This is a genomic window from Pseudophaeobacter sp. TrK17, assembly GCF_042192375.1.
Classification (GTDB): Bacteria; Pseudomonadota; Alphaproteobacteria; order Rhodobacterales; family Rhodobacteraceae; genus Pseudophaeobacter.
On record NZ_CP071703.1, the window covers coordinates 1 to 57,671 of the forward strand.

Here is a 57,671-nt window from a genome sequence, read left to right on the forward strand (position 1 = left end):
TCAGCTCAGCACCACGATATCGGAAATCTGGTCGTCCACATCGCGACAGGCCGCCAGCAGTCTTGGCTTTAGATGGGACAAGACATAGTTGGCGTGAAAGCGACTGGGCGCGATCAAGGTCAGCCGCCCCCCTGCCCTTTCGCTACGGCTGAGCGCATCAATCCAGGCGGTGTAGATGGCCGGGTCCTCTTGGTGCAATACAGCCTTTGCCAAGCTCCATTCATTGCCATCACTTAGATCAGGTGCGGCCGCAATTTGGCCTGTCCGCAAGGGCACAACATTTGTCGGCGGCGCTTCCTGCCCCTTCATGCGGTGCTCAAAGTCAGGGCCAACATTGGACCAGCTGGTACGGGTATCTTCATAGATGCGGTCCATGTCGAGCCCATGCTCGCTGACCCGACCGCGAACGCCCTGCTTTTTCACAATCAGCCAGCCCATCGCGCGTAGCTTTGCCATCTCCCGTTTTACTGTCCGTTCGTCGACAGTCCAGAGTTTGGCAATTTCGCGTTGGCCAACCGTCAGCTCATTTCTAGACCAATTGTAGCGCGCTGTGATCAAAGTCATAAACCGCAACACAAGCCGTTGCGGTGATTTTGGCTGCGACAAAGCAAACGCACCCAGGGCTGTCAGGATATCATATTTCACTACCGAGGCATGTCGCCCGGCGGGTCGCTTTACCTGCATGGGTCCTTCAGTCCTTCTCGCGTTCCCTAAACCATTTTGAAAATGGCCAGATCAGATTAGCCTTCCCATGAGAAAACTAAGTTTGATCCAGGGTTGTCTGCCTCATATTATCGGGTTGTCCCGATTTACGTTGCGCCCTTCTGACAGGAACTCAACGCTATTTATTCAATGTAGACGATTTGCGTCCTTGATGTCGATTCTGTCAAGAGCCCAGTTGGCTTGGCCCTGTCCCCAATTCCTTTTTTGAAAGAAAAAATTGGTATCAATGGTATTGGGGGACGCCTTGGATGTCCCCTAATGGAGCGAAAATGTCCCCCATTAGGTAGCGGATGCTCATTTACTGTCACCCTATATTTGGTGCCTCACCCTGCCATTCGCCGGGATGGGGCCAGGAATTTGGCAGGGCGAATCGCGAATCGGTTTCTGGTCTCGTCCCGTTGTTTTCTATGGTCTTTTCCACCCTGTGTCCCCGCGGGGACAGGACGCTCTTTTTCAGAGTAATAGGTTTTGCGTTTTTAGCAAATCCGGCGTAAATGAGTAATGAGGAAAAATTAGCGTCCTGCTTAAAAGGACGAGAGACATAGCAAAAAGCGAGAGGCAGTCATGTTCACTCACGAAGACCTGGCGAAATTACAGGCCCAGTCCTTGAAGATGCAGAGCTGGATCCGGCAGCAGACCTTTTCCCCGGAGATGGAAAAGACCCTGCGGCGGTTCTCCAGCTGGGAGGTGGCTGAGCTGATCTTTAAGGTCAATCAGTCTACCCTGCGCGGGCGTCTGGCCGCAGATCCTTCGCTGCCCCAGGGCCATGTGGAAGAAGACGGGCGTCAGCGTTGGTATTCATTGGAAGAGATCAATGAGCTGCGGCGTCGCATCAAGATCAATCGCAAATCATTGATGCCACCGCGTCCCGAAGGCAAGCGCGCCCTGCGGGTGGCGATTTCCAACTTCAAAGGCGGGGCCGGCAAATCCACTGTGGCTTTGCATTTCGCCCATGCCGCGGCCCTGGATGGCTACCGGGTGCTCTGCGTCGACTTTGATCCACAGGCGACGCTGTCCCATTCCATGGGGCTGAGCGATGTGACCGAGGACTACACAGTCTGGGGCATCATGGCGCGGGATCTTGTGCGCGAGACCGAGCGGATGAATGCCTCCGCGCGCGGGGCTGAATCTGGTGCTGCCCTGCCTGAACGGACCCTGCCGGAAGCGATCACCGGCATGGGGCTGCAGGATCTGCGCATCAATGACTTTATCAAGCCGACCAGTTGGCCGACCATTGATCTGGTACCTAGCTGCGCCAATGCGGCCTTTGTTGAATTTGCCAGCGCCCAGTACCGCCATCTCAATCCTGAGTGGTCCTTCTTTGCCGCAGTGTCGCGCTATCTCGATCAGGTCTCGGCGGATGACTACGATATGATCATTTTTGATTGCCCACCGGCGATTGGTTATCAGTCGATGAATGCGGTCTTTGCTGCCGACATGCTCTATATCCCCTCTGGCCCCGGCTATTGGGAATACGACTCGACCACTTCCTTTATCGGTCAGCTGTCCGAGGCACTGGAGGATCTGTCGGCCTTTAACGGGGTTGTCCCCGCGGGGACGTTCACCCTGCCCAAGGCCTTTCTCGACGTGCGCTTTTTGCTGACCCGCTATGAAAGTGGCAACGATTTGCACCGCGCCATGCGCGATGCCTTTATCAAGGTCTTTGACGGGCGCATGGCCGACCACCCGATCGAAATGACCCGGGCGGTTGAACAATCGGGCCGGTTCCTGAGTTCGATCTACGAGATTGATTACCGGGACATGACCCGCGAAACTTGGCGGCGCGCCCGGGCGTCCTTTGATCAGGCCTATGAAGAATTCAAAGGCTATGCCGCCGAAGCCTGGGAGAAGATGGAGGATAGACCATGAGCAAACGCCGCGTTTTTGACATCAACTTTCCTGCGGACCCTGCACCCAAACCCGCTGCGGCCCCCCCTGCCCCAAAGGCGGATGGCGCTCCGGTTTCCGAAAGCCGTCGTGGCCCCATGGCCACCGCGATCTCGGAAAACGCAGAGGCGCTCAAGGCGCGTGCTGTGGCGGAGCAGAATATCCGGGCCGAAAACGACCGCCTGGCGCATGAGTTTGTTCGGCTCAAGGCACTTGGGCTGGTGGTTGATCGCATTCCGCTGGACCAAATCTCCACCAGCAAGCTGGTGCGGGACCGGGCAACCTCGCGTGATCCAGAACTGGAAGAGCTGCAGGCCTCGATCCGCAGTATTGGTCTGTCCAATCCTATCCGGGTCGAAGAAGAGGCCGATGGCAGCTACCAGCTGATCCAGGGCTTTCGTCGTCTCTCCGCCTATCGGGCGCTTTATGCGGAAACCGGCGCGGAGGAGTTTGCGGCGATCCCTGCTGGGCTGATTGCCAAGGGCCAGGATCTTCAGGGGCTGTATCGGCGCATGGTGGATGAAAACCTGGTGCGCCGCGACATCTCTTTTGCGGAAATGGCGCAGCTGGCGCTGTCTTATGCGCAGGATCCCGACACCGGCTGTGACCTGGTAGAAGATGCTGTGAGTCATCTCTATGCCTCGGCCGGGCGGCAGAAACGCAACTACATCCGTCATTTTGCGGAGCTGTTGGAGATGATCGGAACGAGCCTGCAGTTTGCCGAAGCGATTCCAAGAGCGTTGGGGCTGGAGCTTAAGAAACGGCTTTCGGAGGAGGAGCCTCTGGCGGAAGAACTGAGACAGGTTTTGCAAAACGCCCCGCGGCCCGACGCGGAGGCAGAGTTGGCGGTGCTGCGCGGGTTCCTATCCGGATCTTTGGGCAGCGCTGAGGCTGGCCGGTCTGCCGGAATGACAGGGGGCCAAGCAAAGGCTGGCGTCGCCAAAACCACTTTGCGCTGCGCTGTCCCCTCGGGGACGGTACGCTGTCAGGCGCGGGACGGTCGTATCGAGCTGGCGATGGAACGGGATTTTTCAGTCATTGACCGCTACCGGCTGGAAACCGCTATCGCTGCCTTTTTCGCTGCGTTGGAAGAGGGTGAGACCTCCGACTGATCTGCCGGGTTTTGTGTCTAAAGAAAAAGGCTGTCCCCGCGGGGACAGCCTTTTGGTTTTTGGGGGCAGCTATTTGAGAAGGTTAGTTGAGAACCTTAAAAGCGATGCGTCGGTTCTTTGCCCGGTTCTGCGCTGTGTCATTGGGGACCAAGGGGCTTGCTTCACCGTAGCCGACGGATTGCAGACGCGCCCGCGCGATGCCCTTATTTGACAGGTATCTGACAACGGAATTTGCGCGCTTTTGGCTGAGCCGGGTATTGGCCGCGGCGCTGCCTTTGTTATCTGTGTGGCCGCCGATCTCAATCAGAAGGTCGGGGCACCGGCTGACAATATCAAACAGGCTGTCCAAAAAGCTGGTGGATTTTTGATCCAGTCGCGACGTTCCCGGCGCAAAATTCACGCTGCGGCTGCGGGACAGAATGTCAAACCGCCCAATACAGGCCTCGCGACTGAAATCGCCAGCGGTCTCCAAAGCTGCGCTGGCCCCGGATGTGGCAGGCACGGCCAGGACCGGTGTTCCAGGTGCCCGACGGTCAAAGGCGAGGTTTAGATTGACGATGCCCAGCGGGGTAATAGTGACATTGGCGGCCTCCTGCAGCTTGTCCCGTCCTGCCATCAGGTTGAAATCTTCGAGCTGTAGAATGACGGGATTAAGGGTGGAGATAGTGATCCGATCATTACTGACCAAAGTCACGGCGACCTCGGATTCGAGCTCTACCTCGGCACCATGTAGCGACAGGGTCACTGGCAAGTTGATCACCTTGCGCCGCCGGCTGGGGAGATCCTGCAGTGACAAAGGGTCCAGAACTGCGGTTACTGTGGCTTCGGGGAAGCTGAATGTTTCAAAGAACAGGAACCGCATACGAACGTTTCGCAGGTCAATTTGTGTATCGACCGAATCCAGAGCGATAACCAACTGGGCCACCCCCCGTTCGGTGATCTGGCCACTCATGGCGGCAAACTGGCTGGTTTCTGCAACCGTGTCCTTTTTGATCGACAGGAAGGTGATGGCCGATGCCTCCTGGTCAAGTTGCCAGCCATGCTCAAATGGATCCGCTGCCAAGGCTGGGTGGGCGAAAAGAGCCAAGAGGACGAAGACTGGGCGAAGAAGCTGGCGTATCATGACAAAATACTCATACTAGAAAGATCAATTAGGACCGCCCGGATGATGGCCAAAGTTTGGGCGGCTTCTCTAGAGTAACAAAAATCCTAGGACAAAAAGCAAGTATTGCGTAGCCTCGGCCAGTAAATACCTCAATTTTGCAAGGTGTCCCCGCGGGGACAGAGTATTGGAGTTTAAGACTAGTGACTGGTTTTTGGGCCAAGTGCCTGTTTCGCATAGTGGTGCTTGTTGCACTTCTGTCAGGGTCTGCGCGCGCCACCACCCCCGAGGGAGGCGCGCGGCTGGCGTTGGTCATTGGCAATGCCTCCTATGGCAGTGTTTCCGCCCTGGATAATCCGGTGAATGACGCCCGTATGATTTCCCAGACACTGGAGGGGCTTGGTTTTACGGTCTCCATGGCGGTGGACATGAGCCAGGTCGAGATGAAGTTGGCGATTGCCCAGTTTGGTCGTGATCTGCGGGCCGCAGGCGCCGATGCTACCGGTTTGTTTTATTATGCAGGACATGGGGTACAAAGCTTTGGCAACAATTACCTGTTGCCGGTGGATGTGGCGTTGTCAGATGCAGCGGATCTGGACCTGATGGCGGTTGAAGCGCAAACCGTGCTGCGGCAGATGGCGTCGGCGCGCAATCGAACCAATTTGGTGATCCTCGATGCCTGTCGCAATAATCCTTTTGAAAACGTGCCGGAGCTGAATGAAAGTGGCTTGGCTGAAATGAAGGCGCCAACGGGTACTTTTCTGGCCTACGCGACGGCGCCCGGAGGGGTGGCGCTGGATGGGCAGGGGGCGAACAGTCCCTTTACCCAGGCCTTGGTGGAACAGATTGTGGTGCCGGGCCAGCCGGTGGAGCAGGCCTTCAAAGAGGTGCGCCGCGCTGTGCTTGCCCAGAGCGACGGACAGCAGACCCCTTGGGATACCTCCTCTTTGGTGAGTGACTTTATGTTCGCCGAGGCACCACCAAGCCCGGTCCTGTCAGCGGCGGAAACAGAAGAATTGCAGCTTTGGCGTTCGGTACAAAGTGCCCGCGATCCGGTGCAACTGATGCTGTTCTTACGGGGCTATCCGGAAGGAACCTACACACCGGAGGCGCGCGCGCTGTTGGCAGAGGTCATGGCTGAAGAGCTGTCCGTCGACACCTCTGCGCCTGCGACATCACCAGTGGCGCCGGATGAACAGGAAACAGCCCTGTTCAAAGCGGCGCAGGAAGAGGGGTCCCTAGCGGCCTATGAAGCCTATATGCAAAGCTACCCCACGGGGACATACGCTGAAATCGTGACGACCGAAATTGCTGCCTTACAGATGGGACAAGGCAGCGATCCGATCGGCGATGGCACCGTGGCTGACGCCGGCCCAGCAAGCGCGCAAGCCAGCGCAGAGCCGCGCCACTCGGAGGCAGGGCCCGTGACCTTTGCCAGCCCATTGGTGTCTGAACTGGAACAGATCAGTGGGCGTAGCCTCGCTGAGCTTATTGACCAGACGCCGATGTTTCCGCCAATCGAGGGCCTGCCGGAAAGCTACTGGAAATCACAAAATTGCAGTTCCTGCCATCAATGGACTCGCGAGCGCCTGTGCACCCAGGCCAATACCTATTTGAGCCTGAATATGCAGCGGTCGCTGAGCAAACAACATCCCTTTGGCGGGGTCATGAAGCGGAGCTTGAAGTCCTGGGCGGCGGGTGGTTGTCAATAGCGCGGACCTGCTGGGTAAAGCCGTTTGGGGATCGCTTGGCTGTGCTTGTCTAAGTCGCAAAAAAGGGGGGGGCTCCCGCCCAAGATCGACAATCACAGATTGCCCAATCTTCGTTGGGCCTGGCAGCATGCCTGGGGCATGCTGCAGAGTCTCACTTGGCTTGAGTTTCGATTAGAAAGTAGACCCATTCTCCTTTAAAATCAATATCTTGATCTCTTTTCTCGGCGACCTTGCGGCGTAGGAAATCAAGATAGGCAGCGGCAGGTTCGCTGAGCGGTCGTAGACCTTCGTACAGAGGAGAAGAGGCTGCAAACGCAACTGCGATTTCCTGACCATAGGGCGGTCCAACGGTGATTTGCAGGCCAGTGTCTTTGGGGGTTTCGGCGCCAACACGCTGGGCACTTTTGGGCTCGGCCAGTTTTAGCGGAATTTGCGCATTGGGGCTGAGATGGATCACATCACCGGCCGCGTCAAAGTAATCGACATAAAGATAGGCCGGATAGTCTGGCGCGGTCAGGTCAAAGTACAGCTGCTCGCCGCCGGAATAGCTGAGAACACGGGCCTGGGCATCGGCGCCCAGAAGCAGAGGATTGGTGATCTGGTCGGTGCTTTGCGGCAGGCCAACCGTGGAGATACCACTAAGCGCGCCGCACTGTGGACGTGGCAACAGCCGCATCTTGTCGGAGAGCGCAATATCGCGGCCCATCTGAGCCTGCAGAGCTGCCAGCACCGGCTGTCGCAGCCCATCTTCGGGCAAGTGTCCCCGCAGCTCTAGGGTGGCGGTGTCGGGATCAAAGACCACTTGCAGCCGGGAACAGGGCACCGCGCCGAGCAATCCGGCAAGACCATCGCGCAGGTCTGCTGCCTGACTGCCGGGGTCGCCAGGTCTGGTGAAGCTTTGAAAGGCGGCGATAGAGGCCGGGTCTAGATCTTTGGTCCCATCGCCCTGAAAGGCCAGGGCTGCGGTGATTGCTTCTGATTGGGGCGGGCTTTCGGCAGCCTGTTGGGGGATGGTGGCGGTCTCGGCCAGAGATTGGCCCTGCGCGTGAGCAGGACTGGCCGGGATGAGGTCTGGCGCTGCCGCTGCGACGGTGTTCGCAGGGGGCACTTGCGCCTGGGTGGCGGCGAGATCAGGCTGTTGCGCTGGCACGGGTTGGAGGTCAGCGTCCTGAGCGGCTAAGAGAAGCCCCGCTGCAGGGCGCGCCAGTGCTGGCTGGCTGGCAAGTGGACGGGCAGGGGCGAGCGGCGCATCGGGGGCTTGTACAGCTGCTGTGACACCAGGGGGGGCGAGGCTGGGCAATTGCTCTCCCTGTGCTGCGGCGGCTGTAACCGGGAGCAGGGCAGGGGCGCTGGCCTGGGCCGTGGTTTCCTGCACTGCACCAGGGGCGAGGCTGTCGCCCTGCGCAGGGACTTGCTTGCCGGGGTCGGGAGTGGCGGTTTGTTCCTGTGCCTGACTGCGCGCAACCGTCTGGGATTCCATCGTTAGCGCGCTTTGTGGGCTGGGTTGCTGGACCACGGGATCGGGGTCGATGAACGGCATCAGGGCGGCCAGTGCCACAAGATGGACGGCGACAGAGAGCCCAAGCCCCAGGCTCCAGAGCCCGGCCTGGGGCTTGAGAGCAGTGAGGGCAGGGGAGGTCGCTGGCGGCTTCACGGGTGTGACCCTGATTGAGGCGCGCGTTCCGGTGTGACCACCAGTATAACATCCCGGATGCCCAGGGTTTCGGCCTGGCTGACATAGGGCAGAACATGCCGAAGATCCGCGTCGCGGTGGGCATTGATGCGCAGACGCAGGCTGGCATCCCGTGCCAGTTGCTCGGTCAGTGCCGCGGCCAGAGCCGCCGGGGCGATTGTGCTGCCATCCAGGGCCAGATTGCCCTGTTTTGAGATCGCCAGGGTAACGCCGCCTGCGGGCATGTCTCGCCCGGTTTGGGCCTGTGGCGGTGCGACGTCAAAGGGCGCGGTGGCGTCCATGCGTCCAATCAGCATAAAAAACACCAGCAGGAAGAAGACGACGTCGATTAGCGCGATAATTGTCTCTGACTGTGGGGCACGACTGGCGCGTTTCAGCTTCATTGCCGGGCCTCCAGTCGCAACACGCGCATGTTCTGCACCCCGGCCGTGGCGGATTGATCCATTATTGAAATCAGATCCTGGGTGGACGCGGAGTTTGACGGTAGAATGACCAGCTGCGCCTGGGGATCTTTGGCCAGGGCCTGCGCCAAAATTTGGTTCAGCTCCTGCGGCGTCAGGGTGTCGCCGCGCAGACTGGGCCTGCCATCTGCCTGAATGCGGATCATCAAGCGCGTATCAGATGGCTCATTTGGCTGCGCGCGACCTTCAGCAGGGTGCAGGGCCGGGATCATATCCAGATTGAGATAGGTCGAGGTCACCATAAAGAACACCAACAGGATCAACATCACGTCGATCATAGGCACCAGCGAGATCAGGGCCTGAGGCGGGGCGCGGCGTTTGAGAAACATCAGGGGCGTCTCCAGCTGCTAGCGGCCATGATCCGCCAGCATCAACTGCCCCACCGCGCTTTCGATCATCAGCGCGGCCCTGTCGATGCGGGCAGAAAACAACCCGGCTGCGATGGCCGCTGGAATAGCCACGACCAGACCCGCTGCAGTAGTCAGCAGAGCCTGCCAGATCCCGCCGGCCAGTACCGAGGCATTGGCGGCGCCCTGCGCCAGTTCCAATTCCTGAAACGACTGGATCATGCCCAGAACCGTGCCAAGCAGACCCAGCAGCGGGGACACCATGGCAATCAGCTCCAACAGCCGGATGAGACCGTTCATACGTTGGACTTCCTCATTGCCGCGGCGCTCTAGCTCAGCGGTCAGCAGTGGGCCTTTGAGACCGTTTTGCAGCGCCCCCATGGCATACTGCAGGATCCTGTCGGCAGGGGATTTGCCCTGCTCAATCTGCACCTGGGCCCCATGTTTATCCCCTGTTTGCCACAGCTCGATCGCGTTCTGACGCTGGTCCTTGCCAGAGGTCACCGGCCAGAGCTGCAGCAGTTTCACCGCGATCAGGGTAATGGACAGCAGCGAAATCACAGCCAGCAAGGCGATCACCGGCCCCCCCGTCGTGAGGTTTTCCAGAATTGCTCCCATGGTTATTTCACCAGTTTGGTTGTGGCGCGTGAACCCAGCGTGAGGATCGGGAAGCAATCCATCTGGACTTCGTTCTGTGGCTGGCAGGAGGTGACGTCATGCAGCAGAATTTCAGAGATATTTCTGCAGGAAGTCTCTGGAATTTCAAACAGTTTCAAGGTTGTGCGCTGAACGGGCAGGGGGGAGGCATCCACCGAGAGCAGCCGGTCGATTATGCCGTCGCCATCCAGAATGGCCAGCGACATTTCAAAGCCGGCAAAGCTCTTGCCGGTTTGATTGCGAAAGAGGAAAAAGGCGCGACAGCCGCCGCCGTCAATTTCTTCCATCTTGTTCAGCTCGACCAAGAGCGGACCGGTTTCAGCCCGGCTGAGCTGCGGAACCATGACCAGCAGGATAATGGCAAAGCTGCGGCTCATCAGGGAAAGAACAGAAGAGGTGAAGGGCATCGCGGTCTCCGGAGTTGGAAGGAATCACTATTCAAATTGTAAGGTCTTATCTGTGGGTCGGGGCGCAAGCTCCGGGTCACATAACGGTTGGGTTTGCCCATATGACCTGGCCCTGCAAAGGGCGGTTCAGACCAGTGAGGTCAGGGCCTTTTCGATTTTGTCCATGGCATCTCGTGCGCCATTCAGATCACGCTGTTTCAGCAGTCGGGCAGCTTTGTGAATGGCCTGGGTCAGCCGGTCGCGGGCGGGGCCGGGGGCGCGGGCCACATGGGCCTGCAAGCCCTGCGCCCGTTTGACCTGGGCCCCAAGAGAGCGCTGATCAGACTCGCGCTGGCCGCGTTTCAGGGTAGTGTCTTCGTCTTCGCGATCCTTGCCAAGGGCGGCGAGGGCCCGTTCGATCACCAGGATCAGTGTTTCGGCCTCTTGCAGGCGCCCGGAGTTGATGAGGCCAACAGATTTACCCAGAGCACGGTTTAGTTTCAGTTCAAGCGGGCCGGGGGCCAACGCGATTCGCGGCTGAATGCGTTTTAACCTGCGCTTGAGCGGGTCAATTGCTTTTGAATCAATTCCAGGGGCAGAAATATCACTACTATCAGCATTTTGCGTGGCGTCTGCCGTGGCTGATTCTGGCTTGAGACTGTCAAGAATATTGCCGCCATCGTCGTAAAACAAAACATTCACTTTGGGGCGGTTGGATTTTAGGAAACGCTTCAGCTGCATGAGCATTTGAGCAGGCGCCTGCTCGCAGGTCATTTCCATCTGATCGCCCTGTACAACATAGGTTCCCCAGAGCATCGGAGGCTTGCCGCCAGCCTGTTTCAGAGGCGCACGCAGGGCCTCTGGTTTGTTGCCTGGCTGGATCATCATCAGGGGGTCTTTGAGCGGATCCAGACAGAAAGCAAAGCTCGTCCGCCGCTTGGCGCCTTCACGCACCATGGCCCTGACTTCATCGCCGGTAACACGGTCTGCACACATGACAACTACTCACAAAAAGGTGCAAAAACAATTGACTTTAAGATGGCGATAAGGCTCACTCCACGTCAAGTTATTGTTTTGATAATGGCTCAGCTGAGGTCGCCGCATACCTGTATCTTCATATAGGATGTGGTTTTTCAGACTGCGCTTGACCTGATTATTGGGGGGTCAGCCGTATGGATCTGGCTGTTTTTCTACAGTCCATTGGGGAAGAGTCTCCAAGTGGGGATAACCTCGTCTATGACCCGGCCTTTGCCGAAATGGAACGTGCTGCGCAGCCCCTCACCGACGACAGCGGCGCAGGGACCCCTGCGGACTTTGCCACCGTAGAAGAAAAAGCGCTTGAGGTGCTTGAGCGCAGTCATGAGTTGCGCGCGGCGGTTTTTCTTGCGGAGGCGCTGCTGGCGCGTGGTGAGCTTGTGGGGTTTGCGGATGTCACCAGCTACATGCGCGGCTGTCTTGAGCAGTTCTGGGATACATGCCACCCTGAGCTGGACGAGGACGATGGCGATGCGATCATGCGGATGAACGCAGTGCAGGATTTATGCGGTAAGCCGGGGGAGATGGCGGGACCGTCGCCAGTTTATAGTGCCTTGCGGCGCGTCTACCTGAGCGACAGCCGCAATTTTGGCCGGTTCTCGCTGCGCGATATTGAAATCGCCGAAGGGCAGATGAGTGCGCCTGAGGATATGGAGACCATTCCGGATCAGGCCAGCATCGGCGCCGCGTTTCAAGACAGCGATGATGACTTTATCGCAGGGCGTTTGGCGGCGGTTGAGCTGGCAGAGGCGAATATCAAGGCGATCTCGGATGTGTTCTCTGAACAGACGCCAGGACAGGGGCCGGAGCTGGATCCGCTGATAAAGCAATTGCGCCAGATGGCAAAGCGGCTGCGTGACTATGGTAACCTGGCCGAGTCTGCTGAGGATGAGGACAACGACGCAGGCGAAGAGGCTGGCGCGGCAGAGGCGGCCCCTGCGGCCGCAGGGGGGGCACGTGTTGTGGCAGCGCCCGGCGCGATCAATTCGCCAACCGATGTTGCCAATACGCTGGACCGGATCATTGCCTATTACCAGCGGGAAGAACCCTCTAGCCCGCTGCCGCTTTTGTTGGAACGGGCCAAGCGATTGGTGGGGGCAGACTTCCTCACGATTGTGAATGATATGGCGCCGCGTGGGCTGGAGAATGTGCAGCTGATTGGTGGCCTAGAGGACGACGACTAAAGGGGAAACAAGAGGTTTCGGCGACCCGGCGTGATCCGGGAGCGGGGCTTCTTGGGACGTTAGATTACGAGTTGAAGGAGAGCTAGATGGCTGGAAGTTCACAAAAATTTGTTGGCCGCAATCGGGCGCCACGGGTCCAGATCGAATATGATGTGGAACTCTATGGGGCTGAAAAGAAAGTACAGCTGCCCTTTGTCATGGGTGTTCTGGCGGATCTCACCGGGAAATCCGAGGTCGAGCAACCTTCTGTTGCGGACCGCAAGTTTCTCGAAATTGATGTCGACAACTTTGACAAGCGGATGAAATCCATGGCGCCGCGCGCGGCCTTTACCGTGCCCAACACGCTGACCGGCGAGGGCAATATGGCGGTGGATATCACCTTTGAAAGCATGGACGATTTCAAACCGGCAGCAATCGCCGCCAAGGTCGCACCGCTGAAAGAGCTTCTGGATGCACGCACCCAGCTCAGCAACCTGATGACCTATATGGATGGTAAGACAGGAGCCGAGGATCTTATCACCAAGATCATGCAGGATCCGAGCCTGCTGAAAACCCTGGCTGCCCAGCCCAAACCCGGCGGTGACGCTGGTGGTGAGACGGAATAAGGAGGGATAAAATGGCAGACGAAGCACTCCAAACCGAAGCGGCCCCGGCAGAATCAGCTTTTGGCTCCAGCGAATTTGCAAACCTGTTGCACAAGGAATTCCGCCCTAAGTCGGACCAGGCCAAAACCGCTGTTGAAAGCGCGGTCAAAACCCTGGCGGAACAGGCGCTGGCCAATACGGGCCTGATCTCAGATGACGCGCTGCGTTCGATCGAAAGCATTGTGGCGGAGATCGACAAAAAGCTGACCGAACAGGTCAACCTGATCCTGCACAACAAAGAGTTCCAGCAGCTCGAGAGCGCCTGGCGCGGGTTGCACTATCTGGTGAACAACACCGAAACCGATGAGATGCTGAAGATCCGGGTGATTCCGATCACCAAAAAGGAACTGGGCAAGAGCCTGGCCAAATTCAAAGGCACGGCGATGGATCAGTCGCCGATCTTCAAAAAGCTCTATACCGAAGAGTTCAGCCAGTTGGGCGGCGAGCCCTATGGCTCGCTGGTGGCGGATTTCCATTTTGACCACTCGCCGCCGGATATCGAACTGTTGGGTGAGATGTCAAAGATTGCCGCTGCAGCCCATGCGCCCCTGATCACCGGGGCAGAACCCTCGCTGTTTCAGATGGACAGCTGGTCGGAACTGTCGAACCCGCGCGATTTGACCAAGATCTTCCAAACCCCGGAATATGCCGCTTGGCGATCCCTGCGGGAGAGCGAAGATTCCAAATACGTTGGTCTGGCAATGCCGCGGTTCCTGGGGCGGATGCCCTATGGATCCAAGACAGATCCGGTGGATGAATTTGCCTTTGAGGAAGACACCACAGGTGCAGAGAGCGACAAGTATTCCTGGGTCAATGCCGCCTATGGCATGGCCACGAATATCACCCGCTCGTTCAAATCCTACGGCTGGTGCTCCCGTATTCGCGGGGTCGAAAGTGGCGGCACGCTGGAAGAGCTGCCTTCGCATACCTTCCCCACCACCGATGGCGGTGTGGATCAGAAATGCCCCACGGAGATTGCCATTGACGATCGCCGCGAGGCAGAGCTTGCCAAAAATGGCATGATGCCGCTGTTGCATCGTAAGAACACCGATGTGGCGACATTCATGGGCGCGCAATCGCTGCACAAGCCCACCGAATACGACGACCCGGACGCAACGGCCAACGCTAATCTCGGCGCGCGTTTGCCCTATCTTTTTGCCACCTGCCGGTTTGCCCACTACCTGAAATGTATGGTGCGCGATAAGGTCGGGTCGTTCAAAAGCCGTCAGGATATGGAATCCTGGCTGCAAAACTGGATCAACAATTACGTTGATTTTAATGCCGATATCTCTTCGGAGAATGAAAAGGCGCGCAAACCTCTCGCCGCTGCAGAAGTGGTGGTTGAAGAGGTCGAGGGCAACCCGGGTTATTACAGCTCAAAATTCTTCCTGCGCCCGCACTATCAGCTAGAGGGCCTGTCGGTGTCTCTGCGTCTGGTGTCGAAATTGCCCTCGGAAAAAGGAGGCTAAGAACCACTCATGCCTCAAAATTTGTCAATGAGTTAAGTTTTGAAAGGATAGCAAAATGGCTGCTAGCATGTTCGTGGAAATCTCCGATATCGAAGGGGATGCCACAGAAGACAAGCACAAGAAATGGATCGTCATTCAATCGGCGAACTGGAATGTTGAACGCGCTGTTGAGATGACTGATCTTGGGTCGTCTCAGCGGATGCATGCCAACTCGAACTTTGGTAAGGTCGAGCTGACATCGCAAATGGGCAAGGCCTCGAATGAGTTGGCCAAGTCTGTTGCAAACGGGACGGTACGTCCCGAAATCATCATGCATTGGTGTCGCTCAGGTGACGCCCAGGCCGAAGGTCTGCTGGATTATTCCGTTTGGAAAATGAAAGATGTGGTGATCGACAGCTACTCGATCTCGGCAAGCGAAGACGGCATTCCAGAAGAGACCTGGTCGCTGGCCTATGCCGCCATCGAACACACCTACAAATCGACGAACCAAAAGACCGGTAAGTTGGAAAACCCGATTGTTTTCCAATGGAACGTCCAAAGCGGCAAATTCGAATATTGATTTGCACCACCCCGGGCGTGTGGTCACGCCCGGGGTTTCTATTGTTTTTACCTATCACATGTTTGACATGGCGGAGTTTTGACCATGACCCCTGAAGAGCATTTGCGTGCTGGTGATCCGGACCTGGCTCTCGCGGCGCTGCAAGAGCAGGTACGCGCGGATCCGTCTAATGCAAAGCTGCGGATTTTCCTGTTTCAACTGCTCTGCATCCTGGGGGATTGGAAGCGGGCGGTTGCTCAGTTGCGGCTCAGCGCTGAGCTGGACGCAAATGCCACCGTCATGGCGCAGGCCTACCGCGAGGCAATCCTGTGCGAGGTCTACCGCGAAAAGGTTTTTAAGGGTGAAAAAGACCCGCTGATCCTGGGTGAGCCAGAGGCCTGGCTGGCGCAGTTGATCGAGGCACAAAAACAGCTGGCACAGGGCAATGTGGAGCAGGCAACGGCCCTGCGAGAGGCGGCCTATGAGGCGGCACCCACAACCGCCGGGACCGTGAACGGGACCGCGTTTGACTGGATTGCAGATGCGGATATGCGTCTTGGTCCAGTGCTTGAGGTGATCCTCAACGGGCGCTATTTCTGGATCCCCTTTGCGCAGATCCAAAGTCTTGAAATTGATGAACCCTCTGATCTGCGCGATACAGTTTGGATGGCCGGTACATTGACCCTGGCCAATGAGGGCGCGCTGGCGGTGCTGATCCCGACGCGCTATCCGGGCAGCGAAACAGCAGAATCCGGGGTCAAACTGGCCCGGCTGACTAATTGGCAAGACTTGGGCGGCGGCGCCTATATCGGTCTTGGCCAACGGCTTTTGACCATCGGTGAGCAAGACTTTGCGCTGATGGATATTCGGCAGCTCAAGATTGGCGCGCAGGACGGCCCTGATGGCTGACAAGATGCTTGCCGAACGGCTGCAACCCTCGCTTTTGGACCGGCTGACAGACAATGACCCTACCAACCGCAAAGAAACGCGTGACAGCCGGGTCATCGACCTCAACAGGCTGCGGGAGATCATCCAGCGGGATCTGTCGTGGTTGCTCAATACCCAGAACGCGGGCAATCAGATTGATGTAGATCGCTACCCCTTGGCCTCGGCTTCGGTGGTGAATTTTGGGTTGAGCGAAGTCACTGGCGAATTCAGTACGACTGAGAAAGCCGAAAAGATCCGTCGCGCAATTGAACAGGCGGTGACCAATTTTGAACCCCGTATCATCGAAGGCACGGTGGATGTGCAATTGATCGGCGATGTTGATGTGGCGGGCATGACCATCGGGCTGGATATTCGTGCCGACATGTGGGCCCAGCCCCTGCCGTTGGAGCTGTATCTGCGCAGCAAGGTCGATGTGACCACGGGTGAGGTGACGATGGAAAGGGGGCTCTAGCCATGGATACCCGCCTTTTAGGCCACTATGAAAACGAGCTGAACTATCTGCGCGACATGGGAGCTGAATTTGCCGCTGCCTACCCCAAGATCGCGTCGCGTCTGGGAATGGAGGGGGTCGAGGTTCTTGACCCCTATGTGGAACGGTTGCTTGAAGGCGTCGCCTTTTTGTCAGCTCGTGTCCAGCTGGAGCTGGAACTGCAGTATCCGAATTTCACCTCCAACTTGCTGGAGATCATCTACCCGCATTATCTGGCACCGACGCCATCGATGATGATTGCGCATTTTGAACCGGACCCGACCAACTCTGCCGTCAAAAGTGGCTATCTGATGCCGCGCGGTTCGGTGCTGCGCTCGCGTCTGGATGAGGGCGCGCAGACCCCTTGCGAGTTTCGCACCGCAGCGGATCTGACACTTTGGCCGGTGGAGATTTCCGAGGCGCAGTATATTGACGGGCGCGGTGATCTGGTCGCGGCAGGTGTTGCCACCGGATATGAGGCCCGCGCCGGTATCCGCCTACGACTAAAGCGTTCTGATGGGGAACCGCTGCGTGATCTCGACATGGACCGGTTGCAGATCTACCTGGGCAGCGCCGCAGGCAACAGTTGGCCGCTGCTGGAACTGCTGTGCACCCAGGTGCAGGGCATTGTTGCCCGCTCGACTGACCGGCGGGCCGATTGGCATTTGCCGCTGCCGGAAGGCCGTGTTGTGCAAAAGGGATTTTCACGCGAGGAGGCGCTTTTGCCGGTGCCGGCGCGGGTGTTTGATGGCTACCGGCTATTGCAGGAATTCTTTGCTATGCCCGAGCGGTTCCGCTTTGTCGAACTGCAGGGGCTGCGCCCGGCTCTGGAAAAGGCCGAGGGCGACGAGGTGGATCTGTATATTCCGCTGCGCGAAGGCCTGCGCGAGGCGTCTCAGGTGGTGTTGCCTGAGGTTTTTCAGCTCAATTGTATTCCTGCGGTGAACCTGTTTGAAAAACGCTGTGACCGGGTCCGTCTGACGGTGCGTGATACCGAACATCAGGTTGTTCCTAACCGGACTGCTGGTCTGGATTTTGAAATCTATGCGTTGAAAAAGGTGACGGGCATCAGTGGCGAGGGCGCCGATGATGTGGAATTCCGGCCCTTTTATTCAGCAAATGATTTCACCGCGGCAGGGGAAACCCACCCGGCCTATTACACCTTAAAGCGCCGCATGCGGGAGCGGTCTGAAAAGGAACGCCTGCGCGGGGTGCGCTCCTCCTATCTGGGGTCCGAAACCTACCTGACGCTGGTTGATCGCTCGCAGGCGCCCTATGGGGCCGATCTGGAGCAACTGGCGGTTCAGGCGCTGTGCACCAATCGGGATCTGCCGCTGTTGCTGGCAACGGGCAACGAGAACGTCTTTCATCTGCCCGAAGGCGGCCCGGTGAAACAGATCAACCTACCGATCTCGCCTACACGGCCACATCCGTCTTTGGGGCAGGGCGATACTGCCTGGCGGCTGATTTCTCATCTGAGCCTGAACTATGTCTCCATTGCCGACAGCGGCCGGGGCAACGCGGCAGAGGCTCTGCGGGAGCTGGTGGGGCTTTATGCGCCGCTGGGCAATCGGGTGACGGAAAAGCAGTTGGAGGGCATCGTCTCGGTGTCCAGCCGCCCCATCGTGCGACGGATGAGCGACGAAATCCTGTCGACGGCGGTGCGCGGCATGGAAATTTCCATCGGCTTTGACGAGAGCTTTTTTGAAGGCAGCAATATCTATGCGCTGGGGGCCGTGTTGGAGCGGTTTTTCCATGGCTACGCCAGCATCAATACATTTACCGAAACGGTTCTGACGACCGAAAAACGAGGGGAAATCGCCAGATGGCGACCGCAAAAGGGCCTGGGCCGAATGATCTGAGCCTCTTTGACCGGTTGGTCGAAGCCCCTGAGGAACACCATGTTTTTCAGGCCCTCAGGGTATTGGAGGCACATTTTCGAGATCACCCCCGTCTGGGGGAGAGCCGCCGCCCTCGGCAGGATGCATTGCGTTTGGGGCAAGAGGCCGAGCTGGCCTTTCCCCCATCGACGATTGCGAATTTCTCTGCGGCGACCAAAGAGGGGCCGGCGCGGTTGACCAATCGGTTCTTTGGTCTTTTTGGACCCCAGGGCCCTTTGCCGTTGCATCTGACCGAATATGCGCGCGACCGCAAACGCAACCATCGCGACCCCACCATGGTTGCCTTTGCCGATATGCTGACGCACCGGATGATGTCGCTGCTCTATCGGGCCTGGGCTGAGGGCGCGCCGGCGGTGAGTTTTGATCGCGATGAAGACCCTTTGGCGGATCGCGTCGCGGCATTGGCTGGCTATCATGGCAAGGGGCTGCAGCACCGCGATGAGATGCCGGATCTGGCCAAGCTGCATTTCACCGGCATCCTGGGGCAGGGGACCAAGACCCCTGCGGGGTTGGTGGCGATGCTGTCAGATTTCTTTTGTGTACCGGTACATCTGGAAGAGTTTGTCGGCAGTTGGCTGCAGCTGGAACCCGATGATCGCTGGCAGATGGGCCGGGGGCAGGGGGGCTTGGGCCAAAGCACCAGCCTGGGCGAAAAGGTCTGGAGCCGCTCTGCCAAGTTCCGCCTGCGCATCGGCCCGCTAGGGTTGGAAGACTATGAGAGGCTGCTGCCGGGAGGCGCGGCGCTGGACCGTCTGCGCGCGATTGTGCGCAGCTATGTTGGTGATTTTCTGGATTGGGATGTGAACCTGGTTCTGTCCGGCGATGCGGTGCCCCGGTCGAGCCTCGGCGGCGAGACCCGGCTTGGCCATACCAGTTGGATCCGCAGCCGACCAGACCCGGACGCAGACCAGCCGGATGTCGATGATTTGTTTTTATATCCCGGCGTCAGCTCGGGGATTTAAGAGTGCCTATAGGGAGTGAAGTACCATGACCGAGATCAGCCGAGTGGCGCTATTCGGGAAGCTCAACAAATTGGGCTATCAAGCTGTAGAAGGGGCAACTGTGTTCTGCAAGATGCGGGGCAACCCCTATGTGGAACTGGTGCATTGGATGCATCAGCTTCTGGCGCAGCAAGACAGCGATCTACACCGTATCATTGACCATTATGATCTCGATTCCGGCAAAATCGCCACCGAAATGACCCGGGCGCTGGACATGTTGCCACGCGGGGCTTCAGCGATATCTGACCTGAGCGATCATTTGATGGACGCGATGGAACGCGGCTGGGTCTGGGGCTCTTTGCTGTATTCGGCAAGCCAGGTGCGCAGCGGCTATCTGCTTTTGGGCATGTTGAAGACACCAGCGCTGCGCAATATCCTCGCCTCCATGTCGCCGGAACTGGCCCGCATTGGCGCGGATGATCTGGCGGATAATTTTGCCGAAGCCACGGATGGCTCGCCTGAGGCCACGATGTCGGCGCAGGATGGCAGTTCTGTGACCGGTGGCGGTGCCGAACCGGGAGAGGCCTCTGGCGCCATGGCTCCCGGTGCCATGGGCAAGGGCGAGGCGCTGGAGCAGTTTTGCACCGATCTGACCGAACAGGCCCGCAATGGTGAGATTGATCCCATCGTTGGGCGCGACGAAGAGATCCGCCAGATTGTCGATATCCTGATGCGCCGCCGCCAGAACAATCCGATTCTGACCGGTGAAGCTGGGGTTGGCAAAACCGCGGTGGTCGAAGGCTTTGCCCTGCGCATTGCCCGCGGGGATGTGCCGCCCGCCCTGCGTAATGTGCGGCTCTTGGTGCTGGACATCGGCCTGCTGCAGGCTGGCGCCTCGATGAAGGGGGAGTTTGAAAACCGCCTGCGTCAGGTGATTGATGAGGTCCAGGCCAGTGCCGAACCTATCGTGATGTTTGTCGATGAAACCCATACGCTTGTTGGTGCTGGCGGCGCGGCTGGCACCGGCGATGCGGCCAACCTGCTCAAACCAGCGCTGGCGCGGGGCACCCTGCGTACCATCGGCGCCACCACCTGGGCGGAATACAAGAAATACATCGAAAAAGATCCGGCGCTCACCCGGCGCTTCCAGGTGGTCAAGATCGACGAGCCCTCGGTGCCCAAGGCGATCCTGATGATGCGGGGCATTGCCTCGATGTTGGAGAAACACCACCGGGTGCAGGTTCTGGACGAAGGGATCGAGGCGGCTGTCAGCCTGTCGGCGCGCTACATTCCAGCGCGGCAATTGCCAGATAAATCCGTGAGCCTGCTGGACACCGCCTGCGCCCGCGTAGCAGTCAGCCAGCACGCCGTGCCGGCAGAGGTGGACGACAGTCAGCGCCGCATCGAGGCCCTGACCACCGAGCTTGAAATTATCGGTCGCGATGAAACCGCCGGCTATGATGTTGCCGACCGGCGCGAGGCGGTGACGGTGGCAAAAGCCAGCGAGGAGGAGCGGCTGGCCGGGCTCACCATCCGTTGGGACAAGGAAAAAGCGGTGGTCCAGGAGATCCTCGACCTGCGCGCCAAACTCCGGGAGGGAGCCGCGCCCGTAGATGCTGCGGTGGATGCTGGGGAAGAGCTGGCCGAGGGCGCAGTGAACAGCCCGCTGACAGATGACGAGCGCGCGGCGCTGATGCAGCAGCTCAAGGACAAGAACGCGGAGCTGAACGCGCTGCAGGGAGATAGCGCCCTGATTCTGCCGATTGTCGACCACCAGGCCATCGCCAGCGTTGTGGGCGATTGGACCGGTATTCCGGTGGGCCGCATGGTCAAGGATGAAATCGACACCATTCTGCATCTCGAAGAACATCTGGCCAAACGTGTCATCGGCCAGGACCACGCGATGAAGATGATCGCCAAACGCATCCAGACCAGCCGTGCCGGGTTGGATAATCCCAACAAACCCATCGGTGTCTTTATGCTGGCAGGCACCTCGGGTGTTGGTAAAACCGAAACCGCCCTTGCCCTGGCTGAGGTGCTCTATGGTGGTGAACAGAACGTCATCACCATCAACATGTCGGAATACCAGGAGGCCCATACGGTCAGCTCTCTGAAAGGCGCGCCTCCGGGTTATGTCGGCTACGGCGAAGGTGGCGTGCTGACTGAGGCGGTGCGGCGCAAACCCTATTCGGTGGTGCTGCTGGACGAGGTTGAAAAGGCGCACCCGGATGTGCACGAGATCTTTTTTCAGGTCTTTGACAAGGGCGTGATGGAGGATGGCGAGGGCCGGGTGATTGATTTCAAAAACACCCTGATCCTGCTCACCTCCAATGCGGGGTCTGACATGATTATGGACATGTGCGCCGACCCGGATCTGATGCCGGCGCCCGAAGGCATCGCCAAGGCGCTGCGGGATCCCCTGCTCAAGATCTTCCCGGCGGCCCTGTTGGGGCGGCTGGTGACAATCCCCTATTTTCCGCTCAGCCCGGATATGATCGGCAAAATCACCAGGCTGCAGCTGGGCCGGATCAAAAAACGGGTGGAAGAGGCACATGGCGTACCGTTCTCCTACACGGATGCTGTTGTCGACAAGATCGTCGACCAATGCCAGGAGCTGGAAAGCGGTGGCCGGATGATTGATGCAATTGTCACCAACTCCATGCTGCCGGATATCTCAAACGAGTTTTTGCGCCGTCTCATGGCGGGTGAGGAGGTGGCCTCGGTCGCCATTGATGTCAAGGATGGGGAGTTCTCATACAGCTTCGATTAAGTGCGGTTTTGAAACGGGGAAGAGGAAGGAGATGAGATGGTCAAACATGTGGTGATGGACATCAAGAACCTGGACATAAAAGTGTCTGGGCTGGAAATGGTAGATCCGCCAAAACTGTCGTTCAAAGTTGTGATCGAGCTGGATAAGAAAATGGAGAAGGGGACCGACAAAGACCCTCTTTTGCAGCAGGAATTCCAGGCTGCTGCCAGCGGCGTGCTGGATCAGACCAAAGAGACAATTGAGAAGAAGTGTAAGATTTTTGACAAGCTCTTTGTCCAGATGGTGAACAAAGGTGCCTCTGAAAAGGAGATGCAGAAACAGCTGAAGGGCCTGAACGACGCCATCAAAAATGACGTCAAAGTTGCCGAAAAAGGCGCTGAACTGGCGGCCGCCAAAGCCTGGAGCGATCTGCAAAAGAAACGCAAGGAATGGTCCAAGTTCAAGATCAAGATCGGCGTCTCGATTGTTGGCACGCTGGCTGGGCTGGCAGTCAGTATCGCGGCCATGGCCACCTCGCCCTTTTCTGGCGGTGCGGGGGCAGCCTTTGCGATTATTGGCTTTATCAAGTCTGGCGTCAGCTTGGCACAGGATGTGGGCAAGCTGGCCATTAACATCGACCAGTCCAAAGCCATTCTGGTCAAGAACCTGGCGGTGGTCGAAAAAGCTGCCTCAAACCCGGCCCTGAACGCCACAAACGAGGCCTCTGCCGCAGTTTTCCAGGAATTTCTGGGCGTGTCGCAACCTTCGGTCAAGACGGTTGAGGACGCGGCGGATACGCTGAAAGCGAAATATGCCCAGATGATCGTCAAGATGCATGACCTCTCCAAGACCCTGGCAAAGATCCTCAAGGAGCAGGATAAACTGAAGAAGGAGTTTTTGACCGAGGTCGGCAACAAGCTGAAAAAGCACCCGGTGAAGGATAAGAAAGCGCAGTTGGTGATGATCAGCAAGGCGCTGGATACTGCTCTGGCCAAAAACTATGCTGCGGTGCAAAGTGCCATTGACAAGATTCAGGCCATGTATGGCGCGGCGCGGAAATGGGCCGACAATATCAAGGATCTGATGAAGCGGGTCAAAGCGCTGACGATCAAGGATCCAAAGGCACTCAAGGTGTTCCGCGAAGCGCTGAAATTTGCAGCCCTTGGGTTGTCGCCAATAGATGGCAATTCAATCGCAACCGGGGTCAAGGATCTGGCGTTGGGGGTTGGCGGCGCAGCAGGCGGTTATGTTTATGACAAACTGACCAGCAAAGCCCTGGATGGCACCGTTTTTGACGCGGCCTAACGGCTGAATATCAACCGCCGGGCGCTTTGATGCCCGGCAAAATACCGATGCAGTATCGCCATTACCAGTGGAGAAAACCCGTGAATGAGAGCGCCCAAACTCAGCTGACCCTACAAGACCGCGCCCGCGATTTTGTTGAGCGCCCGGTGGTGACCAATTCCATTCTGGGAATTATCATTTTCAACGCGGTGACCTTGGGATTGAGCACGTCAGATACCGTTACCCAACATGTCGGCGGCTTACTGAGCGCGGTGGACAAACTGGTCCTCACGGTCTTTGTCGCCGAATTGGCGCTCAAATTGTTTGCCTATCGGATCAAGTTCTTTTCTTCCGCCTGGAACATTTTTGACCTGCTGGTGGTCAGTGTTGGCCTGCTTCCGGACCGGCAGGGGTTGTCGGCGCTGCGGGGGCTGCGGGTTATTCGCGCATTGCGTCTGTTATCGGTGATACCGCAGATGCGAAAGGTGGTGCAGGCACTGCTGGATGCGCTGCCGGGCATGGGCGCCGTGATCGTCATGATCTCGATCGTGTTTTACGTCTTTGGGGTGATGGCGACGCTGATGTATGGCGCGGCCTTTGACGAGTGGTTCGGCACTCTGGGACGCTCGCTTTATTCGCTGTTCCAGATCATGACCCTGGAAAGCTGGTCCATGGGCATCGTGCGGCCGGTGATGGAAGTCTACCCCATGGCCTGGTCCTTCTTTGTGCCCTTTATCGTCATTACCGCCTTTTCGGTGCTGAACCTTTTTATCGGTTTGCTGGTCAATACCATGCAGTCAGCGGTGGAGGCCGAGGCCGAAGCCGAGTTTGAACAACTGCGTGACCTGGTGCGCAAGGAAACGGATCTTGTGGATGCACATGTGCTGGAGCTGCACGCGGAGCTGAAGGCGCTGCGGCAAGAACTGAGCGCGTTTAAGGGAGGTGAAAATGGCCGATAGTTCGCAAAAATTCGTGGGTCGTAATCGGGCACCTCGGGTGCAGATCGAATATGATGTCGAACTTTACGGTGCTGAAAAGAAGGTGCAGCTGCCCTTTGTCATGGGCGTGATGAGCGACCTTTTGGGTAAAAGTTCCACCCCACAGCCTGCCATTGCGGATCGCAAATTCCTTGAAATTGATGTGGATAATTTTGACGACCGCATGAAAGCCATGGCCCCACGGGCCGCCTTTACGGTGCCAAATACTCTGACCGGTGAGGGCAATCTGTCGATTGATCTCACCTTTGAGCGCATGAAGGACTTCAGCCCTGGTGCCATTGCGTCCAAAGTGGACAGCCTGCGGCCTTTGTTGGAGGCGCGCAATCAGCTGCAAACACTGATGGCCTATATGGATGGCAAATCCGGCGCCGAAGAGCTGATTGAGAAGATCCTGCAAAATCCCGCCTTGATGTCGACGCTGGCCGAAGGCGGGGCGACTTCTGCCGCGGATCAAGACAGTGCCCTGGGCAGCCTGCGAGCGCTTGAAGTGCCAGAAGCCGAGCCTGACACCAGCGATGACGTGCTTGCATCCCTGGCAGCACAGACTCCATCCGAGACGGAGCAGGGGGATGGCGTGTCTGACGCCCTTGCCAGCCTTGCAGCCAACGCGCCAGAGGATCTGCCCCAGTCGGAGACGGGCGCTGAGACTGACGCCGCACTTGCGGCTTTAGCGGCCTCGGCCCCTCAGGAGCCCGCGCAGGCCGACACAGGTGAGACCGCGCTGGCAGCCCTGCGGAATCTGGACCCAGTTGCCGAAGATCCGCCAGAGGACACGACGGATGTCTTGGGGGATCTGGCCCGCGCTGGCGAAGAGCTCCAGCAGCCTGAAACACCGTCCAATGACGGGATCCTTCAGGACCTGGCCGCCACAGAGATACCGGAAGCCGCCGCGCCAGACCCGCTGGCGGATATCCTGTCTGATCTCGAGGCCGCGCAGCCCGAGCCTGAGGAAGGTGATGACGATCTGGCGGATGTGTTGGGGTCTTTGCAGGACATGGCCCTACCGGAAGAAGGCTCAGACGATGGGGATCTGTCTGGCGCAATTTTGGACGAACTGGCGGCGCAAGAGCCGGAACCCGCAACCGATGCAGAAGCGGATGATCTTGCGGCGCTTCTGGATGATCTTTCTGCCGTCGCACCAGATGAGGCAGAACGCGAAGGTGCCGACCTGACCGAGGTTCTGGGATCTCTGGCGGACAGTGAGGCAGAGCCCGACAGCGTACCACAGGTGGGCGACATCCTGGCGGATGTTGTTACCAGCACGCCCGTCACCGCTGCAGAGGATGCACCGGACGATGATCTCGCGGATATTCTGGGCGCACTGGATCTGGGGGAAGAAACCGGGGGTTCTGAGGATGATGTGGATTTGCAGGACATGTTGGCAGGGCTGGCACCTGCAGAACAGGACGTTTTGGATGACACTTCGGAGCTGGATGATGTGCTCGCCGGGCTGGAGCAATCCGACGCGCCACGCGCACCAGAGGCCGCAAATGATCTGAATGATCTGCTGTCAGATTTGGCCAGTACAGCCCCCGCCGAAGATGGCGGGGACAGCGCCGAGGAAGCGAGCCTGGAGGGGCTGCTTGCCGATCTGGACCTGGAAGAAGACAGCCCAGACGCAGCGGTGGATGTGGACAGTATTTTGTCCGACCTGGAGGCCGCGCCCGGCCCCAATCCTGCGGCCGGTGACGCCACAGAGGGCAGCGAGGCTGCTGAGGCGAGTCTGTCGGACCTGCTGGGGGCAACAGATGCGGTGGAGACAGATCTGGATGATCTGCTGGGATCCTCCGACGCAGAGGGAGGCACTTCTGAGGAGGAGCTTGACCTTGATGATCTTCTGGGGGATCTGACCAGCGACTTTGCCGACGGCCTGGATGATCCAGAGGCGGCGACCGACAGCGCAGCCATCGACACCGCAAAGAGCGCGGGGCTCGACGATCTGTTGGCCGATTTGGACGATGCTGCCGACACTGGCCCGGTGGCGGAGAGCCAGGAGGACGTCGCGCAGGATCTGAGCGATGATCTGATGGATTTGGATGCGCTTCTTGGCGATCTCGAAAGCGATACAGCCGCTGCGGATACCGCGCAGGGCGCGGAACTCGGGGGGGAGCATGTCGAAGCTGAGCAACAGGCGGTTTTTGCCGAGCCTGAATTTGCCTATGGAACCATCAGTGCAGAGCGCCCTGCCGCGCAGCAGTTGACCCGAAAGCGGTTTCGCATTGCCTTGTTTGGCGATTTCTCGGGCCGGGCAGCCCGTGGTCAGGTGGAAACCGGCGATGCGCTGGCGCAGCGGCCCGGCATCCTGTTGGACCCTGATACCGTCGAAGAGGTGATTGAAGGTTTTGCCAGCCCGTTGATCCTGCCCATCGGTCAGAATGAGGGTGGCATTTCGGTCAACCTAAAAGAATTTGACGACCTGCATCCAGATGAGCTGTTTGAAAATGTTGCGCTGTTTTCCGAACTTGTGAGCCTGCGCGATCAGCTGCAGTCTGGGGTCACGGTTGAGCACGCCAGCCGCAGCCTGGCGGCCTGGGCGGCGCAATATGGCACGCCCGTACGGGCGCCAAAACGGACCTCAGCCAGCAATTCGGTGCCAGCAGATCGGCGGTTGAGTGCCTTTCAACAGCTGATTGGCGATGCTGAAAATTCCCTGCGGGAGGCCTCACCGATAGATGAGCTGCTGGCCCGGGTGGTTGGTCCCTATATTCGCGCCTTGCCCAATCCAGAGGTGCCCGCGATGCAGGCGGCGGTGGATGCTGCCCTGTCGGACGCGATGCGCCTGGTGCTGCATCACCCGGAGTTTCAGGCGCTGGAGGCGCAGTGGCGCTCTTTGGATCTCATTGCCCGCTCGGTGGAGGTCGACGACAGTCTTAAGGTGGTGCTGTATGATGTTTCTGCCGAAGAGCTGGCTGCAGATTTGGCATCTCAAGACGACCTGGCCAGTTGCGGCCTGACCCGATTGTTGAGCGAAGAGCCTATGGACCCGGAGCTGGGACGGGGCGGCTATTCAGCCCTGATCGGCATGTACGGGTTTGAGGAAACCCCTCCCCATGCGGAACTGTTGGGACGGATCGCGCGGGTGGCGGCGCATGTGGATGCGCCATTCTTTACCAGCCTGTCACCGGAATTCCTGAAAACGGAAAAAAAGGATCGCCCAGCTGTGGTGGCCAATGCCTGGGATACCCTGCAACAGATGCCCGAGGCAGGCCATTTGGCCCTGGCCAGCCCCCGGTTCTTGCTGCGCCGTCCCTATGGCGCCAAAAGCAACCCGGTGGATGCCTTCGACTTTGAGGAGTTCTCAGAGACTGAGGGATTGAAGGGGATGCTGTGGGGCAATCCGGTGGTGCTGGTGACCATCCTGCTGGCGCGCTCCTTCAAGCAAAATGGCGCCTCGATGCAATTGGGCTCTATCATGTCGCTGGGCGGGATGCCCTATCACACGGTGAATGATCGTTTTGGCGATCAAGTGGCGCTGCCCTGCACCGAACGCAACATAGATCTGGACAAAATTGCCCTTGCCAATGAGCGTGGGGTGATGGCTATCAGCGCCGTCAAAGGCCGGGATGAGCTGCGTCTGACGTCGTTTTCCTCTGTTGCCGGGAGTGAGGTTCTGGGCCCTTGGAGCGGTGTACCGGCCCCGGCGCCTTCGCCAGCGGACCCGCGCGAGAAAGCAGGCATTGCAGCAGCAAAACCCGCCGATGCTACGCCGCAGAGCGTGGAGGACAACGGCGGTTCGCAGGCGGATGATCTGGATTTGAGCGACTTGGGCCTGGATGATCTGGGCCTTGACGATCTGGATCTGGGGGACGCCGCAAGCGGCGATACTGCAGATGAAGCTGGGGATCTGGACGATCTAGACGCGCTGTTGGCGGGATTTGGCGACGATACGGATACGGAAGAGAATGATGACGAGATGGACGCCGAATTAGCGGCCCTATTGGCGGATTTGTAATGACGAAATTTGATTTGGCAGCGGTGTATTTTCACCCAGTTTTTAACCCGATCGTGATCGGGGAAAGGAGGAGCCATGGTTGAGAGCAAAGCACATGACAGTGACATGGTCTGGATGTCCGGCAGTTATTCTGTACGGGATCTTTTGCTCAAGCGTGCCATTGTGCGCGAAGGCCTGAGCAAGCTGACTGAGACCACAGTAGAGTTTCAGTCCAAAAACAAAGCCATCAAACTGGAAGATATCGTTGGTCAGACGATGAACCTGCATGTCCAGACCGAGGGCGGCACAGATCAGAAGTTTTCGGGTTTCTGTATCTCGGTGGAAAACATGGGGTTTCGCGATGGCTATGGGCTCTATGTGGCAGAGGTGCGCCCCTGGTTCTGGCTGTTGACACGTACGACAGATAGCCGGGTTTTTCAGGAGCTTTCTGCGGTGGACGTCATCAAGCAGATTTTCAGTGAAAACGGCTTCACCGACTTTCGTGATCGTTTGAGCGAAAGCTACGAGGCGCGCGACTATTGCCTGCAATACCGCGAGACCGACTATGATTTTATCTGTCGCTTGATGGAAGAGGAGGGGATCTACTTCTACTTTGACAGCAGCAGCGATAAAAACGCGGCAGAAACACTGGTGCTGTGTGACGGGATGAGCGGTCATTCACCGGTGAACGGCAAATCACAGGTGGAGTTCCACGCCCGCGATGATCGGGACCGTCGCCGCGAAGATCATATCTCGGAGTGGGCACATGAAGAAGTGCTGACCACCGGCAAGGTGACCCTGAATGATTTTGATTTCCTGTCACCGGCGGCGGATCTGAAAGTTAAAAATGCCATTCCCAAAGGCAGTCATAGCCACAAGGATTTTGAGCATTACGATTACCAGGGCCATTATCGCAAAGACACCGGTCTGGGGAACAAACGCGCCCGAGTTCAGATGGAGGCGGAGGCTGTCCGGCACAAGCGCTGGCGCGGGGCTGGCAGTCTGCGGACCTTGGGCACCGGCTATACCTTTCAATTGAAAAACCACCCGGACAAGCCAGCCAATGGCGAATACCTGGTGGTGGATGCCGTGCACTATTTACAGGTCGCAGGGGACTACAACGAACGGGAAAAACGCACGACCGCAGCGGCTGAAGCAGGTGAAATGCGCCATGATATCAAGCCGCGCAACATGGACTTCCCAGAAGAAATCAAAGGCGATGCCTATGCCAGCACTTTTGGTGCCATTGAAAAGCACGAGCAATTTCGCGCCCCTCTCGCCACCAAATGGCCGCAGGTTCCTGGGCTACAAACAGCAACTGTGGTTGGCCCCAGCGGCGAAGAGATCCTGACTGATAAACACGGCCGCATCAAGATTGAGTTCCACTGGGACCGTGAAGGCGATGCAGATGAGAAATCCTCTTGTTTTGTGCGGGTTGTGACGCCCTGGTCGGGGAAAAACTGGGGCATGGTTGCGGTGCCGCGCATCGGCCAGGAAGTGGTGGTGCAGTTTGAGGATGGCAACCCGGATCGCCCGATCTGTACCGGTATGTTGTATAATGCCGATACCATGCCACCCTATACCTACCCGGATGATCAGACACAGCTGGGCATCAAAACCAACTCCTCCAAGGGCGGCGGCGGTTACAATGAGCTGATGTTCGACGACAAAAAGGGCGAAGAACTGATGCGGGTGCAGGCGGAAAAAGATCATCAGATGTTGATCAAAGACCGCTCAGCCGTCACCATCGGTCTAGACGCGCCGGAACCGGATGCGCCTGGCACCGATGAAAAAAGTTATGCCATGACCGTCAAACAGCACATGGATGAGGTGGTCAAAAGCGGCAACCGTACAGAGGTGGTTGAAACTGGCGACAAGGCGGAAACCATTCAGACAGGCAACATGACCCTGGATGTGGACACCGGAAACTTGACCGAGACCATCGCCAAGGGCAATCATGATGAAACCGTCAGTCTTGGCAATATCTCGGTGGATGCCACGGCCGGCAAAATTAAAATGACAGCTGGTCTGGAGATCTTGCTACAGGTCGGGCCTTCGTCGGTGAAGATCGACAATTCAGGTGTGACGATCAAAGGACCTATGATCAAAGTCGAAGGCAGTGCCATGGTTGAGGCCAAGGCCCCAATGACAACCGTCAAAGGGGACGCGATGCTGACCCTTAAAGGCGGCCTGACGATGATCAACTAGGTGGGAAATATGTCAGAGAACTTCGAAAACCTGGTCAAGCTTCCCGCTGACCCCGTGGCCAAACTGCTGTCGCATGCCAATGTGCTGTTGAAAACGCCGCTCCAATCGCCGCCATCGGCGGCGGCTGGTGTTGTCCTGAAAGAGCTTTACGACAAAGAGGCCCTGGTGGATCTGTTGCGGCTTTTGGGGGTCTTGCTCCCCCCGCGTGAGCGGGTTTGGTGGGCCTGTATGGCAGCCCGGGATTATATCGGTCCGCGTTCCGACAAGGATCCCGCCTCGCTGAGCTGTTCCGAGGCCTGGGTCAGGGATCCTTCAGAGGAAAACCGGGACGCGGCCCGGTTGACGCTTGATCACGCCTACATTGATGATGATACGGTGAATTGCGCCCTTTCGGTGCTTTATGCACCGGGAACACTGGGGCCGGGAGACCTCAACCAATATCCGGCCCCCGCTGGGGCGTCAGAAGCAGCGGCCTTTGCGATGAATATGGTAGCATTGAGCCAATTGTCTGATAAGTTTGAAGAACACGGCCGGATTTTGGTCGCGCGTGCTTTGGATATTGCGCGTGGGGGTAATGGACAGGGCAGGGCCAAAGCGGCCAATCCTGATCCAGGTAACGAGAAAGAGGAGGCCTGATATGGGAATGCCCCAGGCACGGGTGTTGGATTTGCATGCCTGCATGCTGCCGTCGATTCCACCACCACCGGCCTTGCCGGTGCCAACACCGATCATGCCGCCCTGTGCGGTGACCGTTCTGGTGGGGAAATTGCCGGCTGCCCGGCTGAGCGATATGTGCACGGCGGCGCCGCCACACCCCATCGTCAAAGGTTCGGGGACGGTGCTGATCAATAAGCTTCCAGCGGCGCGGATCACGGATACCGCCGCCTGTGGCGGTTTGATCATCAAGGGTGAGTTCACCGTGTTGGTGGGAGGCTAAGCGACCCATGGGGGTGACACTCAAGTTTCAGAACTCTGGTGCGATGCCTGGCAATGCCGCGCCGGTCGCAATGCTGGGGCCCAGCCTGACTATTGGGCGGGGTGACAGCAATGATATGGTTCTGCCTGACCCGGATCAGCTGTTGTCGCGCAACCATTGCGCCATCGAGGACCACAACGGCAATGTTGTGGTAGTTGACCTCAGCGCAAACGGAACCTTTCTGAACTACTCCAAAATCCCGCTTGGACGTACGCCGACGCCGTTGAACAATGGCGATGTGCTCTGTGTGGGTAACTACGAGCTGCTGGTCGAAATTCACAGCAGTTCAACCGCGCAGATGATCCCCGATCCGTTGTCCGATGCACCGGTGTCGCATGGGGTGGCCAATAATGCGCCGGATCCGATGGCGCTGTTGGATGATGCAGGTCCTGCCGGGGATTTTTTGGATGATCTTCTTGGCGCCTCGAACCCCACCGGACCATCGCAGCTCAACCCGGTTGATCCGATTGATGATCTGTTGCCGCCTCTGGGCGAAGAGGAAGATCCATTTTTCCAAAAGCCCAGTGACGGGCGCGAAGGGGTCGGCGCCAGCCTGCCCAGCCATTCCGCGTCGGCGGCGGATAGTTTTGCAAGCCCGGCTGCACATAGCGCGACAATCCCGGATGACTGGGATGATGACTTTTTGTCAGGGATCGGCGAACCGGCTACGCCCAGCCCCGCTACGCCTCCGATTACGGCCGCATCTGCTGCCGTGCCCCCTGTTCCGACACCTACACCTACACCTGCTCCCGCAGCGGCAGTTGCAGAACCTGCCCCGGCTGTACCACCAGCGGCAGCCGCGTCATCAGACCCCTTTGCCGAACCCTCGGATACTGTGGCCACAACGCTAGAGGCTCCTGTTGTCGCGCCAGCGGCTCCCCCTGTGGAAACTGCGGCGGCCAAAGAGGCCCCAAAACAAGCTGAGCCAGTGGCCGCGGGCAAATCGGAACTGCCCTCAAACGCGGTCGCTGCGTTTTTGCGGGGGCTTGGTGTTGAAGAGAATGCTTTGGGAGATGAAGACCCGTCCAAATCCATGGGGCGCATGGGGCGGGTCTTGCAGACATTGGTGACGGGCCTGCGTGAAATCCTGATGACGCGGACCTCGATCAAATCGGAATTCCGCATTGAACAAACGATGATCTCAGCTGGCGGCAACAACCCGCTAAAGTTCTCGATCACACCAGAGCAAGCGGTCGAGGCCATGCTGAAACCCGCCACCAAGGGCTATCTCAGCCCCGAGACTGCCGTCGAAGAGGCGCTGAAGGATATCAAGGCGCATGAAGTTGCTATGGTGACTGGCATGGAGGCGGCGCTAAAAGGCGTTTTGACCCGGCTCGACCCCAAGGCGCTGGAAGCGCAGATCGAAGATAAAGGCGGATTAAGCGGTCTCTTGCGTGGTAAAAAAGCCCGCTATTGGGACGTCTATGAACGGCTGTTTTCCGAGATTTCGGATCAGGCCGAAAACGATTTTCATGACTTGTTCAGCCGCGAATTTGCGCGGGCCTACAAGGCGCAATTGGATAAATTAAAAGACTGAACCGCGCAGATCTGCGTGGACAATTAAGGGGAGAACCAGGTGTCCTGGGACAGCAAGGTGCTTTGGACTGAGGGGCTATTTCTACAGCCGCATCACTTCCAGCAATCAGATCGCTATACCGAAGGCCTGGTGACAGGCCTGGCCCGTCGTCTTGCCCCTTATGCCTGGGGGGTCAATGCGTTGGAAATTGACCACGAGGCGCTGAAGATCGGCCAGTTCGCTCTCAAATCCTGCGAGGGCTTGACCCAGGATGGCAGCATCTTTCGGGTGCCGATGGCAGACCCACATCCCCCGGCGCTAGAAGTGCCGACCACCATAAAGGACTGCGTGGTCTATCTTACGGTGCCGCAGCGTCGCCAAGGCGCGGTTGAGGTCGACCTGAGCGGAGCCGAGCGGTCCGCCAGCCGGTTGCGCCCGGCGAGCCAGGAAGTCACCGATGTCACCAGCACAGAGCGCAAACCGGTGCCTTTGAGTGTGGGCAAGATGCGGCTGCAATTTGCGCTGGGTGTGGATGACATGGCGGACCTGCTGGCGATCCCGGTGGCGCGTATCATCGAGGTGCGCTCAGATAAAGAGATCATCCTGGATCAGGCCTTTATACCCTCTTGCCTGGATGCGCGCGCGGCCTCGGTATTGCGGGATTTTCTGCGTGAACTCGAAGGGTTGTTGGCGCACCGGATGGAGGCCCTGTCGGGCCGTCTGGCCGAAGCAGGGTCTGCCCGCGGTGTGGCAGATGTTTCTGACTTTATGCTGTTGGCGGTGGTGAACCGGATGTTGCCGATGATCCGGCATTTGCGTCAGATCGAAAACCTGCACCCCGAACGTTTGTATATGCTCTGTGCCGGTCTGGCCGGGGAGCTGTCAGGCTACATGGCGGCGGACAAACAGGCGCCGGAGTTGCCCTCTTATACCCATGACGATCTGATGGGCTGTTTTGCGCCGCTCATCCGGGTGCTGCGGCAATATCTCAGCTCGGTACTGGAACAGACGGCCATCGCGATCAAACTGGAAGAGCGCAAATATGGCATCTCGGTTGGGGTGATTGCGGATCGCAAACTGTTGGGCAATGCCGGGTTTGTGCTGGCGGTAAGTGCAGACCTGCCTGCCGAAGACGTGAGGCGCCATTTTGCCGGCCAGGCCAAGATCGGCCCGGTTGAGGAAATTCGACAACTGGTCAATTCGGCACTGCCGGGGATCACGCTGCGGCCCCTGCCGGTGGCCCCACGCCAGATCCCCTATCATTCTGGTGTGGTCTATTTTGAAATGGATGCGGACAGCCCCTATTGGCGCAAGATGACCACCTCTGGCGGCGTTGCGGTGCATGTGTCCGGGCAGTATCCGGGGCTGAAGATGGAACTTTGGGCCATTCGCAACAGCTAGGCAGGCAGATACATCAGCCCTCCGTTGTGGGGGTGATTTTGGTAATTTGGTGAGTGGGTAAGAGATCATGGGTGAATATGACGATCCCTTTGCGGAACCGGGCGATACCGACAAAACGGTAATCCGCCCCAATCCTGGTGGCCGCCGTACTGCGACACCGCAGCCGACTCCCGTTACCGCCCCACCCGGCGACGCTGGCCAGGACCCTGCTTCCGGTGCCGGGCTGGATGCCTTTGGTGTGCCCCAGGCGGCCACGGCTCAAAGCAACCAATCCGGCAGTCAACCCGGCGGGGCAGCAGGCAAAGCTGCACCTATGGCGTTGACAGGGATGAATCCGCTGACCGCCTGCGCTTCGACCCTGTTTGCCTTGATCAGCCGCATTCGCAACCGGGCGCAGCATATGGACCCAGATGGGCTGCGCAAGAACGTGGTGGCCGAGGTGCGGGCGTTTGAAAATCGCGCTTTGCAGGCGGGTATCGCTGCGCAGACGGTAAAAGTCGCCCGTTATGCGCTCTGTGCGACGTTGGATGATGTGGTGCTGAACACGCCCTGGGGTGGGCAATCCAGCTGGGGCCTGCAGTCCATGGTTGGGACATTTCACCGAGAAACCGTTGGTGGTGACAGGTTTTATGACCTTCTGGCCCGTCTGGAAAAAGAACCCGGGGCCAATATCGACATGTTGGAGTTTCTCTACATGTGTATGTCGCTGGGCTTTGAGGGTCGTTTGCGTATTGAGCAGGGTGGCGCTGAAAAGCACCTGCAAATCCGCGCCGCTCTGGCCCGCATTCTGCGCAACCAGCGTGGCCCGATTGAACGGGATCTGTCGCCCCATTGGGAAGGGGTGATCAAACCTTTCAAGGTGCTGTCGGCCTGGCGTCTGGTCTGGATCGCCCTGGTAGTGACCAGCGTGTTGCTGGTGGCGCAGTTCCTGGGGCTGAGCTGGGCCTTGTCCAATCAGACGGGCAATGTGATCGGCCAGCTGAGCATCGTTGACTCTGGCCCCCCCGTCGAGTTGGAGCGCAGGGCTCCACCACCGCCACCACCACCGCCGATCCAAACGCTGGAAGAACAAGTGGCCAAGGTTGCAGGCTTTCTGGGCCCGGAAATTGACGAAGGCATTGTTGAGGTTTTCCAAAAGGGCAACACGCTGATCATTCGATTGGCGGGATCGGGAATGTTTGGCTCTGGTTCTGACCAGCTGAGCAAGGGGTTTAAAACACCCGTGGCCCGTGTTGCTGAGGCACTGAACGAAGAAAAAGGTCAGGTCATTGTGGCCGGCCACTCGGATAATATCCCAATTCGCTCGTCGCGCTTCCCCTCCAACATGGCGCTGTCTTTGGCGCGGGCCAAATCGGTGATGACGGGCATGGCCCAGGTCTTTAACGACCCGACGCGACTGTCTGCCGAAGGCCGTGCAGAAAAAGAGCCCATTGCCGACAACGGCACCAAGGCCGGGCGGGCCAAGAACCGCCGTATCGAGATCTTGCTGGTGCAGGAGGTTGACCAATGATCCGCCGTTATCTTTTGCCGATGTTTCGATCGCTCTATTCGGCGCTCATCCTGCTGGCGATCGCGCTTTCAGCCTGTACCTGGTTTTTTGCGCCCTACATAGGCAGCGCTGACTGGCGTCCCTTTGACGGCATTCAGGCGCGGGTGATCACCATTGCGGTGATCTGGGTCCTGACACTGCTGATCATCGGATTGGTGTTCTGGCTGCGACGCCGCCGTGACCGAGCGATGGCTGACGACATGGTCGAAGCCGCAGATGTTGTCGATGATGACGATGTGATGCTGGAAGAAATCGGCGAGCTGCGTGGAAAATTCAAGCAGGCGATGACAGAGCTGCGCAAGTCCAAAAACGGGCGGCGGCATCTGAATGTGCTGCCTTGGTATGTGATCATTGGTCCGCCGGGATCGGGAAAAACCACGGCCATTGTGAACTCGGGGCTGCAGTTTCCCCTGGCGGACAAGCTGGGCAAAGCCGCCATTGGCGGTGTTGGCGGCACGCGTAACTGTGATTGGTGGTTCACCAATGACGCGGTGCTGATCGACACCGCCGGGCGCTATACCACACAGGAAAGCGACGCAGAGGCAGACAATGCCGCCTGGCTTGGCTTTTTGGGCCTGTTGAAAAAGTACCGCAAGCGCCAGCCAATCAATGGGGCTTTGGTGGCGATCTCGCTGTCGGATCTTTCGCTGCAGGACGAAATGACACAAAAATCCCATGCCCAGGCTGTGCGGCGGCGCTTGTCTGAGCTGCGCGAACGGCTTGGGGTGCGCTTTCCGGTCTATGTTCTTTTCACCAAGGCCGACCTCATCGCGGGTTTTCAGGAGTATTTTGACACTCTTGGCAAAGAAGAGCGCGAACAGGTCTGGGGCTTTACCTTGCCGCTGATCAAAAGCAAAAAAGACGCCGCCGCAATTGAGCATTTTGACGAGGAGTTTGCAGGGCTTCTGGGGCAGATGAATGCGCAGCTGTTGGAGAAAATGCAGGCAGAAACCGATCATCAGCGCCGCGCGCTGGTGGCAGGTTTCCCGTCGCAGGTGGCCTCGATGCGGGCCGTGGCCAAAGAGTTTCTGACCGAGGTCTTTCAGGACAACCGTTATGAGCAACGCCAGATGCTGCGAGGGGTCTATTTCACCTCCGGGACTCAGGAAGGGACGCCGATTGACCGGCTGATGCTGGGCATGGCGCAGACCTTTGGAATTGGACGGCAAGCCATCGGCACCGGACAGGGGACGGGGCGGTCCTTCTTCCTGACCCGCTTGTTTGAAGGCGTGTTGTTCCCCGAGGCCGGCCTGGTTTCCGCAGATGACAAGGTTGAGCGCCGCTATCGTTGGACCCGGCGTGCGGCGATTACCGCAACTGTGCTGGTGGCTGCGGCCATGGGCGGGCTTTGGGTGAATTCCTTCTTTCAGAACGCCGAGTTCATTCGTAAGGCCGAAGCGCAGGTTGTCGAGTATCAGGCTAGGGCCGCAACCCTGCCAGCCAGTCCAGTGGGCGATACCGATCTTGTGCCGGTGGCGGAGGCACTTAACTTGCTGCGTGACATGCCGGGCAATCCGGTGTTGTCAGATCCTCAGCCTGAACGCGCCATGACATATGGCCTGTATCAAGGCGAGGTCATTGGCACCCAGACGGCACAGACCTATCGCGCCGCGCTGAACCAACGCCTGTTGCCGCGGCTTCTGGTGCGTCTGGAAGAACAAATTGCAGGTAATGTGAACAATCCTGATGTGCTGTATGAAGCGCTGAAGATCTATTTGATGCTGGGCCTGCAGGGGCCGATGAATCCGGATCTGGTCAAGGAATGGATGCGGCTCGATTGGGAATTGGTGGCCTATCCTGGTGCCGCACGTGGGCAGATGCGCAATGACTTGATGGATCATTTGTCGGCGCTGCTGTCGCAACCGATGGAAGAGATCGCCCTGAACGGTCCACTGGTGGAGCAGGCGCAGAATATCCTGTCGGAAATGCCGCTGGCACAGCGGGTTTACAACGGGATCATCAATTCCAACCAAGCGACCAGCCTACCAAAATGGCGTTTGACCGAAATCGGCGGTCCTTCGGTAAAGCGGGTTCTCGTGCGCAGCTCTGGTAAGCCGCTGAATGAAGGTGTTGAGGGTATTTTTACCTATGACGGCTTTAACAACGTGTTTTTGCCCGAAGCGGTGAGTGTTTCCGAACGGGTGCAGAACGAGGCCTGGGTATTGGGCGAACGGGCGGGGGATGGCCAAAGTGAAGCGGCGCTTTTGGCGTTGAGCCGCGATGTGCTGGATCTCTATTACAACGATTATATCAGCCGCTATGACCAGATCCTGGGGGATGTTGATATCGTGCCGCTGGAGTCGCTCAGCCATGCGGTTGAAGTGACAAATGTCCTGTCCGGGCCGACCTCGCCGATTATGAATATCCTGACGGAAATCAGCCGCGAAACCCGGCTGGCCGAGGATCGATCAGCACTGGATTCCGCTTCGCTGAACGAGGGTGTTTCCCAGGTTGTCGGCATCGAAACCCGGTCGGGTATGTCCATTCAGGGGCAAATTCTGTTGGAGGCCCTGATCAATTCTGCCGCCAACGCGCCAGGAGAGGCCCCCAAACCGCCAGGGTCCTATGTGCAGGAACGCTTTCAGTGGCTGCACGATCTGGTGGTCCGGCTAGAGGGGCAGCCTTCGCGGTTGGATGACCTGATGGGGTCTTTGCAACTGGTCTATCAAGAGCTGAACAAGATGTCGTTCAGCGGTGTGGCCTCGGGAGAAAGTGGTCAGGCGCTGCTGCAATTCCAGCAGACGGCGTCGCGGATTGACGGGCCTATTCAACGCTGGGCAACTCAGATTTCGGCGGGCTCGTCTGGCATTACATCCGAGGGCACGCGGGCGTCGATCAACGCGCGCTGGCAATCTGCGGTACTGCCGTTTTGTCAAAAGGCCTTGGACAACCGCTATCCGTTCAACCGGCGCGCGCGGGCGGATGTGGCGATGGTGGACTTTGCCAAGCTTTTTGCCCCGGGTGGGCTTATCGACGGGTTCTTTGATGAAAACCTGCTGAAATATGTCGATACCCGCAGCCGGCCCTGGACCTGGAAACGGGTGAATGACGTTGATCTGGGGATTAGCCAAGCAGTGTTGCAGCAGATGCAATATGCCGCTGAAATCCGTGATGCCTTCTTTAATGGGGCGGCTAATCCTTCAGTTCAGTTTCAGATCACCCCAAAGGCGCTGGACCCCAAGGCGAAAGAAGTTCTGCTGGAAATTGACGGGTCAAAGGTCAGTTACAATCACCGCATGGGGCAACCGACACCGGTGGCGGTGAACTGGCCCGGATCCGTTGGCCTGGCCCGGATTACCCTGCTGCCGCAGCGGCGTGGCAATGAAAACACCCTGTCGCGTGATGGGCCCTGGGCCTGGTTCCGGCTGCTGGATGCGGCAGAGGTGCGGCGCACCAATGTCAGCGACCGACGCCGGGTGAACTTCCGTGTTGGCGGCCGCCTGGCCCTGTTTGAGTTGCAATCGGGATCGGTGGTGAACCCCTTTGCCCTGCCTGCCATGGCAAAATTCCGCTGCCCGAAGTCGATGTGATGGCGGCGGGGTTTGGAGCCTTTGGCAAGATGCCCGACGTCGGAGATTTCTTCCGGATCAATGTGGCGGGTGGATTTGTGCGGGTTTGGGACAACTGGGTGCAGCAGCTGATGATGGAGGGGCAGGCCCAGTACGGTGCGGGGTTCGACAGTCACTATATGTCGGCGCCGCTATGGCGGTTTACCCTGGCGGCTGGCCTGGCTGGCCCCAGCAAGATCATGGGGGTTTTGATGCCCTCGGTGGATCGTGTTGGCCGTCGGTTTCCGCTGACGCTGGTATTGCCGTTGGAGACCCCGGGGCCGCCGGCGCTGGATCATCTGCGCGAGGGGGCCTTGTTTGAAAAACTGGAAGACATCGCGCTTTCGACGCTTGAAAATGGCATGACAAAAACCTGGCTAGAACAAGAGCTCCAATCTCTGGAGGTGCCGGGATTGCGCGCATCCGTTCCTTTGCGGCAGCAGGGGGAGACGCTGGTCCTGACGGGAAGCGGCGGTGACGATTCTCTGGTTGCGATCCATCTTGCCGGCGCCCTGCTGGCAAAACAGGTGCCGGGCGGCGGGGTCTGGAGCTCCTACCTGGAGAGCGGGCCGCGGATGATGATCAGACCGGATTTGCCCCTAGGACATGCGGGGTCTGGGTTGTTTGATCTTGCGGCACCAATATGGCGGGAGGCCCAACCGATATGACAAATGATAAGACATACCGTTTTGCGGCGCAGACCCATGTGGGGCTGAAACGAAAGGTCAATGAGGATGCAATCCTTGCCTTGCCAGACCATGATATCTGGTTGGTCTCTGACGGGATGGGCGGGCATCAGGCCGGAGATTTCGCCAGCGCCCTGATTGTCGACACCGTTGCGTCTCTGCCGCTTGGGCTGGACCCGGCTGCAAAGATGCACGGGCTGCGCGACAGAATACAAAACGCCCACCACGCCATCCAGGCCGAGGCCGCAGCGCGTGGCGGCGGCACGATTGGCGCGACGGTTGTGGCGCTGATCCTGGCGAACAGTCATTTTGTTTGCCTCTGGGCCGGGGACAGCCGGATCTATCGGCTGCGAAATGGTACGATCGAGATGTTGACCAGCGATCATTCCGCCGTGGCTGATTTTGTTCTGGCGGGCAAGATGACCTGGGACGAAGCCGATCAACACCCCCACGCCAATGCGATCACCCGCGCCGTTGGGGTGGGTGACGCGCTGGAACTGGATAAGGTTCGGGGTATGGTCGAAAGCGGGGACCGGTTCCTGATCTGCTCTGACGGTCTGACCAAATACGCGACCTTTCCCATTCTGCAGGAGGTGCTTTCGACAGCACCGCTGGAAACCGTTGGTGATCGCCTGTTGCAAATCGCCCTGGAGGGCGGTGGAGCCGACAATATCTCCCACATTATTGTCGATGTGATTTGACGTACTAAAAACCCGCGATGCTTTGATAGCGGATTTTCCTGAGGTTTCCCTTGGGGAGGTCGTGAGTGCGCCAGCAATATCGAGAGCCTGACGCCAGGTTTTTATGGCAGGGCTGTTTCCAATATCTTGCTGTCCATAGAGAGGATCAACCCGGCATCCCGTGCGCTGTTTTCCTTGAGAGCTTCGGCAAAGCCAACGGCACTTTCGGAGGTTGGGCGCAGCCCAGCGAACAAGGGTTCCGATGAATGCAGAACCAAAACCCGGCTTTTGCCTAGGGTGCTATCGTCAACCCGGAAGGCAAGGCCACCATTCAGGGCAGATTCCGCCAGGGTATAGGCCACGCGCACAGACAGCGGGCCCGTTGTGTCACCGCGCAGCTCCGCAATCGAATTCTGTTGACGCGAGAGGTTGGGCAACAAGTGGAAGACATTGCCGGATACATCAAGGATGGAAACCGTCAGAAATCCTGAAGTGATTGAGGCCGGCAATTTTACATCAATAACCGGGTTTTCGCCGACAAAGAAACGACCCGAAGGATTGGGCGTACTTTCATTGCCGGTGCTGAATACCACATCTATTTTTCCTGTGGGTGCCTTGGGCAACGCCGCTTCGACAATGCAGAGCGAGGGGTTCAGGATCTCAACCTTCAGGGCGATCTTGCGGTTTCCGACGAGACCGCGCAGGGCGTCGAACATCCGAACACGGGTCTCCGATCCGGCGAGCCGCCCGGTTACGGTGATTGTATCCTCGGGACCAAACCCGCCCCCCACAGAGCCAGGACTGACATTTAGCGGGCCGCAGTCTTCAAAGCCGCCAACCAAGCCGCGGACCTGTGAAATGGCCACAACGGGTAGCCGATAGGTGATTTGCACGGCTCCGTCCAAACCACCCGGCAGCCCGTCTGCGAATTTGGCGTTCAGAGCGGCGGCCAGATCCGGGTCACTGGTGATGCCGCTCAGCTTTGCCTGATTGTCGCTGACCGTCAGCCGCCACTGCTGAAGATCCGACAGCGGGCGAACTGTCGCCAGAACATCCTCTGCCCAGCTATCGGAAATCGCCCCGCTTGAGAGGGAGATATCGGCTTGCTCCACCAGATCGGCCAGCGCAGTTCGACTGTCTTCAGAGGGCATATTGCCGACCGCGCGGGTTGGGCCGGCTTTTGGCTTTTCAACAATCAATGTAAAAGGCTGTGCCACGGGGTAGCTCGGCCCCAACAAGGGATCAAGCAGGCCGGAGAAAAAGGCCCCCGCCCCAGCGCCAACAAAGGCAAGTATCACGACCAGAACCAGGATAGGCGCTTTGCTCCGGCCGCCTTCGGATTTGGAGGGTTTCTTTGGGGGGGATTGGGGCGTTTTCTTTGCTGCGGCTGCTGCATTTGGGACGATGATTGTGGCCTCATCCGCAGGCGGTGCAGCCTCTGGCTCAATCGCTGCGTTGGGGTCGTTTTCGACGCGATCAAGAAAGGTCAGCACATCAGCTGCACTGCCGAGACGCCTGTCCGGATCCGGGTCGCACATCCGTTCGATAAGCTGTTTGAACGGCGTTGGCAGCCCCTCGGTATTCAGTGGCTTTTGTTTGTTTTCAACAACTTCCATTGGGTTGGCACCCAAGGACGGCGCGGCGCCGCGGAAATTGGCCAATAACAGCGCCCCCAGCGAATAGATATCGGCACGGGCATCCGTATTGCCCGACAGCTGTTCAGGCGCTGCATAGGAGTATTTGCCTGCAAATTCATTGCCAACAATGGTTTGGGCGCCAGGGTTGGTATCCTTGGCAATGCCAAAGTCAATAATCACAGCCTGTGCCGGATTGCCATCGCGCAGGATAATATTGTCTGGGCTCAGATCCCGGTGGACGATATTGCGGGCATGTGCCGCTTTCAGGCCTTCTGCGACGCGCCGACAGATGATCAATAGATCGGCAGCATCCATAGGCCCCTGTTTGAGTTTCTTGTCCAGGCCAGGCCCGTCGATGTAGTCCATCAGCAGGTATATATGGCCATCTGGTGTGCGATGATTTTCCGAATACCGCACCACGGCATCATGGCGTATTTCGCGGATGTTTTCCTCGCGGGCCATAAGGACGGTAAAATCCTCATTGCCGGAAAATTCCTGTTTGAGAACCTTGATGGCGACAAGGTTCCCGGAAATCTCCGAGCGGGCCTTGTAGACGTTGGATGTCCCGCCTCGACCCAAAAGCATTTCAATTCGATAGGTGTTGTTGAGCAGGTCGCCCGGTTGAAAAAGATCACCGGGCTGAGAGGTAATCATCGCAGCCTATCCTTGTGCAAGCTCAGCGCTTTTGCAGCCCTTCCAGACACAGCAGGAAACGCTGTGCAAAACCGGAAAGGATGCACATCTTCTGGCCGCAACGGGGCCGGGTTGAATTGCATCTGTTAGCCCAGGGCCTGGAATTCTACACGGCGATTTTCATCTGCTCGGGGGTTGGCTGCATTAAAGGGCGCTGCCTCTCCCATGCCGATCGCCTTGAGCATGTTATCGGCAATGCCGCAGCTGCTGATCAGATGGCGACGGACCTCCTGTGCGCGCAGCAGGGAGAGCCGTTCATTGTAGCTGGCTGACCCAGAGCTATCCGTATGGCCAATGATCTGGAAAACCGTTCCCTGCAGAAGCTGCATAGACGCGCACATGTTTTCCAGCTTTGGTTGCTGATCAGCCCGCAGCGTGGCGCTATCGAAATCGAAGGAGATCTGCAGATTAATCTGTGATTGCTGATCAACCGGGGAATAATCTGCGTTGGAGGAAGCCACGGTGGCGGTTTCCTGAGCATCCGATGCCTGCGGCGCTGTTGCAGCGGCGCTTGGCGCAATCACCAATCCCCGGGTTTTTTGCTGTTGCAGGATCTTGGTAATTTCTTCCACAGACTGACCGCCACTGTTCGCCTGTGCATGGGCAAGAGAGGCAGGCAAGAGCAGAGCAGAACACATGAATGCGGCGATAATATTGTCGCGGACCATATCTTGTCCCCTATACTGAAAAACATTACCTAAAAGACTATACCACATAAATGGTTCTGCCAATGGGCAGGGTGTGAATAAGAGCCTTGTCGTTTGCTGTGATATTTTTGGTCAAAGGGCTTTACTCGGCTGCGTCCTGCGCCTTGAATGGGTGTGTATTGATTTGAGGGTGTTATGCGGATTTTACCGGCGATTATTATCTGTATCGGGGTGCTGTTGGCGCCTGCGGTCTGGATTGGCTTGAAATGGATGCTTTCCGAAGAGGACTTCCAAGGGGCATCGGTTGATTCCACGGCGCGAATCGAAATTGAAATGCTGCGTCAACAGATCGAGGATCTGCAGTTGCGGTTGACCGATCTTCAGACCGAGGTCGCGCGCCTGCCGCTGGCAAATGGCGGACAGATGGCGCCGTCTGGTTCGTCTGCCGAAGCCGAGCGCGAGATCTGGGATCAGACCGAAGGGGCGGATCTTGACTATGCTCAGGTTGTGCTGATTGCCGATCGGGTGAACGTCAATCGCGGCTTGCAGGTAACCGGTGGGAAATATCTCACGGAACGTCTCGGGCGGCCACGGGAAACCCTGAACGACACATGCCAGCCGATGACCAACCCCGAGCTGAAGGAAAAATTGGTAACAGAACAAGTTGGCCCAATCCGGGTCAGCATGCTGCGGCCGGCCATCGAGAGCCTGAAGGTGGTGTTTGAAAACATCCGACAGGCTGATCCGGATCTTTACAATCGCATCAATACCGCCGGAGCGCTGTGTGTGCGCCGTATCCGGGGCACCACCAATTCACTGTCCACCCATAGCTATGGTCTGGCTGTTGATCTGAATATTGATGGTCAGTTGGATAATTTTACCGATGGGAAGACCCAATTGGGGCTGACCATCATGGCGGATTTTTTCTTTGACGAAGGCTGGGTCTGGGGCGCCGGTTTCCGTCGCGAAGACAGTATGCATTTTGAAATCAGCCGTCGCCAACTGGATGCCTGGATCGCAGAAGGCCGCCTATAGGTGACTCTTCTGCGTATCTGGCTTGCACGGCTCTAGGACTCAGGAGCGCAGCAGAACCTTGTTTGATCCCAAGGCATTGGCCACCTGCTGATACTGGCTGGCCCGGGCGGCAGACTGCGCCGAGGAGCGTAGCAGTTTGGTCTCAGCCTCTTCAAGGATTGCGATGGCCTGTCTGTGGGCGCTAGAGCGTCGGCTTGGGGTGACAGCCACCAAGGGGCGCGTAGAGCGCTGCCCGTCAGGGCTGGTGATGCGGGCGCGCGGCGCTGTGCGGTCACTATTTGCCCGGGCCAGTTGCCGCAGCTCTTCTGCGGTATCGCGCAAAATCTGTTTCATCTCTTGGTGACCGTGCAGATCTGAAGCATCCAATACGAGCGTCTCGATGCGCTCAGCCAGACAATCCACAACAAAGCCGCCAGAGTCGGTGCACAGGCTCTTCATCTGCGATATCCGTGTGGACAATTGGGGGACAGACGAGACTTGGGTTGCCGCAGTTCTGCCTGTTGAAGATACCCCTCCATCGGGGGCTGGATCGGGTTCGGTGCCGTAACCGCCGCTTTCACCGGTACTCTGCGCTGACACAGGGCCGACCATGAACAGCAGGACAACTCCAACACACCCAAACATCGTCTTTGATAGTCTAAACATAGCTCTAATTCCTTAAAATTGTTCGATTTTCAAATGATCGAACTAACCTTCAAGCCCATATGCCCGGCGAATACCCCGTTGAGTACCCGGACCAAAATCACCATCAATGGAGCCTTGGTAAAACTTGTTTTCTTTCAGCCTGTCTTGCAGTGCCCTGCGGGTGTCCAAGGTGAACATATTCGGGCGTTTGCTCAACAAATCCAGAACATCAGCGCTGCCGGATCGCAGGGCGGCGTAAAGGAAATGTGCCGCATCCTCGGGGCCTTTGCCGGGGACCAGGCCGTCATCTATAAGGGCGGCAAAATTAAACTGGGCTTGCGGGTGCCGCAGTTCGGCAGCATGCTGAAAAAATTCATAGGCTTTTTGCGGGTTGGCCGGCAGACCCAGACCACCCTGATGATGCAAAAATCCCAGATCGTTGATTGCATCGGCAAAGTTCTGTGCAGCGGCGGCTTGGTATAGCGCCAGCGCCTTTTGCGGGTCGGCGTCGACACCAGTGCCCCGCTCATAAAGCTTGGCCAGTTCAAACTGGGCCTCTGGGGCGCCGGCATCCGCCGCGCGTTGCAAAAAATCAACCGCAGCGACGGGATCAAACCGACCTGCATTGGGGTTCAGCCGCATATAGGCAAGCCCCAGCATTGACCGGGTATCGCCCAGCTCTGCCAGAGCCAAAAGCTGCTCTTCCTGGTCCGGTTTTACCGCAGACCAGGCTTCAGATGTGCCCGCAGGCAGGGCCTCGGCGCCGTTCGGGTTTGCGGCGGCGAGATAGAAGGGCACTCCGGTCAACGAGCCATAGGTATGGGGTTCTTGCAGGTTGCCGGTTTTTTCCAGTACCAGATCCCGCACTTGCCGGAACATCAGGCTGATTTCCAGTCCGGGCTGTACCATTTTCTGCATCAAGGCCTGGGCATAGGGGCTATTTGTTCCGTTGCCATCCAGAGCGACCTGACCATCGCGGGCGGCAAAGGCCACCAGTGTTCCGCGATCAGGATCCACCGCGGCCATGCCGCCACCGCCGCCACGGGTCTCCTCTGAGGTGGTTTGTGTGGCTTCGGTTTGGCTTAGGGCGATCGAGTCACCCAAGGGATTATCCCGACAACTGTCAAGAATCACGACGCGCATCTTGCGGGCGCGATCCACTGCGGCCAGCAACTGCTTCAACGAGGCGGATTGGCGCTGAACATCGCGGTTGCTGGTGACATTGGCATCCACGGGGATGAGGAAATTTTCACCCTGTACTTCGATGCCATGTCCGGCAAAGTAGATCAGCGCGAGGTCAGCCACCTCTGAGCGAAAGGCAAAATCATCCAACAGCCCAACCATATCCTGCGCCGTCGCATCGAGTGATAAAGTGACGTCAAAACCTATGTTTTCAAGGCTTTGTGCCATACCGTTGGCATCGTTATGGGTGTTCTCCAAGGGTGGCAAATATTGGTAATCGGCCATGCCAATGACCAAGGCAATTCTGTCCCGTCCCGCCGCGACGCTCTGGGGAAGCGTGAAACAGACTATTGCGATCAGGAGTTTGAAGAAGCGTGTCATACAATTACCAAGGAAACCAAACGGAACTATCGGTAATCTAACGCGCTGAGACTGCAAGGAAAGGAAAAAAGCCGTTTAAGCAAAATGCTCAAACGGCTTTTAGAGTCTGTATAGGGCCTTGATTGGGGTAGGTGACGCCTTAGTTGGCGACAAAGCTCCCGATTTCCCGCAGTCGGTCCCGCAGTTTTTGCAGCGTTACCGTTTCCGTGGCGGCCTGGATGTCAGCCTTGCCAGTATCCAGGATCTGTGTTTCCACCTTCTCAAAGAAACTGGCCATCCCCGCGAGGGTCTGCATTACCAAGTCAAAGTCCTGCAGAGATTGTGTCTCTTGCCGGGTTGGCTTGGTGCCACGGTCAAAGATATCATGGACCACATCTTCCAGGGTTTGCACCTTGGAGTACAGTTGCCGCATTTCGCGTGCTGAAATAGCGCTAAGGCCGGAAATAGTTTCGTGCTGCCCTTCCATGATTACAGCCGCCCGACGACCTGTTCGATCGCCTGCTTCATGGTGGCCACTGTAAACGGTTTGCGGATGATGTTGTTCAGCCCCAGTTTTTTACCGACTTCAATGATTTCCGGCGTTGGTTTGCCGGTGACAAGAATAAAGCCGAGCCGCTGCGTCACTTGATGGCCGCGGACCGCCTGGAGCAAGCCCAGACCATCCATGCCAGGCATGTTGTAGTCGGACAAAACCAGGTGAACCGGAGTTGTCGTCAGCTTTTGAAAAGCGGACTGCCCGTTGTTTTCCACCATATAATTCTTGATGCCGAGCTCGTCCAAACACTGGGTGATGATACCGCGGCTTGTGGACATGTCATCGACGACCATAACGCGTAGAGAGTCTTTTAGGCTCATGTGTTTTTCCTCGTGTTGCTCTTGCTGCTCATTTACTGAGCACTGCCTCCGGGGGGAGTGTTGATATAAGTTGTGATCCCAGATGTCGTCAGTTTTTCCTCGGCTGGCCCGGACATGCGTTCGGAGTGGCCGATGAACAGGTAACCGCCAGGGGTCAAACTACGTTGAAAGGCTTGCCAGACCTTCTGCTGGGTAGGTGTGTCAAAGTAGATGGCCACGTTGCGGCAGAAAATCGCATCGAACTTACCCTTGAAGGGGAAGGGTTCGATCAAATTCAACACCCCAAAGGTGATCATCGACCTGAGGTGTGCGGGCATGCGCCCGTCCGCCTCCATTTTTGGGACCAAGCTGCGATACTCGGCCGGGATCTGCCCAAGCTCCTCTTGAGGGTATTTTGCCGTTTTGGCAAATTGCACCACCTGAGGGTCGATATCCGTGCCCAGGATCTTGAAATCATAACGCCCAATATCGGGGCACATGTTATGAATGATCATCGCCATGGTGAAGGGCTCAGGCCCTTTGGAACAGCCCGCAGACCAGATCCGAACGCGTCCGCCATTGCGTGCTCTTTCGATCAGGCCAGGCAGCACATCCTTGCGCAGAGTTTCAAAATGATGCGGCTCCCGGAAAAAATGCGTGACATTGGTGGTCAGGAGCGACAGCAGCTTGCTGCGTTCCTCATTGCTATTTTTTCCATTCAGCCGTGCCAGGTAATCTTTGAAGTTCCCAGCATTCTGCTGCCGCAACTGTCGGGCAAGTCGGGCAGAAACCAAAGGTTTCTTGCTGCTCGACATTGCCAGCCCAAAATGCTTGTAGGCAAAATCAGCGATTGCCTCAAAGTCCTGATCCGTCAGGGTAAACCCATCTTGATTGGCTTCTATGGAGCCAGCCGCAATCATCAGAGCACCTGCTCGGGAACGGAGATCACTGCATCGAGATTGATGATCCGAACCATGGTGTCATCATGCGAGATGATACCTTGGATATATTCCATGGTGTTGCGGCTATCCACAGGCGGTGTTTCCTGGATCTCTTCCGGGTTGATCGAAATGATCTCGGACACGGATTCTGCCAGAAGACCAACGGGCTTGCCCGCAGAGGAGACCACGATCACAACATTGCGTTCGCTGGCTTCGGTTGTTTCCAGACCAAAGCGCGCCGACAGATCGTAGATCGGGATCACGGCACCACGCAGGTTCATCACGCCCAACACGTCCGAAGGCGCATGCGGCAGGATGGTGACTGGGGACCAGCGCCGGATTTCTCGGATCTGGGTGATTTTCAGGCAGAAGGCCTGCCCGGCGACGGTGAAGCTGACAAACTCGCTAAACTGAGCGTGCTTAACTTCTTGGTCGTTACTTTTTACTTCAGCTTGCATTGCTCATTCTCCGCTCGGTATCAAAGGCTCCCACCGCAGGCGAGGCTGCCAGGATGCTTTCTGGGTCAAGGATCATCGCGATCTTGCCGTCCCCCAGGATGGTTGCGGCTGCGACGCCCGCGATTTCTCCGCAGACACCATCCAGACTTTTGATGACGACCTGGCGTTGGTCGTGGATGTCATCCACAGCCAGGGCGCTGCGTTGTCCGGTTTCGGTTTCTACCAGAAGGTAAACGCCGGGGGGTTGGTCATTGTCTTCTTTGCGTAGGCCAAGGGCACCAGCGACGTCACAGATCGGAACAAAGCTGCCGCGGATTGATAGCAAGGTGCCATCCGAGCCCAGGTTGTTGATCATGTCGTCATTGCCACGCATGGTTTCGACAATCGAGGTAATCGGAACCACCATTGTCTGATCCGCGACAGACACAACCATACCATCCATAACCGCAAGGGTCAGGGGCAGTATGATGGTAAAGGTTGATCCCTTACCTGGATTGGAGGTGATATTGATCCGCCCACCAAGCCCGGTGACTGCATTCTTGACCACATCCATGCCGACCCCACGACCAGACAGGTTGGACACCTCCTTGGCAGTGGAAAAGCCAGGGGCGAACAGCAGGTTGTCGATTTCAGCATCCGACAGTTCGGCATTTTCGGGGATCAGGCCCTTTTCGATGGCGATCTGCTTAACACGGGGGCGATTTACCCCTGCGCCGTCATCTTTGACTTCGATACAAACCGATCCAGACCGGTGCGATGCCGTGAGGCGGATTTCACCAATCCGGTTCTTGTTGGCGCCTTCGCGGTCCTCTGGCTTTTCGATGCCGTGATCAACCGCATTTCGCAGAATATGCGTCAAAGGATCGGCCAAGCGTTCGATCACTGTCTTGTCGACTTCGGTATTTTCGCCTTCAGTCACCAGCTTACAGGTTTTCCCCGTGGCGCTGGAGGCTTCGCGAACAATCCGAGCCATCCGCTGGAACAACGGTTTGACAGGCTGTGCACGAATGGACATCACGCCTTCCTGGATATCACGGGCCAGGTTCTTAAAGCCCTCCAGTTCGGTTTCGACGTCCCGTACATCGGCCACATCGAGATTGGCAATTTGCTGTGCCAGCATCGAGTGGTTGATGATCAGTTCCCCAACAGCGTTGATAAGCCGGTCCACCCGCTCGAGATCCACGCGCAGTGTCGGATTAGGCCCACGCTGCTCAGACTTCGAATTCTCGGCTTTGGGGGCCGCAGGCTTGGCTCCGGACACGTCCGGTGTAGCCTCCGGTTTGGTCGCGGGGACCGGCTGTTCAAAAGGGGCTGCGGGGGTCTCTTCAACCATAGCTGTTTGCTCCACTACAGGCGTTGGGTCTGCTGGGGCACCGCCAAAAGCGGCCTCCAGTGCAGCAAGAGCTGCTGCATCAGCGTCAGCGTCCCCGGCACCCTCAATTGACAGTTCACAGAGGCCTTCGACAAATTCAAAGACGGCTTCCACTGTGGATCGTGCTTCGGTGGTGACAAGCGTCAGATTCCAGCTCAGATAGCTTTCTTCTGGGTCAATGCTGTCAAATCCGGGCAGCTCCATAACATCCAACTCGATGTTTAGCTCACCCATCTCTTTGAGAGCTTGGAACAGGAAAATCGGCTCATTGCCGGTGCTGTACATATCTTTGAGAGGACGGAAGTGGATCTGATAGGTCTCTTCGGTCGCAACCTGCGGAATGTCGATGGCGCCAATGTCCATCGGACCACCTAGCCCCATGGGCTCAAACGTCAGGTCTTCTTCCTCTTCAGGAATGTATTTATCCAGCGCTTCGATCAGCATGTTGTGATGCGCTTCGTCGGTCTCGCCGCCATCGCGGGCAACGGCAACCAGATTATACAGGTGATCGCAGGATCGCAGCAACAGCTGGATCAGCGGCTCATCAAGCTCCATCCGGTTGGCCCGGACTTCATCAAAAACAGTCTCAAATCTGTGGGCAAAAGCCACCAACTCGTCCAAGCCAAATGCGCCCGCGCCACCCTTAATCGAGTGAACTGCGCGGAATACGGCATTGACTACCTCTGGATCATGATTGCCTCCTTCGATGGCACTCAGACCCTCATCCGTTGCTTCAAGGAGTTCTTCGCACTCCTCAAAGAAGGTATCTTGAATGGATCCTGACATTTTATGCCGCAGCCCCGGTAACACGCTTCAGCGCGAAAATCAGGGAGGCGTCATCAAATGGTTTGGTGATCCAGCCAGTTGCACCTGCATTGCGGGCACGTGCCTTCATTTCCGGAGCACTTTCCGTGGTGAGTACCAGGATCGGAACTTTGGAATTAATATCGGTGCCGCGCAGTTCTTCGATCACACCAAAACCGTCAAGGTTGGGCATGTTGATATCGGTGATGACGACGTCAGGAGCGACATCATCATACATGTCGACGCCTTCCCGGCCGTCCACTGCACTTACGTACTCAAAACCAGCCTCTTCCAGGGTGGCTGCAAGCAGATTCCGGATGGTGCGGGAATCATCGATTGCCAATACTTTGGTTTTCATGCTGTTACCTCGTCTTCAAATCGGTTGGGCTCAAGACCCAAGAGCGTCAGGGACTTGCGGCAGGAATCGTTAATATGGGTTACCGCGAACCCCAGTTCTTCGGAGCGCCATTGTTGTTCGGCACTAAGTGTTCCGTCCCGGATGATCACATTGATCCTCGCCAATTGGCGCTTTTTATGGCACGCTCGCTGCTGAGGGAGATCCGAGACGGAGGCACAGATGCTTGTTCGACTGCATAGCGAGGCGACGACCACCCCGAAAATCCGCGCCGAGATCCAGGCCAGCAATGAGGCTGCATGGGTTCTGGCTGACCGACACGGGATTTCGGAGCAGACGGTGTATAAGTGGCGTCACCGTGACAGCGTGGAGGACAAAAGCCACACGCCACATCGCCTTCAGACAACCCTGACACCTGCGCAAGAGGCCGTGGCAGTATCTCTGCGCCAGACGCTGCTGCTTCCCCTGGATGATCTTCTGGCGGTGGTGCGGGAGTTTTTGAACCCAAATGTATCTCGCTCGGGGCTGGATCGTTGCTTGCGTCGGCACGGGGTGAGCAACCTGCGTGAGCTGAAGGGCAAGGCCCCCAAGCCCAAGCACAGCACCTTCAAGGCTTACGAGCCAGGCTATATCCACATCGACGTCAAATACCTGCCTCAGATGCAGGACGAGACCAAGCGTCGTTACCTCTTCGTCGCCATCGACCGTGCCACACGGTGGGTCTTCATCCGTATTTTCTCAGCAAAATCTGCAGCTAACGCCAGGCGCTTCCTCCGGGATCTGGAGCGCGCCTGTCCTCTCAAGATCCGCACAATCCTGACAGACAACGTCCTATGTTGGGAAGATCTGGCTGCTTAGGTCAGCAGGTCATGGGGCATCCGGAGTTCCGGATGCCCTGTTAATGTTGCCCAGACGGGCTCTGCCGTCAAGAAATGATCTCTTCCATAGCAAACACAGGGTACGCGCACTGGCGGCCCTCACCGTCCTCAATACGAGATCCCAAATCCCAAGCAGAAGGCCCGAACATTATCTACGAGGTCAGCAAGCTGCCTCCACGGCTCGTCAGAGAGAGGTCCTTCCGCCTGGGCTCACCCCCTCGAAGAAGGGGCGATAGGGTTCGCCGTGATTGACCACAGCGTGTACGGTGCGCGCCATCTTGGCCGCGATCGCGGTGTAGGCCTTGCGGCGCAGATGGGCATTGTGTCGATCCTTGGAGATGTAGCGTTCGAACTTGTCCCGGAAGCTGTTCGTCCGCTTGAGAACAGCGGTCTGGCCAGCCATCCAGAGCGTCCGCCGAAGCCGAGCATTGCCATACTTCGAGATACGGCTCTGACCGCGAAACATGCCTGATTGGACGGTGGCGAGGTCCATGCCGCAGAACTTTAGGAACTGGCGATGATGGCGGAAACGGCGCAGGTCGCCGGCCTCCGCGAGGATTGTCATGGCGTTGATTGGACCAATGCCGGGAATGGTGGTCAGCAGCTGATAATCAGGCAGGTCCGACAACAACTCGACGGCCCGTGCCTCAATCGCATCGCGCTGCCGGACGAGGCCGCGCCCCTCTGCAAGAACGAGGCGGAACATGCGCACCGCGTCAGAATCTGCCTGAACTGGCAAGCCGACCGAAGCGGCCGCAGTGGCGTAAATATCTGAAAGTAATTGTTCTTTGGAAACCTTCCGGCCGACGACATCCCAGGCATCGGAGATGAAGGCGTCCCGGTCCATGGCGGAGATCATATGTGGTGATGGGTACTTCTCGAGGAACGCAAGGAACCAATCCGTCCGCGAGCTTCGGTGGAATCGTTCGGCCTCGGGAAAATACAGTGGCAGGTAGTGGGTGAGAATGCGGTGCCACAGCTCGGTCTTCGATCGGGAGACGATCTCGTGCGTCTTCGAGAGTTCCTGGATGTCGATGGTCCCGACCACCATCGGATCATGAAAGAATTGCACCGCGCCGATCTCCAGCATGTGAAGGATGACCTGGGCGTCCTTGGGATCATTCTTGTCCCAACTGTTGTGCAGGGCTTCCCGCGTGCGAGCCAGACCAACCGAGGAGACCAACTTCAGCTCGAACCCGGCCTGCCCGAGATGGTGCGCCAACGCGCGGTGGTAGTTGCCGGTCGCTTCAAACCCAATCCGTACCGGCAGGTCGTAGCTGGCAAGGGATGCAGACAGACGCTGGAAGTCGTCAAGCGTGTTCAGGATCGTCAATCGGCGACGGCGCTTCTTGCCAGGGATGGCGATCAGCACCTCATGGCGATGCTTAGAAATATCGATGGCGACCAGCAAGGTCGAAGAGTTAGTATCGGTGGCGGTCATAGCCGGTCTCCTCAGCAGTGTGGTTATGCAAAACCACTGTTGAGACCTGAGACCGGTTATGGCCACACGCTTCGCTATTTGGGGGCTGCGCGCGTGGCCATAACCTCAAAAATCAGCGCTGCTTCCCGACGTGCTACGGTAAGGAGTTCACGGACCGCTTGTTCGGAATGCGTAAGCGCTCTGCGACAGGGAAGCACGAGTTTGACAAGCTTTGCGCCGAGCTGGGCATCGAGCATCGCCTGACCCCACCGAAGTCGCCGCAAACCAATGGTATGGTCGAACGGTTCAACGGACGCATCGAGGATGTCTTGCAAGGCCACCATTTCAAATCAGGCGAAGATCTCGAACAGACCCTCGAGCGCTACGTATGGCTTTACAACCAACAGCTACCACAATCAGTCTTGGGCAGCAAAACGCCCTTGCAGGCCATGAAAGACTGGTACAAACTCAAACCAGAGCTGTTCAAGAAAATTCCTTACCAGCTTACGGGACGTGACAAGTAAGTACGATCAACTTTCAGAAAAGCGCGTTCCATCAAGCGGAACACCAGTTCGAATCTCTGATTGCCGGTCGTAAAACCGCTTTTCAGTCGCTCCTGAGGGGCGTCAATGCAGATTTGATGACACTGGCAAGCATGCCTTCGACAGCCACAGCGATCCAGCGGCTGTCCGCAGCCTGGAGCAACCTCGGCGCTGATGCGGCCGATATCGCGCGCAAGACCTATATCACCGAGAATCCTTTTCCTGCAGGTGAGCGGCATAATCTGGATCGGGGTAAGCAAACGATTCCCTACAACATCCATCACTCCAAGTTTCACCCGTCATTTCGGACACTGCTGACGGCAAAAGGCTATTATGATGCCTTCCTGGTCAGCATGCCTGGCGATGTGATCTACTCAGTTTTCAAAGAAGATGACTATGGCACCAACCTGATGAACGGCGCCTATAAGGATAGTGATCTGGGCGTTTTGTTCCGCAAAGCCCTAGAGGCTGAGGCTGGCGAGGTCATTTTTTCCGATATCGCCCGCTTCGCAGCAAGTGACAACGTACCTGCTGCTTTTGCTGCCACCAAGATTGTCGTGCCTTCGGGCCAAACAGTGGGCGTCCTTATTCTGCAGATTCCTGTAGGCATGATCAACGTGATCATGAACGATGATCAGGGCATCCAAGAATCCGTGGACATCTTTTTGGCAGGTCCTGACCTTACCGCGCGATCGCATTCACGGTTTGAAGACGGTCATTCGACTCTGGACCAGCTGCCCGCCAGTGACTACCTGACACAGGCCCTCGCAGGTAACAGCCGCTTTACCACCGAGGCAACCGGATTGCGGGGACAGCCCGTCGCCGCCTACGCCGAAGCGATCCCATTGAAAAGTGGGACCTGGGTTATTGCCATCGAACAGGACCGCGCAGAGCTGATGGCGCCAGTGATCCGGGATCGAAACATCCTTCTCATGGTTTCGCTTGCCGGAGCTGCTGTGATGTCCTTCCTTGGCTGGCTGTTCGCCGGGACGATTACCCGCCCTCTGGACAGGATCTGTCAAAGCATGGATGCAGTCTCTTCCGGCAACCTGGATACCGATGTGCCCGAGGCCGAGCGGGGCGACGAGATCGGCAAGATCGGCAAAACTCTGGTGTCGATGCAGGAAGACTTGCAACAGGCCAGGATCGCCGAAGAGCAACGGGCTGCGCTGCAGCAGGAACAACAGGTTGTTGTTGAGAACCTGAGCGCCGGGCTTGTGCGACTATCCGAAGGCGATTTCTCCGTATCGATTGATCAAGCCTTCTCGGGCGAGCATGAAAAATTGCGCCTGAACTACAATCAGACAATCGAAACCCTCAGCGGAACCGTGTCGCAGGTGATTAACGCCTCCAGTTCCATTCGAAATGGAGCGACCGAAATCAGCCGTGCCTCGGATGATCTGTCCAACCGGACCGAAAGCCAGGCCGCAACTCTGGAAGAAACAGCCGCTGCTTTGGATGAGCTGACCGCAAGCGTAAAATCCGCCGCAGATGGCGCACGTAGCGTTGAGGCAACCATGGGCGACGCCAAGCTAGAGGCCGAAAACACTGGTGAGGTTGTGCAAAGCGCGGTTTCAGCGATGACCGAAATCGAAGAAAGCTCGAACCAAATTGGCCAGATCATTTCGGTGATTGACGATATCGCGTTCCAGACCAACCTGCTTGCCCTTAACGCCGGGGTAGAAGCAGCCCGTGCCGGCGAAGCAGGCAAAGGCTTTGCGGTTGTGGCTTCGGAGGTCCGGGCGCTGGCGCAGCGGTCCTCTGATGCGGCGATGGAGATCAAGACCTTGATCAGTGACAGTTCCAAACAGGTTGAGCGCGGCGTTGATCTGGTGGGCAAAGCAGGCGAGGCGCTGAATAATATCGTCGAGCGTGTCAGCCATATCTCGCAGCTGGTTTCTGGTATTGCCGAGGGTGCAGTGGAACAGTCCACTGGCCTCAACGAGATCAACACCGGCGTGACGCAACTGGATCAGGTGACACAACAGAATGCAGCCATGGTCGAACAAGCGACTGCGGCGGGCCATCTGCTGAGCTCAGATTCAACACAACTGGCGCAGCTGGTGTCCGGGTTTAGCATCAAGGGCGGCGCAACCGTCACCCCAATGCAGGCAGCCCCGTCAGCAGAGGCTCCACTCCCCTCAGCCCATGGAGACGAGGACTGGAATCTGGATGAGGTGATGCCTGCATCATCCAGCCTGACAGCACAGGCTGATGGAAACGCCGCAAAGGATCTGTGGCAAGATTTTTAAGTAACCATTCTCGGGGCTTCAATTGCCCCGAGACGACCGTAACTTCGGTTTTTTTACCGATCAGCCTGACTGGGTGACACATTGCCGTCTCAGAACTTATTGATCATTACAACTGACCGGGCCTTTGCCCGCTCGATCCAAAGCCATATGGAAGCCACCTATCCAGGGATGAAGGTGCTTTTGGCCAACAACCTGATGATGGCCTACAATCAGGCCGAGGCAGCACAGCCGGTTTTTGCCTTCGTTGAAGATGGCTTTACCAAACTGCCTGAATTCGAAATGATGCTGGCGCTCTTTTCGGCGCTGGACACCCGTTGGGTTGCGGTTATGGACAGTGCCGGGGCAACACCAGCGCGCACATCCTCTCCCTTGCTGAACGTGGGTGCCGGGATTTTTGAACTGACAAAAACGGATACTCCGCAACAGTTCTCCCAATATTTTGACATGATGGTCAAGGCGCCAAGGCGAGACCAAAGCGGCGCCGGCAAGCGCAGCGGTGGGGCAAATGCCGCCGCGACAGACTTTAAAAAGATCATTCTGATCGGCTCTTCCACAGGCGGGGTCGAGGCCTTGCGGAGCGTTCTGGTTGGCTTTCCCGCTCTATGTCCGCCAACCTTGATTGTGCAGCATACGGGCAAGAACTTTGGCCAGGGATTGGTTTCCCTTCTGGACCGCATTTGCGCCGCCAAGGTGGTTCCTGCAGAGGACAACATGAAGCTGGAGCCTGGCCATGTCTATATCGCCGCAGGCCAACGCCGCCATATGGGTATGACTCAGCGTAAACCAATGCGGGCTCGACTCAAAGAAGGTCCACCAATTTCGGGTCATATCCCTTCTGTTGACGCCTTGTTCACCTCTGCCGTGCCATATGGGAAGGAGGT

46 protein-coding genes and 3 pseudogenes (1 of these 49 running past the window's edge) are annotated in these 57,671 nt (G+C 57.6%); 30 read left to right on the top strand and 19 right to left on the bottom strand.

Features of this window, described 5'->3' with window-relative positions; all coding sequences use genetic code 11:
- Nucleotides 1-684, bottom strand: a complete 684-nt coding sequence (locus JZI28_RS22560; RefSeq protein ID WP_375700343.1) for a DnaA N-terminal domain-containing protein — start codon at nucleotides 682-684, stop codon at nucleotides 1-3.
- Between the two features lie 603 nt (nucleotides 685-1,287).
- Here JZI28_RS22560 and JZI28_RS22565 point away from each other — a divergent pair.
- The gene (locus tag JZI28_RS22565) at nucleotides 1,288-2,592 is read left to right on the top strand and encodes an AAA family ATPase (RefSeq protein ID WP_295448863.1); all 1,305 of its coding nucleotides are present in this window, start codon (nucleotides 1,288-1,290) and stop codon (nucleotides 2,590-2,592) included.
- The gene (locus JZI28_RS22570) at nucleotides 2,589-3,722 is read left to right on the top strand and encodes a ParB/RepB/Spo0J family partition protein (RefSeq protein ID WP_375700344.1); all 1,134 of its coding nucleotides are present in this window, start codon (nucleotides 2,589-2,591) and stop codon (nucleotides 3,720-3,722) included. Before JZI28_RS22565 ends, JZI28_RS22570 begins: the two co-directional genes overlap by 4 nt.
- 82 nt (nucleotides 3,723-3,804) lie before the next feature.
- On the opposite strand, the gene JZI28_RS22575 is transcribed toward JZI28_RS22570, so the two are convergent.
- The gene (locus tag JZI28_RS22575; RefSeq protein WP_375700345.1) at nucleotides 3,805-4,845 is read right to left on the bottom strand and encodes an OmpA family protein; all 1,041 of its coding nucleotides are present in this window, start codon (nucleotides 4,843-4,845) and stop codon (nucleotides 3,805-3,807) included.
- A gap of 182 nt (nucleotides 4,846-5,027) precedes the next feature.
- On the opposite strand from JZI28_RS22575, the gene JZI28_RS22580 reads away from it, so the two are divergent.
- Nucleotides 5,028-6,536: a caspase domain-containing protein gene (locus JZI28_RS22580; protein ID WP_375700346.1), complete on the top strand. Its 1,509-nt coding sequence runs from the start codon at nucleotides 5,028-5,030 to the stop codon at nucleotides 6,534-6,536.
- A 151-nt stretch (nucleotides 6,537-6,687) separates the two neighbouring features.
- Here the strand turns inward: JZI28_RS22580 and JZI28_RS22585 are convergent, their stop codons facing one another.
- The 6 genes from JZI28_RS22585 to JZI28_RS22610 all read right to left on the bottom strand — a co-directional run bounded on the left by JZI28_RS22585 (nucleotide 6,688) and on the right by JZI28_RS22610 (nucleotide 11,076).
- Complete coding sequence (locus JZI28_RS22585; protein ID WP_375700347.1) at nucleotides 6,688-8,190, bottom strand: DUF4384 domain-containing protein; 1,503 nt, start codon at nucleotides 8,188-8,190, stop codon at nucleotides 6,688-6,690.
- Nucleotides 8,187-8,612, bottom strand: a complete 426-nt coding sequence (locus JZI28_RS22590) for a biopolymer transporter ExbD (protein ID WP_353401697.1) — start codon at nucleotides 8,610-8,612, stop codon at nucleotides 8,187-8,189. Before JZI28_RS22590 ends, JZI28_RS22585 begins: the two co-directional genes overlap by 4 nt.
- Nucleotides 8,609-9,019 (bottom strand): ExbD/TolR family protein, encoded by a 411-nt coding sequence (locus JZI28_RS22595; protein WP_375700348.1) that lies wholly within the window; start codon nucleotides 9,017-9,019, stop codon nucleotides 8,609-8,611. The genes JZI28_RS22590 and JZI28_RS22595 overlap by 4 nt, the downstream gene beginning before the upstream one ends.
- A gap of 18 nt (nucleotides 9,020-9,037) precedes the next feature.
- On the bottom strand, nucleotides 9,038-9,655 hold the full coding sequence (locus JZI28_RS22600; protein ID WP_375700349.1) for a MotA/TolQ/ExbB proton channel family protein: 618 nt from the start codon (nucleotides 9,653-9,655) through the stop codon (nucleotides 9,038-9,040).
- Between the two features lie 2 nt (nucleotides 9,656-9,657).
- Nucleotides 9,658-10,101, bottom strand: a complete 444-nt coding sequence (locus JZI28_RS22605) for a hypothetical protein (RefSeq protein ID WP_375700350.1) — start codon at nucleotides 10,099-10,101, stop codon at nucleotides 9,658-9,660.
- A gap of 126 nt (nucleotides 10,102-10,227) precedes the next feature.
- Nucleotides 10,228-11,076 (bottom strand): hypothetical protein, encoded by an 849-nt coding sequence (locus JZI28_RS22610; protein ID WP_375700351.1) that lies wholly within the window; start codon nucleotides 11,074-11,076, stop codon nucleotides 10,228-10,230.
- Nucleotides 11,077-11,252: 176 nt separating this feature from the next.
- Here JZI28_RS22610 and tssA point away from each other — a divergent pair, with 176 nt between their 5' ends.
- From tssA to JZI28_RS22720, 22 genes and pseudogenes are all read left to right on the top strand, one after another.
- Complete coding sequence (tssA, locus tag JZI28_RS22615; RefSeq protein ID WP_375700352.1) at nucleotides 11,253-12,299, top strand: type VI secretion system protein TssA; 1,047 nt, start codon at nucleotides 11,253-11,255, stop codon at nucleotides 12,297-12,299.
- An 86-nt stretch (nucleotides 12,300-12,385) separates the two neighbouring features.
- Nucleotides 12,386-12,904, top strand: a complete 519-nt coding sequence (gene tssB, locus JZI28_RS22620) for a type VI secretion system contractile sheath small subunit (protein ID WP_054462145.1) — start codon at nucleotides 12,386-12,388, stop codon at nucleotides 12,902-12,904.
- 11 nt (nucleotides 12,905-12,915) lie between these two features.
- Nucleotides 12,916-14,412, top strand: coding sequence for a type VI secretion system contractile sheath large subunit (gene tssC, locus JZI28_RS22625; protein WP_297340643.1), 1,497 nt, complete (start codon nucleotides 12,916-12,918; stop codon nucleotides 14,410-14,412).
- Between the two features lie 55 nt (nucleotides 14,413-14,467).
- Nucleotides 14,468-14,971: a type VI secretion system tube protein Hcp gene (locus JZI28_RS22630; RefSeq protein ID WP_281954509.1), complete on the top strand. Its 504-nt coding sequence runs from the start codon at nucleotides 14,468-14,470 to the stop codon at nucleotides 14,969-14,971.
- A gap of 84 nt (nucleotides 14,972-15,055) precedes the next feature.
- On the top strand, nucleotides 15,056-15,859 hold the full coding sequence (locus JZI28_RS22635; RefSeq protein WP_295448906.1) for a type VI secretion system accessory protein TagJ: 804 nt from the start codon (nucleotides 15,056-15,058) through the stop codon (nucleotides 15,857-15,859).
- A complete protein-coding gene (gene tssE / locus JZI28_RS22640; protein ID WP_295448909.1) occupies nucleotides 15,852-16,349 on the top strand; it encodes a type VI secretion system baseplate subunit TssE in 498 nt (165 codons plus the stop codon). Before JZI28_RS22635 ends, tssE begins: the two co-directional genes overlap by 8 nt.
- A 2-nt stretch (nucleotides 16,350-16,351) precedes the next feature.
- Nucleotides 16,352-18,229, top strand: coding sequence for a type VI secretion system baseplate subunit TssF (gene tssF, locus JZI28_RS22645; protein ID WP_375700353.1), 1,878 nt, complete (start codon nucleotides 16,352-16,354; stop codon nucleotides 18,227-18,229).
- The gene (gene tssG, locus JZI28_RS22650; protein WP_295448915.1) at nucleotides 18,193-19,230 is read left to right on the top strand and encodes a type VI secretion system baseplate subunit TssG; all 1,038 of its coding nucleotides are present in this window, start codon (nucleotides 18,193-18,195) and stop codon (nucleotides 19,228-19,230) included. Before tssF ends, tssG begins: the two co-directional genes overlap by 37 nt.
- Before the next feature lie 25 nt (nucleotides 19,231-19,255).
- Nucleotides 19,256-21,979: a type VI secretion system ATPase TssH gene (gene tssH / locus JZI28_RS22655; RefSeq protein WP_375700354.1), complete on the top strand. Its 2,724-nt coding sequence runs from the start codon at nucleotides 19,256-19,258 to the stop codon at nucleotides 21,977-21,979.
- Nucleotides 21,980-22,015: 36 nt separating this feature from the next.
- The gene (locus JZI28_RS22660; protein ID WP_375700355.1) at nucleotides 22,016-23,263 is read left to right on the top strand and encodes a hypothetical protein; all 1,248 of its coding nucleotides are present in this window, start codon (nucleotides 22,016-22,018) and stop codon (nucleotides 23,261-23,263) included.
- Nucleotides 23,264-23,343: 80 nt separating this feature from the next.
- Nucleotides 23,344-24,201, top strand: coding sequence for an ion transporter (locus JZI28_RS22665; protein WP_295448926.1), 858 nt, complete (start codon nucleotides 23,344-23,346; stop codon nucleotides 24,199-24,201).
- Nucleotides 24,191-24,697, top strand: a pseudogene (tssB, locus tag JZI28_RS22670) (type VI secretion system contractile sheath small subunit); the annotation flags it as partial. The gene JZI28_RS22665 and the pseudogene tssB (JZI28_RS22670), both read left to right, overlap by 11 nt.
- 537 nt (nucleotides 24,698-25,234) lie before the next feature.
- A complete protein-coding gene (locus JZI28_RS22675) occupies nucleotides 25,235-28,192 on the top strand; it encodes a type VI secretion system contractile sheath domain-containing protein (RefSeq protein ID WP_375700372.1) in 2,958 nt (985 codons plus the stop codon).
- Nucleotides 28,193-28,267: 75 nt separating this feature from the next.
- Nucleotides 28,268-30,379 (top strand): type VI secretion system Vgr family protein, encoded by a 2,112-nt coding sequence (locus JZI28_RS22680; RefSeq protein ID WP_375700356.1) that lies wholly within the window; start codon nucleotides 28,268-28,270, stop codon nucleotides 30,377-30,379.
- A gap of 9 nt (nucleotides 30,380-30,388) precedes the next feature.
- The gene (locus tag JZI28_RS22685; RefSeq protein WP_295448932.1) at nucleotides 30,389-31,015 is read left to right on the top strand and encodes a DUF6931 family protein; all 627 of its coding nucleotides are present in this window, start codon (nucleotides 30,389-30,391) and stop codon (nucleotides 31,013-31,015) included.
- A 1-nt stretch (nucleotide 31,016) separates the two neighbouring features.
- A complete protein-coding gene (locus JZI28_RS22690; protein WP_297340662.1) occupies nucleotides 31,017-31,316 on the top strand; it encodes a PAAR domain-containing protein in 300 nt (99 codons plus the stop codon).
- A gap of 7 nt (nucleotides 31,317-31,323) precedes the next feature.
- Nucleotides 31,324-32,892: a type VI secretion system-associated FHA domain protein TagH gene (tagH, locus tag JZI28_RS22695; RefSeq protein ID WP_375700357.1), complete on the top strand. Its 1,569-nt coding sequence runs from the start codon at nucleotides 31,324-31,326 to the stop codon at nucleotides 32,890-32,892.
- Between the two features lie 39 nt (nucleotides 32,893-32,931).
- Nucleotides 32,932-34,272: a type VI secretion system baseplate subunit TssK gene (gene tssK / locus JZI28_RS22700; protein WP_295448941.1), complete on the top strand. Its 1,341-nt coding sequence runs from the start codon at nucleotides 32,932-32,934 to the stop codon at nucleotides 34,270-34,272.
- A 67-nt stretch (nucleotides 34,273-34,339) separates the two neighbouring features.
- Complete coding sequence (gene tssL, locus JZI28_RS22705) at nucleotides 34,340-35,782, top strand: type VI secretion system protein TssL, long form (protein ID WP_375700358.1); 1,443 nt, start codon at nucleotides 34,340-34,342, stop codon at nucleotides 35,780-35,782.
- Nucleotides 35,779-39,351: a type VI secretion system membrane subunit TssM gene (tssM, locus tag JZI28_RS22710; protein ID WP_375700359.1), complete on the top strand. Its 3,573-nt coding sequence runs from the start codon at nucleotides 35,779-35,781 to the stop codon at nucleotides 39,349-39,351. The genes tssL and tssM overlap by 4 nt, the downstream gene beginning before the upstream one ends.
- Complete coding sequence (gene tagF / locus JZI28_RS22715; protein WP_375700360.1) at nucleotides 39,351-40,037, top strand: type VI secretion system-associated protein TagF; 687 nt, start codon at nucleotides 39,351-39,353, stop codon at nucleotides 40,035-40,037. The genes tssM and tagF overlap by 1 nt, the downstream gene beginning before the upstream one ends.
- Nucleotides 40,034-40,756, top strand: a complete 723-nt coding sequence (locus tag JZI28_RS22720; protein ID WP_375700361.1) for a PP2C family protein-serine/threonine phosphatase — start codon at nucleotides 40,034-40,036, stop codon at nucleotides 40,754-40,756. Before tagF ends, JZI28_RS22720 begins: the two co-directional genes overlap by 4 nt.
- Before the next feature lie 101 nt (nucleotides 40,757-40,857).
- On the opposite strand, the gene JZI28_RS22725 is transcribed toward JZI28_RS22720, so the two are convergent.
- Together JZI28_RS22725 and JZI28_RS22730 are read right to left on the bottom strand one after the other, a co-directional pair.
- Entirely contained in the window at nucleotides 40,858-43,026 is a 2,169-nt protein-coding gene (locus tag JZI28_RS22725) for a protein kinase (protein ID WP_375700362.1), read from the bottom strand.
- Nucleotides 43,027-43,151: 125 nt separating this feature from the next.
- A complete protein-coding gene (locus JZI28_RS22730; protein ID WP_375700363.1) occupies nucleotides 43,152-43,733 on the bottom strand; it encodes an OmpA family protein in 582 nt (193 codons plus the stop codon).
- A 174-nt stretch (nucleotides 43,734-43,907) separates the two neighbouring features.
- Here JZI28_RS22730 and JZI28_RS22735 point away from each other — a divergent pair, with 174 nt between their 5' ends.
- Entirely contained in the window at nucleotides 43,908-44,747 is an 840-nt protein-coding gene (locus JZI28_RS22735; RefSeq protein ID WP_297339116.1) for a M15 family metallopeptidase, read from the top strand.
- A gap of 39 nt (nucleotides 44,748-44,786) precedes the next feature.
- On the opposite strand, the gene JZI28_RS22740 is transcribed toward JZI28_RS22735, so the two are convergent.
- The 8 genes from JZI28_RS22740 to JZI28_RS22775 all read right to left on the bottom strand — a co-directional run bounded on the left by JZI28_RS22740 (nucleotide 44,787) and on the right by JZI28_RS22775 (nucleotide 51,701).
- A complete protein-coding gene (locus JZI28_RS22740) occupies nucleotides 44,787-45,185 on the bottom strand; it encodes a hypothetical protein (protein WP_375700364.1) in 399 nt (132 codons plus the stop codon).
- A gap of 249 nt (nucleotides 45,186-45,434) precedes the next feature.
- A complete protein-coding gene (locus JZI28_RS22745) occupies nucleotides 45,435-46,934 on the bottom strand; it encodes a caspase family protein (RefSeq protein ID WP_295448969.1) in 1,500 nt (499 codons plus the stop codon).
- Between the two features lie 139 nt (nucleotides 46,935-47,073).
- Complete coding sequence (locus JZI28_RS22750) at nucleotides 47,074-47,400, bottom strand: hypothetical protein (protein WP_295448971.1); 327 nt, start codon at nucleotides 47,398-47,400, stop codon at nucleotides 47,074-47,076.
- A gap of 2 nt (nucleotides 47,401-47,402) precedes the next feature.
- A complete protein-coding gene (locus tag JZI28_RS22755) occupies nucleotides 47,403-47,789 on the bottom strand; it encodes a response regulator (RefSeq protein WP_039965623.1) in 387 nt (128 codons plus the stop codon).
- A gap of 32 nt (nucleotides 47,790-47,821) precedes the next feature.
- A complete protein-coding gene (locus JZI28_RS22760) occupies nucleotides 47,822-48,688 on the bottom strand; it encodes a CheR family methyltransferase (RefSeq protein ID WP_375700365.1) in 867 nt (288 codons plus the stop codon).
- On the bottom strand, nucleotides 48,688-49,167 hold the full coding sequence (locus JZI28_RS22765) for a chemotaxis protein CheW (protein ID WP_281954533.1): 480 nt from the start codon (nucleotides 49,165-49,167) through the stop codon (nucleotides 48,688-48,690). The genes JZI28_RS22760 and JZI28_RS22765 overlap by 1 nt, the downstream gene beginning before the upstream one ends.
- Nucleotides 49,157-51,325 carry a chemotaxis protein CheA gene (locus JZI28_RS22770; RefSeq protein ID WP_297339112.1) on the bottom strand — a complete coding sequence of 723 codons (2,169 nt, stop codon included), beginning with the start codon at nucleotides 51,323-51,325 and terminating at the stop codon, nucleotides 49,157-49,159. Before JZI28_RS22770 ends, JZI28_RS22765 begins: the two co-directional genes overlap by 11 nt.
- A 1-nt stretch (nucleotide 51,326) precedes the next feature.
- On the bottom strand, nucleotides 51,327-51,701 hold the full coding sequence (locus tag JZI28_RS22775) for a response regulator (RefSeq protein WP_009807715.1): 375 nt from the start codon (nucleotides 51,699-51,701) through the stop codon (nucleotides 51,327-51,329).
- Nucleotides 51,702-51,920: 219 nt separating this feature from the next.
- Between JZI28_RS22775 and JZI28_RS22780 the strand changes: the two are divergent.
- Nucleotides 51,921-52,526: pseudogene (locus tag JZI28_RS22780) on the top strand (IS481 family transposase); the annotation flags it as partial.
- A 234-nt stretch (nucleotides 52,527-52,760) separates the two neighbouring features.
- Here the strand turns inward: JZI28_RS22780 and JZI28_RS22785 are convergent.
- Nucleotides 52,761-54,017 (bottom strand): IS110 family transposase, encoded by a 1,257-nt coding sequence (locus JZI28_RS22785; protein WP_375698368.1) that lies wholly within the window; start codon nucleotides 54,015-54,017, stop codon nucleotides 52,761-52,763.
- 137 nt (nucleotides 54,018-54,154) lie between these two features.
- Here JZI28_RS22785 and JZI28_RS22790 point away from each other — a divergent pair.
- From JZI28_RS22790 to JZI28_RS22800, 3 genes and pseudogenes are all read left to right on the top strand, one after another.
- Nucleotides 54,155-54,520 (top strand): annotated as a pseudogene (locus JZI28_RS22790) (integrase core domain-containing protein); the annotation flags it as partial.
- A 116-nt stretch (nucleotides 54,521-54,636) separates the two neighbouring features.
- The gene (locus tag JZI28_RS22795) at nucleotides 54,637-56,790 is read left to right on the top strand and encodes a methyl-accepting chemotaxis protein (RefSeq protein ID WP_375700366.1); all 2,154 of its coding nucleotides are present in this window, start codon (nucleotides 54,637-54,639) and stop codon (nucleotides 56,788-56,790) included.
- Between the two features lie 147 nt (nucleotides 56,791-56,937).
- Nucleotides 56,938-57,671, top strand: the 5' portion of a protein-coding gene (locus JZI28_RS22800) for a CheB methylesterase domain-containing protein (protein ID WP_297339121.1). It continues 208 nt past the right edge of the window; the window shows 734 of its 942 coding nt (coding positions 1-734); its start codon is at nucleotides 56,938-56,940; its stop codon lies off the right edge, out of view.

What these genes read in the sequence shown, in the direction of transcription:
- JZI28_RS22785 (WP_375698368.1), bottom strand. Translation starts at nt 54,017, where the DNA reads ATGACCGCCACCGATACTAACTCTTCGACCTTGCTGGTCGCCATCGAT.
- JZI28_RS22735 (WP_297339116.1), top strand. Translation starts at nt 43,908, where the DNA reads ATGCGGATTTTACCGGCGATTATTATCTGTATCGGGGTGCTGTTGGCG.
- tssC (WP_297340643.1), top strand. Translation starts at nt 12,916, where the DNA reads ATGGCAGACGAAGCACTCCAAACCGAAGCGGCCCCGGCAGAATCAGCT.
- JZI28_RS22610 (WP_375700351.1), bottom strand. Translation starts at nt 11,076, where the DNA reads ATGTGTGCAGACCGTGTTACCGGCGATGAAGTCAGGGCCATGGTGCGT.
- JZI28_RS22740 (WP_375700364.1), bottom strand. Translation starts at nt 45,185, where the DNA reads ATGAAGAGCCTGTGCACCGACTCTGGCGGCTTTGTTGTGGATTGTCTG.
- JZI28_RS22565 (WP_295448863.1), top strand. Translation starts at nt 1,288, where the DNA reads ATGTTCACTCACGAAGACCTGGCGAAATTACAGGCCCAGTCCTTGAAG.
- JZI28_RS22745 (WP_295448969.1), bottom strand. Translation starts at nt 46,934, where the DNA reads ATGACACGCTTCTTCAAACTCCTGATCGCAATAGTCTGTTTCACGCTT.
- JZI28_RS22660 (WP_375700355.1), top strand. Translation starts at nt 22,016, where the DNA reads ATGGTCAAACATGTGGTGATGGACATCAAGAACCTGGACATAAAAGTG.
- JZI28_RS22770 (WP_297339112.1), bottom strand. Translation starts at nt 51,325, where the DNA reads ATGTCAGGATCCATTCAAGATACCTTCTTTGAGGAGTGCGAAGAACTC.
- JZI28_RS22760 (WP_375700365.1), bottom strand. Translation starts at nt 48,688, where the DNA reads ATGATTGCGGCTGGCTCCATAGAAGCCAATCAAGATGGGTTTACCCTG.
- JZI28_RS22690 (WP_297340662.1), top strand. Translation starts at nt 31,017, where the DNA reads ATGGGAATGCCCCAGGCACGGGTGTTGGATTTGCATGCCTGCATGCTG.
- JZI28_RS22795 (WP_375700366.1), top strand. Translation starts at nt 54,637, where the DNA reads ATGACACTGGCAAGCATGCCTTCGACAGCCACAGCGATCCAGCGGCTG.
- JZI28_RS22680 (WP_375700356.1), top strand. Translation starts at nt 28,268, where the DNA reads ATGGTTGAGAGCAAAGCACATGACAGTGACATGGTCTGGATGTCCGGC.
- tssA (WP_375700352.1), top strand. Translation starts at nt 11,253, where the DNA reads ATGGATCTGGCTGTTTTTCTACAGTCCATTGGGGAAGAGTCTCCAAGT.
- JZI28_RS22560 (WP_375700343.1), bottom strand. Translation starts at nt 684, where the DNA reads ATGCAGGTAAAGCGACCCGCCGGGCGACATGCCTCGGTAGTGAAATAT.
- tagF (WP_375700360.1), top strand. Translation starts at nt 39,351, where the DNA reads ATGGCGGCGGGGTTTGGAGCCTTTGGCAAGATGCCCGACGTCGGAGAT.
- JZI28_RS22630 (WP_281954509.1), top strand. Translation starts at nt 14,468, where the DNA reads ATGGCTGCTAGCATGTTCGTGGAAATCTCCGATATCGAAGGGGATGCC.
- JZI28_RS22595 (WP_375700348.1), bottom strand. Translation starts at nt 9,019, where the DNA reads ATGTTTCTCAAACGCCGCGCCCCGCCTCAGGCCCTGATCTCGCTGGTG.
- JZI28_RS22750 (WP_295448971.1), bottom strand. Translation starts at nt 47,400, where the DNA reads ATGGAAGGGCAGCACGAAACTATTTCCGGCCTTAGCGCTATTTCAGCA.
- JZI28_RS22755 (WP_039965623.1), bottom strand. Translation starts at nt 47,789, where the DNA reads ATGAGCCTAAAAGACTCTCTACGCGTTATGGTCGTCGATGACATGTCC.
- tssE (WP_295448909.1), top strand. Translation starts at nt 15,852, where the DNA reads ATGGCTGACAAGATGCTTGCCGAACGGCTGCAACCCTCGCTTTTGGAC.
- JZI28_RS22575 (WP_375700345.1), bottom strand. Translation starts at nt 4,845, where the DNA reads ATGATACGCCAGCTTCTTCGCCCAGTCTTCGTCCTCTTGGCTCTTTTC.
- JZI28_RS22775 (WP_009807715.1), bottom strand. Translation starts at nt 51,701, where the DNA reads ATGAAAACCAAAGTATTGGCAATCGATGATTCCCGCACCATCCGGAAT.
- JZI28_RS22725 (WP_375700362.1), bottom strand. Translation starts at nt 43,026, where the DNA reads ATGATTACCTCTCAGCCCGGTGATCTTTTTCAACCGGGCGACCTGCTC.
- tssG (WP_295448915.1), top strand. Translation starts at nt 18,193, where the DNA reads ATGGCGACCGCAAAAGGGCCTGGGCCGAATGATCTGAGCCTCTTTGAC.
- tagH (WP_375700357.1), top strand. Translation starts at nt 31,324, where the DNA reads ATGGGGGTGACACTCAAGTTTCAGAACTCTGGTGCGATGCCTGGCAAT.
- JZI28_RS22605 (WP_375700350.1), bottom strand. Translation starts at nt 10,101, where the DNA reads ATGCCCTTCACCTCTTCTGTTCTTTCCCTGATGAGCCGCAGCTTTGCC.
- tssF (WP_375700353.1), top strand. Translation starts at nt 16,352, where the DNA reads ATGGATACCCGCCTTTTAGGCCACTATGAAAACGAGCTGAACTATCTG.
- JZI28_RS22720 (WP_375700361.1), top strand. Translation starts at nt 40,034, where the DNA reads ATGACAAATGATAAGACATACCGTTTTGCGGCGCAGACCCATGTGGGG.
- JZI28_RS22765 (WP_281954533.1), bottom strand. Translation starts at nt 49,167, where the DNA reads ATGCAAGCTGAAGTAAAAAGTAACGACCAAGAAGTTAAGCACGCTCAG.
- JZI28_RS22730 (WP_375700363.1), bottom strand. Translation starts at nt 43,733, where the DNA reads ATGGTCCGCGACAATATTATCGCCGCATTCATGTGTTCTGCTCTGCTC.
- tssB (WP_054462145.1), top strand. Translation starts at nt 12,386, where the DNA reads ATGGCTGGAAGTTCACAAAAATTTGTTGGCCGCAATCGGGCGCCACGG.
- JZI28_RS22675 (WP_375700372.1), top strand. Translation starts at nt 25,235, where the DNA reads ATGGCCCTACCGGAAGAAGGCTCAGACGATGGGGATCTGTCTGGCGCA.
- JZI28_RS22570 (WP_375700344.1), top strand. Translation starts at nt 2,589, where the DNA reads ATGAGCAAACGCCGCGTTTTTGACATCAACTTTCCTGCGGACCCTGCA.
- tssH (WP_375700354.1), top strand. Translation starts at nt 19,256, where the DNA reads ATGACCGAGATCAGCCGAGTGGCGCTATTCGGGAAGCTCAACAAATTG.
- tssM (WP_375700359.1), top strand. Translation starts at nt 35,779, where the DNA reads ATGATCCGCCGTTATCTTTTGCCGATGTTTCGATCGCTCTATTCGGCG.
- JZI28_RS22685 (WP_295448932.1), top strand. Translation starts at nt 30,389, where the DNA reads ATGTCAGAGAACTTCGAAAACCTGGTCAAGCTTCCCGCTGACCCCGTG.
- tssL (WP_375700358.1), top strand. Translation starts at nt 34,340, where the DNA reads ATGGGTGAATATGACGATCCCTTTGCGGAACCGGGCGATACCGACAAA.
- JZI28_RS22600 (WP_375700349.1), bottom strand. Translation starts at nt 9,655, where the DNA reads ATGGGAGCAATTCTGGAAAACCTCACGACGGGGGGGCCGGTGATCGCC.
- JZI28_RS22590 (WP_353401697.1), bottom strand. Translation starts at nt 8,612, where the DNA reads ATGAAGCTGAAACGCGCCAGTCGTGCCCCACAGTCAGAGACAATTATC.
- JZI28_RS22635 (WP_295448906.1), top strand. Translation starts at nt 15,056, where the DNA reads ATGACCCCTGAAGAGCATTTGCGTGCTGGTGATCCGGACCTGGCTCTC.